The 57671-nt window shown below is 35.1% G+C and carries 35 protein-coding genes and 1 pseudogene (2 of these 36 only partly in view); 11 read left to right on the top strand and 25 right to left on the bottom strand.

Annotated elements, in window-relative coordinates:
* The 8 genes and pseudogenes from BKM63_RS11390 to BKM63_RS11365 all read left to right on the top strand — a co-directional run.
* Positions 1-1581 carry the 3' portion of a leucine-rich repeat protein gene (locus BKM63_RS11390; protein WP_071636698.1) on the top strand. The gene continues 51 nt to the left of window position 1, outside the view, so only the last 1581 of its 1632 coding nucleotides appear in the window; its start codon lies off the left edge, out of view; the stop codon is at positions 1579-1581.
* Between the two features lie 247 nt (positions 1582-1828).
* Positions 1829-2251, top strand: a pseudogene (locus tag BKM63_RS24105) (leucine-rich repeat protein); the annotation flags it as partial.
* Between the two features lie 15 nt (positions 2252-2266).
* Complete coding sequence (locus BKM63_RS11385; RefSeq protein WP_165608765.1) at positions 2267-3139, top strand: leucine-rich repeat protein; 873 nt, start codon at positions 2267-2269, stop codon at positions 3137-3139.
* Between the two features lie 100 nt (positions 3140-3239).
* Positions 3240-5393 (top strand): leucine-rich repeat domain-containing protein, encoded by a 2154-nt coding sequence (locus BKM63_RS11380; protein WP_071636696.1) that lies wholly within the window; start codon positions 3240-3242, stop codon positions 5391-5393.
* Positions 5394-5580: 187 nt separating this feature from the next.
* Positions 5581-7938, top strand: coding sequence for a mechanosensitive ion channel family protein (locus tag BKM63_RS11375; RefSeq protein ID WP_071636695.1), 2358 nt, complete (start codon positions 5581-5583; stop codon positions 7936-7938).
* Between the two features lie 73 nt (positions 7939-8011).
* A complete protein-coding gene (locus BKM63_RS23630) occupies positions 8012-8179 on the top strand; it encodes a hypothetical protein (RefSeq protein WP_165608764.1) in 168 nt (55 codons plus the stop codon).
* 140 nt (positions 8180-8319) lie between these two features.
* Positions 8320-8766, top strand: coding sequence for a hypothetical protein (locus tag BKM63_RS11370; RefSeq protein ID WP_071636694.1), 447 nt, complete (start codon positions 8320-8322; stop codon positions 8764-8766).
* A gap of 184 nt (positions 8767-8950) precedes the next feature.
* On the top strand, positions 8951-9367 hold the full coding sequence (locus tag BKM63_RS11365; RefSeq protein WP_071636693.1) for a hypothetical protein: 417 nt from the start codon (positions 8951-8953) through the stop codon (positions 9365-9367).
* Positions 9368-9481: 114 nt separating this feature from the next.
* Here BKM63_RS11365 and BKM63_RS11360 read toward each other — a convergent pair whose 3' ends face one another.
* The 16 genes from BKM63_RS11360 to BKM63_RS11285 all read right to left on the bottom strand — a co-directional run bounded on the left by BKM63_RS11360 (position 9482) and on the right by BKM63_RS11285 (position 38174).
* Positions 9482-10459, bottom strand: a complete 978-nt coding sequence (locus BKM63_RS11360) for a M20/M25/M40 family metallo-hydrolase (protein ID WP_071636692.1) — start codon at positions 10457-10459, stop codon at positions 9482-9484.
* Positions 10460-10532: 73 nt separating this feature from the next.
* Entirely contained in the window at positions 10533-10865 is a 333-nt protein-coding gene (locus BKM63_RS11355; protein ID WP_071636691.1) for an L-rhamnose mutarotase, read from the bottom strand.
* A 6-nt stretch (positions 10866-10871) separates the two neighbouring features.
* Positions 10872-11921, bottom strand: a complete 1050-nt coding sequence (locus BKM63_RS11350) for a sialidase family protein (RefSeq protein ID WP_071636690.1) — start codon at positions 11919-11921, stop codon at positions 10872-10874.
* A 92-nt stretch (positions 11922-12013) separates the two neighbouring features.
* Entirely contained in the window at positions 12014-13618 is a 1605-nt protein-coding gene (locus BKM63_RS11345) for a SusD/RagB family nutrient-binding outer membrane lipoprotein (protein ID WP_071636689.1), read from the bottom strand.
* 17 nt (positions 13619-13635) lie between these two features.
* Positions 13636-16731 (bottom strand): SusC/RagA family TonB-linked outer membrane protein, encoded by a 3096-nt coding sequence (locus tag BKM63_RS11340; protein WP_071636688.1) that lies wholly within the window; start codon positions 16729-16731, stop codon positions 13636-13638.
* Positions 16732-16994: 263 nt separating this feature from the next.
* The gene (locus tag BKM63_RS11335; RefSeq protein WP_071636687.1) at positions 16995-19655 is read right to left on the bottom strand and encodes a glycoside hydrolase family 3 N-terminal domain-containing protein; all 2661 of its coding nucleotides are present in this window, start codon (positions 19653-19655) and stop codon (positions 16995-16997) included.
* Positions 19656-19671: 16 nt separating this feature from the next.
* Positions 19672-21915 (bottom strand): GH92 family glycosyl hydrolase, encoded by a 2244-nt coding sequence (locus BKM63_RS11330; RefSeq protein ID WP_071636686.1) that lies wholly within the window; start codon positions 21913-21915, stop codon positions 19672-19674.
* A gap of 4 nt (positions 21916-21919) precedes the next feature.
* The gene (locus BKM63_RS11325; protein ID WP_071636685.1) at positions 21920-23404 is read right to left on the bottom strand and encodes an alpha-L-fucosidase; all 1485 of its coding nucleotides are present in this window, start codon (positions 23402-23404) and stop codon (positions 21920-21922) included.
* A 127-nt stretch (positions 23405-23531) separates the two neighbouring features.
* Positions 23532-25853, bottom strand: a complete 2322-nt coding sequence (locus BKM63_RS11320; RefSeq protein WP_071636684.1) for a glycoside hydrolase family 20 protein — start codon at positions 25851-25853, stop codon at positions 23532-23534.
* A 5-nt stretch (positions 25854-25858) separates the two neighbouring features.
* Positions 25859-28999, bottom strand: a complete 3141-nt coding sequence (locus BKM63_RS11315; protein WP_071636683.1) for a glycoside hydrolase family 2 TIM barrel-domain containing protein — start codon at positions 28997-28999, stop codon at positions 25859-25861.
* A gap of 296 nt (positions 29000-29295) precedes the next feature.
* Complete coding sequence (locus tag BKM63_RS11310; RefSeq protein ID WP_071636682.1) at positions 29296-30315, bottom strand: isoaspartyl peptidase/L-asparaginase family protein; 1020 nt, start codon at positions 30313-30315, stop codon at positions 29296-29298.
* Positions 30316-30486: 171 nt separating this feature from the next.
* Positions 30487-31566, bottom strand: coding sequence for a putative glycoside hydrolase (locus tag BKM63_RS11305; RefSeq protein WP_071636681.1), 1080 nt, complete (start codon positions 31564-31566; stop codon positions 30487-30489).
* Positions 31567-31572: 6 nt separating this feature from the next.
* Entirely contained in the window at positions 31573-32643 is a 1071-nt protein-coding gene (locus BKM63_RS11300; RefSeq protein WP_071636680.1) for a carbohydrate-binding family 9-like protein, read from the bottom strand.
* 7 nt (positions 32644-32650) lie between these two features.
* On the bottom strand, positions 32651-33616 hold the full coding sequence (locus BKM63_RS11295; RefSeq protein ID WP_071636679.1) for a glycoside hydrolase family 130 protein: 966 nt from the start codon (positions 33614-33616) through the stop codon (positions 32651-32653).
* A 387-nt stretch (positions 33617-34003) separates the two neighbouring features.
* Complete coding sequence (locus BKM63_RS11290; protein ID WP_071636678.1) at positions 34004-35881, bottom strand: sodium:solute symporter family protein; 1878 nt, start codon at positions 35879-35881, stop codon at positions 34004-34006.
* A 49-nt stretch (positions 35882-35930) separates the two neighbouring features.
* Entirely contained in the window at positions 35931-38174 is a 2244-nt protein-coding gene (locus BKM63_RS11285; RefSeq protein ID WP_071636677.1) for a GH92 family glycosyl hydrolase, read from the bottom strand.
* Positions 38175-38295: 121 nt separating this feature from the next.
* On the opposite strand from BKM63_RS11285, the gene BKM63_RS11280 reads away from it, so the two are divergent.
* Both BKM63_RS11280 and BKM63_RS11275 read left to right on the top strand, forming a co-directional pair.
* Positions 38296-39354 carry a sensor histidine kinase gene (locus BKM63_RS11280; RefSeq protein WP_071636676.1) on the top strand — a complete coding sequence of 353 codons (1059 nt, stop codon included), beginning with the start codon at positions 38296-38298 and terminating at the stop codon, positions 39352-39354.
* A 67-nt stretch (positions 39355-39421) separates the two neighbouring features.
* Positions 39422-40135 (top strand): LytR/AlgR family response regulator transcription factor, encoded by a 714-nt coding sequence (locus BKM63_RS11275; protein ID WP_071636675.1) that lies wholly within the window; start codon positions 39422-39424, stop codon positions 40133-40135.
* Between the two features lie 257 nt (positions 40136-40392).
* Here the strand turns inward: BKM63_RS11275 and nagB are convergent, their stop codons facing one another.
* From nagB to BKM63_RS11260, 3 genes are all read right to left on the bottom strand, one after another.
* Positions 40393-42306, bottom strand: a complete 1914-nt coding sequence (gene nagB, locus BKM63_RS11270) for a glucosamine-6-phosphate deaminase (protein WP_071636674.1) — start codon at positions 42304-42306, stop codon at positions 40393-40395.
* A 140-nt stretch (positions 42307-42446) separates the two neighbouring features.
* Complete coding sequence (locus tag BKM63_RS11265) at positions 42447-44546, bottom strand: alpha-L-fucosidase (RefSeq protein ID WP_083572219.1); 2100 nt, start codon at positions 44544-44546, stop codon at positions 42447-42449.
* A gap of 462 nt (positions 44547-45008) precedes the next feature.
* Positions 45009-45626, bottom strand: coding sequence for a DapH/DapD/GlmU-related protein (locus BKM63_RS11260; RefSeq protein ID WP_071636673.1), 618 nt, complete (start codon positions 45624-45626; stop codon positions 45009-45011).
* A 148-nt stretch (positions 45627-45774) separates the two neighbouring features.
* Here BKM63_RS11260 and BKM63_RS11255 point away from each other — a divergent pair, with 148 nt between their 5' ends.
* Positions 45775-46695 (top strand): bifunctional helix-turn-helix transcriptional regulator/GNAT family N-acetyltransferase, encoded by a 921-nt coding sequence (locus BKM63_RS11255; protein WP_071636672.1) that lies wholly within the window; start codon positions 45775-45777, stop codon positions 46693-46695.
* Between the two features lie 221 nt (positions 46696-46916).
* Here BKM63_RS11255 and BKM63_RS11250 read toward each other — a convergent pair whose 3' ends face one another.
* The 6 genes from BKM63_RS11250 to BKM63_RS11225 all read right to left on the bottom strand — a co-directional run.
* Positions 46917-49706 carry a M16 family metallopeptidase gene (locus BKM63_RS11250; protein WP_071636671.1) on the bottom strand — a complete coding sequence of 930 codons (2790 nt, stop codon included), beginning with the start codon at positions 49704-49706 and terminating at the stop codon, positions 46917-46919.
* 99 nt (positions 49707-49805) lie between these two features.
* Complete coding sequence (locus BKM63_RS11245) at positions 49806-50939, bottom strand: TlpA disulfide reductase family protein (protein WP_071636670.1); 1134 nt, start codon at positions 50937-50939, stop codon at positions 49806-49808.
* A 124-nt stretch (positions 50940-51063) separates the two neighbouring features.
* Entirely contained in the window at positions 51064-52263 is a 1200-nt protein-coding gene (locus BKM63_RS11240) for a TlpA disulfide reductase family protein (RefSeq protein ID WP_071636669.1), read from the bottom strand.
* 63 nt (positions 52264-52326) lie between these two features.
* Entirely contained in the window at positions 52327-53733 is a 1407-nt protein-coding gene (locus BKM63_RS11235; RefSeq protein ID WP_071636668.1) for a RagB/SusD family nutrient uptake outer membrane protein, read from the bottom strand.
* Between the two features lie 12 nt (positions 53734-53745).
* A complete protein-coding gene (locus BKM63_RS11230; RefSeq protein ID WP_071636667.1) occupies positions 53746-57333 on the bottom strand; it encodes a SusC/RagA family TonB-linked outer membrane protein in 3588 nt (1195 codons plus the stop codon).
* A 201-nt stretch (positions 57334-57534) separates the two neighbouring features.
* Positions 57535-57671 carry the 3' portion of a FecR family protein gene (locus BKM63_RS11225; protein WP_071636666.1) on the bottom strand. Its footprint extends 1015 nt past the window's final position, so 137 of the gene's 1152 nt are visible here — the last part of the coding sequence; the start codon falls outside the window, past its right edge — the gene reads right to left on this strand; the stop codon is at positions 57535-57537.

Raw genomic sequence — 57671 nt, 5'->3', positions numbered from 1 at the left:
AATACTTTTATTGGGGGTGTTGCTTCAATTATCAATACACCTGCTTTGGTCGCTTCTAAATTAGGCGTGCCAGCTTCAAGAATAAAAGGGTTTAAAATAATTGAAGATAATATTGAATTTGCAGTAACCGGAGGTCGTTACTCAATAGCAGTGGGTGCTTTCATGAGTGTAACAGCACTAACATATTACTATGATACTGACTATCTAATCGAAGGACTTGGCACCTATGCTTTTTTTAATGCTGTAAATTTAGAATTCATATCGGAGCTAAGAAATTGTGTAACAATGGGCACAGGAGTGTTTTTTAATAATCAAAAGTTAGCAGCTGTAATCGCTCCCAAATTACAAATAGCAGGAGAGGCTTGTTTTAAAGGAATGAACAAAGTCAAAGAATTCAGTTTCCCTGAATTAACAACTTTAAATTCAGCCTCTGTAGGAGGTAATACAGGGATTTTTGAGGATTGTGTTTTATTGGAGAAAGTTTATGTACCAAAATGTACAACCGTAACTGGTTACAGACTCCTTAGAAATTGTAACAGTTTGCAATCATTTTATGCTCCCTTACTCAATCAATTAGGGCAGACTTTAGGTAATGACAGTAGTTTTTCAGGTATTAAGACAGGAGCAAAATTAACAGTATCAGCATACTTAAAAACTGTAAATGCTGGTGCACCTGATGGTGATTTAGCTATTGCTGAAACAGCAACCGGAGCCACAATAATTTATCAAGGTGTTATTATGGTAGGTGCTTACGGCAATAATTATCAAAAATCATTTGATGATGGCGTAAGTTTTATAAGTGGTGGTTATATTTCATCTACAAGAGGTATTGCCGTTTCTGAAACAACAAAATATGTTCTCCTTGCTTACAACTCTGGTGTAGTATTATCTTCTGATTTTGGTAAAAATTTTGCAAATACAACTTTAGCAGCAACAACATATTATTGCGTATCCATGAGTGATAATGGTCAATATATGTTGGCTTCTGCAAGTTCTGGAAGTACACACCTATCAACTGATTACGGTGTAACTTGGAATCTTGCGGTTACTGGTGGTAGACGTGATTGTTTTGTGAGTGGTACAGGGCAGTATATGCTTGCCACGAATATTGATGGAGCACAAATTAACAGATCAACTGATTACGGAGTTACATGGACGCCAATAACAGGTCAAGGAATTATTTCGTCGGTTTGTTGCTCAGACGATGGACAATTTATAATAGCCATTTCTAATGGTGGAACTATAAGAGTTTCTAATGATGGCGGTACAACATGGACAAATAAAACAGCTTACGGAAACTTCACTTTTCCAAAGGTTGCAATGAGTGTTGATGGAAAATACCAAACAATAGCTTCACAAAATAAATACATATATACATCTTCTGATTATGGAGTTACATGGACGGCTAATACAAGCACATTTAACAACTTGTATTATACTTGTATGGATATGTCGAAAGATGGTAAAATTCAAGCAACGGCCGTATCGGGAGGATATATTTATGTCTCAAATGATTTCGGTGTTACATGGATTCAAAAAAGTAATGCCAGAGATTATCAGGCTATAGCAATATCTAATTAAATTTCTTTATAAAAAATAATTCCATTCTTATACGATACTAAACGAGCAAAAGTGAGTAATTAAAGAAATGAGAATACTAACAAATTGTTTTACGTAATAGGAGACACTTTCTAAAGACAATCAACAGTTTAATTACAAAATTTAATCATGAGCAGTTTACTACAAAATACCATTTTTGGTAATAATAAATATAAGGCAAATACCTTTATAGGGGGGTGTTTCCGCAACCCTTAACACACCCGCATTAATTGCAGCAAAACTAGGTCTACCAATAACTAGAATCAAATCTTTTGCAGTAGTTCAGGATGATATTCAATTTGCAGTAATTGGAGGAAATTATTCTATTCCTTTAAATGCTTTTACTGGGCGTACAGATATTACTTATTATTATGATAATAATGGTCTCGTTATTTCAATAGGTTCAAGTGCGTTTTCTGATTGTGTGAATTTATTTGGTGCAAAATTTAAAAATTGGCAATCGACAGGCGGGCATGCGGCATTTAAGAGTTGTAGCTCTTTGAATATCACTGATTTTTCAGCTTTAAAATCAATTACTCATCATTCAACTTTCTTGAATTGCAGTGCTTTATTAGCTAGTAGTTTTAATTGGAATGCATTCACCACAATAAGTGGCGACAGTACTTTCCAAGGCTGCATTTCATTTATTGGATCGATCACATTAAATATGTCAGGAACATTAGGAATAAATGTTTTTAAAGGCACAAAAATAAATTCATTTACAGCTAATAATATTACAAGTATTCAATATGGTGCATTTTCTCTTTGTAGTAATCTTTTGACTTTCCAAACTGATTCAGTTGTTACTATTAATAGCATAAACACAAATTTCCAAACATTTGAGAGTGTACCATGTGTAAGTTATTCTTTTCCTGCATTAAAAACATTGGGTGAAAGTACTTTTAAATTTAATTCATTCGTTCAAAGTTTTTCTGCTCCAGAATTGACAAACTTAGAAGCACAGGCTTTTTCTCAAAGTGTTAATTTAAACTATTGTAACATTCCGAAAGTAATAAATTTAGGAAATAGTGCATTTAACGGATGCAAGAGTCTACCAAGTTTCTCAGACTCCCACTTTGATAATGTCCTAGTGGTTTCTGATAGCTTGTTTGCGTTTTGCAGTAATGCTTTATTTACTCGTATATGCTTTAATAATGCTACATCAGCACTTGCGACTCCTTTCAATGGAGCTACTAATTTATCTTATATAGCAATCCCAAAATTAAAAACAACTTCTAACAACTTTTTGTTTTCAAATGCTAATGTATCAACGTTAATTATTCCATTAGTTGAATCTCTTGGTTCAGGTTTTTTGAATGGATTTTCTGGAATATCTGCTTTAAGTATAATTGATATACCAAAATGTACAACTTTTACCGGAGGCTTATCTTCTGTAAATAAAAATATGTTTGCAAGAGCCAAAATAGGAGTTGTTATAAATGTAAATATTGCTATGCAGACCAACAACGATGGTGCTCCAGATTTTGATCTCACTTGGGCAATTACAAATAAATCGGCTATTGTAAATTATATAACATAAAAAATGATAAAATTATTTCACTGTTAATCTTACAACTTTTTATAGTAGTTCTGCATAATATAATCTTATAAATGACAAACAATTTTTATTATAAAACTTCATGAGCGGCTTATTACAAAATACCATATTTGGCAAATCAAACTATAAAATAAATACTTACATAGGCGGAATTGCTACAATAATAAATACCCCTGCATTACTTGCTTCCAAACTAGGCATAACCGAAAATCGAATTAAACTTTTTAGAATAATAAATAATGACATTGAATGCGCCATTATTGGAGGCAGTTATACAATAGCTCCAAATGCCTTTAGCAATCAAAATAGTTTAACTTATTTTAATGATGCTGAAGGATTAGTAAAACAAATTAATTCTCAGGCATTCTTCAATTGTATTAATGCTGTTAGCTACAATTTTCCAAATGTAGAAGTTATCATAGGAGATTTAACTGTTGCTGCTAAAGGTACATTCGCATTTAATACATCACTTACCACCTTTTCTGCGCCAAGTTTAATTACCATAAAAAGTACTTATACATTTCATAACTGCACCTCATTAATAAATTTTTACGCTCCTTTATTAATCAATTTTGAATCAACTAGTTATACTTTTAATAGTTGTACAAAATTAACAACCGTAACAACTGGTATTCTTAACTCATTAGGACAAAGCGATTTTGCTAATTGCGTTAATTTGGCTTCGAATTTCGACCTGTCAAATTTATTATTAGTCCCTAATTACGCTTTTTTAAATTGCGAAAAAATACCAAGCTTTGGTATACTTGAATCAGCTAATACAATTGAAATCAGATCATTCTTCGGTTGTAAAGGGATTACATCATTTTCTGCCCCTAAGGTTTCTTATATTAATCAATCAGCATTTCACAAGTGTTCAGGAGTTACTGAATATAATTTTCCCGAAGTAATAACTATAGAAGGTGATGGTTCGAATAATGGATTTGGAACATTTCAGGAAAATATAGCTATGACAAGCTTTATTGCACCTAAATTAACAACAATAACCAAAAGCTATACCTTTACAAATAATATTGCGTTAACAACTTTTTATGCACCTCAGTTAGTCAATCTTAACGCAACAAATGCAACATTTAGTGGATGTACAGAATTAGTTAATTTGACAATCGGAAGCCTTAACTCTTTAGGGCAATATGATTTTGCTAACTGTATTAATTTAATATCATCATTTGATCTGTCAAAAGTATTATCAATCCCTAATTACGTTTTTTTTAACTGTCGAAAAATCCCAGATTTCGGAATGCTTAAATTAGCAAAATCGATAGGAATAAGAGCCTTTTCCGGATGCTGGTCCGTAACAAATTTTATTACGCCAGAAGTCACTTATATCAATGAAGCAGCATTTTATGATTGTAAAGGAGTTATTGAATATAATTTTCCAAATGTAACAATCATTGAGGGGGAAAATTCAAATAATGGGTTTGGTACTTTTCAAGGAAATACGTCCATGATCAGTTTTATTGCTCCCAAATTGTCTACTATTACAAAAACTTACGCTTTTGCTAATAATAGCGCTTTAAAAACTTTCTATGCTCCATTATGTAATCAATTTGGAACACTAGCTGGATATTCATATTGTTTTTATAACTGTAATAATTTATCTGACTTTACAGTTGGAGCGACTACATCTATTGGTATAAATGCGTTTACTAATTGCCAGTCTATTACGTATATTGATTTAAGTTTAGTTACTACTTTATATGACGGCGCTTTTGAAAACTGTTTTAAACTAATCAGTATTAACAATTTAAATAATGTTACAACTATCAAACAAAATGCTTTTAATAACTGCAAGTCATTAACAACTTTTTCAGGAAACCAAGTTAAATACATTGGAAGCAGAGCTTTTTGGAACTGCTCAAATATAACAAGTTATAACTTTCCTGAATTAGAGACAATAACAGGTGATATATCAACCAATGGATTTGGAACATTTAAAAGCAATATAATGCTTACTACTTTTACAGCTCCAAAACTTACAAAAATAGAGTATTGGGATGCTTTTTCTAACTGTACAAATATAGAGTCAATTTATTTACCTGTATTAATAACTTTAGGATCTACGACTGCTAATAACAATAATTTCTTTAACATAAAAAAAGGATGTACCATTACTGTCTCATCACATTTGAAAACTGTAAATTCAGGACAGCCCGACGGAGATTTAGTTTATGCTTCGACAACAAGAGAAGCAAACATTATTTATGCAGATGCATAAATATTTTCGATAATCATTAAAAATCTCTAAATCGGTTATTGCTTGATATTTTAAAAACTAAAAAACATCTGCGATTATTTTAAAAACCGCAGATGTTTTAATTCCATCGATCAAATTTCTTACATTAAAACCAAACCTCTCCAAAAAACAATTAAATTTGGTGACCTTATAAATCACCAAATTAATTATGAATTCAAAAAGAAATTCGTTCTATTTATCAGCCTTATTGATGATGTTATTTTTTGCATCATTTTCTTATTCGCAGACATCTAAGCAAACTACAGCGCCGAAAAACGAAAACAAGTCCAAATTATTTGAAGAAACTACTACCGACAGCGATTATTTAATCGCAATTGAAAAAGCCGGAGATGTTTTACAATCAGCGGCGAATGACGCTGAATTTGAAGGAAGTACATTCCATTTGTTTGGGGATATTAAAAGAACCGAAAGTAAACTTGACTTGATATTAGCAAGTTTAAAAGGTGCAAATCCAAATGTGCGCAATCAGCAGATGTACCGCATTGTTTTAAAAGAAATTGAACAGGAACTAAACGATCAAAATACTGCGATAAACACACGCAATCAAAATCTTGAAAAAATTAAAAGCAGAATTCTTGATCTACGCAAGGACAAAACTTTATTTACCTTAATTAAAGATACTATCTTAAGAAAGCAATTCAAAACAGAATTGGCTAATCTTAAAAAAAGATACCTAAAAGCCGACAGCCTGATGACCAAAAATCAGGAAATCTTAAATCTAAAAAAAAGGCTGACTGTTGAACATAAAATTGCTGTTTCGAACGCCCTCACTACTGTAGAAACAAAACTCGAAAAATCAGGAATAAGTATACTAAAAAAAGAATACCCTTCTTTATGGAGCACTGATACGACAGCAAAAAAAACAGTATCACACAACATTAAAGCAAAAATTATAATTGAGGAAAATGTTGCCGCTTATTATTTAAGTTATAAAGCGGGTGGATTAATCACTTTATGCTTTTTTATGGCGCTTTTGGCCTGGTATATTTCACGCAATTTGAAATATTTAAAATCTAATGGGCATGCCGAAAATCTTACCCTTTTCAATTTTAAGTATTTAAACAGAGGCGTAATTCTTCCTATAGCAGCAATTGCATTAAATATTGCCGTAGTAACAAATCTGTATGCCCCTGCCCTGTTTTTAGAATTACTTCAGTTGGGATTATTGGGTGTTCTTACAATCTTGTTTAGAAAAGATTGGTCTGGAAAATCAATGCGAAACTGGTTATTGCTTTTCGGATTATTTTTTGCACTATGTTTCCTGGATCTTTTTATCGAAGTTGGGTTATTTCAACGCTGCTCTTTCATAATCATAAACGTTTTAGGAATCCGATATGGTCTGGTACAAATTAAGAGTTTAAAAGATCAATTGTATATTAAGGGATTTTTTAAATGGGCCAGCATTATTTTTATTGGACTAAATGGTTTATCCATACTTTATAATGTTTTCGGAAGAGTTTCTCTTTCCAATATGCTGAGCTTAACTGCTTTTATTTCTCTTACTCAGATTGTGGCATTGAGCGTTCTTTTAAAAATAATTCTGGAAATTATCCTTCTACAGATTTACACAACCCGAGTAAAACGCGGCATCGAAAAGATTTTTGATTATGAGAATTTATCTGATACACTGAAAAAACCATTTATTATTGTAATCAGTTATATGTGGCTGATTGTAATTGCCTCCAATTTAAATATTTGGGAATCCTTACGCTCTTCTTTCGGAACATTATTAAACCGTCCGAATACTATTGGAAGCATCACTTTTACTTTAGGGAATATTGTATTGTTTTTTATCATTGTCTGGGCAGCGCATTTATTGCAAAATTATGTAGCTTACTTTTTTGGAGAAATCGAGGACGAAAACGAAGAAAACATCAACAAAAGGCAGCATTCTAAATTACTCATTACAAGACTTATTGTGCTGATTGTGGGTTATCTTTTAGCCGTTGCCGCTTCTGGAATGCCTCTAGACAAACTGAGTATTCTTTTAGGCGCATTAGGTGTGGGTGTTGGACTTGGACTTCAAAACGTAGTAAACAATTTCGTTTCGGGTATCATCTTAATTTTTGATAAACCTATTCAAATTGGTGATGTTATTGATATTAGTTCTGAAAGAGGACGCGTAAAATCGATGGGATTGCGAACAACCAAAATCAATGCTCCAAATGGTGCCGAAATCATTATTCCGAATGGTAATTTATTATCTCAAAACATTACCAACTGGACTTACACTGACAATTTTAAACTAGTAGATATTTCCATTGAAATTACCGGAGATGCAGCTCCAGAAGAAATTAATGCCACTATTTTAAATTCGCTTGAGAATCTTCCTTTAGTAAACAACGATAAACCATCTCAGATTTACTACAATTCTATTTCTGATGGAAAATTCAAATTACAAATTAAATTCTGGTGCAGTATCTACAGAACCGAAGAAACTATAAGTACGGCTAAACAAGTTTTATTTAGCAATTTTAAAGCAAAAGGACTGACTTTTTCGACATAAATAATTAGAAAGAAAATGGTTTGAGAATTATTTACTCAAACCATTTTTTATTTATTGCAAAAATTTATCTAAAATGGATTTTCTAGAAATAATATTAGGCCGATATTTACTTGAAATTATAGGAGCATTTACAAGATTTATTTACTTAAATACAATTATTGTATTTAATGATAATGATTTTGATTTTATTACATTTTCAGAAATATGGTCTCCAAGAGGAAATGTCAATAAAAAAAAATGACAATAGTGATTTAAATCATATGGTGGGCGTTATCGTGTTTTGTTCAATCATATTTTTGCTGATAATTTTTACGATATAAACACTTGACCTTTTGTTTTGTTTGTAATGAATTTTATCCATCAATAATATAAATTTTATACATGAAAGCATTACATTTTATTTTATTTATTTTCTTACTTACTAATTTAAAGTGTCAAGGACAACCCACTGAGGATATTAAGTTTCTAAGTAATGAAGAAAAAACATTTTTTGATAAAACAATCCAATACGCAGCTCAAATAAAAGGGACAATTCGAGTCTTTTTTAAAGACTCCGTTTCTCTTGTACCAATAAAAACTGAGGTAGTTTTTCTAAAATTTTCAACGCCAAAACATTCAACTGATAAATCAGTTAATTTTTCTTATTCATATTCTAAGAAATATAAATTGAATAAAAAACAGAATAAACTTAAAAATGAATATTTACGCAAAATAGATTCTATTTTTATCAACGGAAATTATGAATTTCAATTTAAAAAAAATTGGGTATTAGGTAATAAATTAGATTTCACATTCACTTATGAAATTTTACCCGCCGTATATAATTAAAAAATTTAATATAAAAATTGTAAGCATTCTGATGATGAAAATCTTGTAACTTAAATTAATTGCTCTGCGAATTTTTTATAAATCAAAAAACTAGACTTTACCAGTATGATCCAGACGAAAGTTTCATGCGGGAACGGTGAAATTCTCAACACATACCTCATCAAATCCTTTTAAATAAATACCTGTGAAATATAATCTTTTATTTACTATATTAATATTATTTACTTCTTGCTCATATGTAAAAGATAAGTTAGTTATAATAAATTTAAGCAAAGAATATATATATTATACTACACTCTTATTAGACAAAGAATCTGATGTTTTTTTTACATGTTCAGCAGGTGGTAGTTTTAATTTTTTCTCTAATGAAAGTTCGCCACTTGTTCGTGAACCTATTGAGAGTCTAATGAAAGAAACCTCTAAGGATAATTTCTTATATATTGTTTTCTTTACCAAAGAAGATAAAGAATATGTTTATAACAATATTGAAACTGTTGTTATAAATAAAAAATTTATTACTTATAAAATTTCAAAACAACAGCTTGAGAAATTAAATTGGAGGGTAAAGTACAATGGAAGCAAAGGATTAAACAATATTTAAAATTATAAAAAACAGTCTTTTAAAAAGCTATATAAAATCTCATACATTTGATTCGCTTTTCAAAGTCTTCAACAAAAAACAGTGCAAATGTCTGACTTTGCGCTGTTTTCACTTCTAATCCTGCTTTATAAAAACCAACTCCTCATTATAATTCGCAATACTTACCAAAGCATTATAAATATATTTTGAAACCAAAGCACCGCCTTCAAAATTAATTAAATCGATATCGTCTTCGGGAGTGTGATATTGCGGGTGACCGCCGGTGTGGAAACCTATGGCGGAAATGGAAGCTTTGTAGAAAGAAACATGGTCAGAACCGCCGACATCTCCAGCAAAAACTATCGGATTTAGTCCGCTGTTTTCTCCTAGCTTTTTCATAAGTTCAACACCGTTAGGAAAAGTTCCGGCACCACCCATATAAATTTGTTTTTCGGCATTTAATCTTCCTACCATATCCATATTGAGCATTACTTTTACAGACTCTTTTTTGACTGGTAAATGATTTATGAAATATTTCGATCCTAATAAACCTTCTTCTTCTCCGCTGAAAGAAATAAAAATAATACTTCGTTTGGGTTTAATTTTCAATTTCGAAACTTCTTCTAAAATACACAACAAAGCCGAAACCCCGGATGCATTATCATCTGCACCGTTATGAATCGCAATCGTGTCTTTTTTCTTGCTTCCGGAACCTTTTCCGCCCCAGCCCCAATGATCGTAATGCGCACCTATAACAATAAATTCATTTTTGAGTTTTTCATCACATCCTTCGATAAAGCCGAAAACATTTTGAGTCGAAACGCTGTCGGATTTTGCCTTATTGATTCCTTCTTTTACAAATACCTTAAAGGGCTGATCGTAAGTATCATTAAACTTTTGCAAACCATATTTTTTAAAATATTTTTTGATGTAAGCTGCCGCATCGTTGTTTCCTTTTGTTCCCACGAAACGACCTTCTAATTTATCCGAAGAAAGATATTTATCGTGTTTGTAGAAAGTCTGCGCCATTTTATTGTTCTGAGCATTTGTAATTAGGCTCAAAAAAAGCAGACTGTAAATAAATTTAAAGTTGAAGTTTTGTAAAAATTTCATATTTAATTAATTATCCAAAATTACGAGCAGATTTACGGAAACAAATCCGTTTCATCCGCGTACCATAAAAAGGCTATTTCAGTTCAAAAATCTTATCCATTAAAATCCATTTTTCTCCAGATTTGGCTTGCGGTAATGCTTTCTGAAATTTCCACATTAAAGTTTCCCATTCCTGGACTTTCGGATTTTCGGCATCCAGTTTTGCTTTTTCTGTAAATGAAAAATCATCATTGGTTTCCATAATCATAAACAAACGATCGTCAACATGGTAAATCTCTAAATTAATGATTCCAGAATCCTTAATACTTTTCTGTATTTCGGGCCAGACATTTTTATGGTATTCGATGTATTCTGCAATTAATTCCGGGTGGTTATTTAAGTCTAAGGCAAGACAGTATTTTTTCATGTTTTTTTATTTTAAATCAAATGTAGTATGCTTGATAAATTTTCTGTTATAAGTGTACAATATATGAACTTTTTTATCAGAAGTCTGAATAATCGCCGGATAACTAAATTCACCTTCTTTCTGATTCTCTAAATCAAATAATTTCTTCCAATTTACACCATCTTTAGAATATTCTACATCAAGAATATTTCTTCCGTTAAACCAGTCTTTTCCCATTTTTAAAGGATTGTTTACCAATAAAAAAGAGTGGTTTGATAAAGTTAACGCATCTACTCCGGAGTTTGAATTTACTACATTTATGATGTCTGTTTTCTGCCAGGTTTTCCCGTCGTCTTCAGACCAGCTCGAAATTAGTTTATTGTGCCGGCTTCGGGATAAAATCTGGATTTTTTTATCAGAATGAACTAAAAATGCGGGCTGAATGATATCGAAATTTTTCTTGTCGTTAATACCGGTAATTGTCCAGCTATTGGTTGCTTCTGTGTAGGTTTCTATAAAAACTCTCCATTTATTATCGTCGATACTTTCAGTACTGCTGCCACATAAAATAACTCCGGGAGCGGTTTCGATGGGCTTGTTTCGAATTGGTCCTAAAATACCTTTTGGAAGATATTTAGAATCACTCCATGTTTTTCCATCATCTTTAGAAACAATCATGGCACCAAACCATTCTCTTGGATTTTTCCCTACTTTATAAAACAAATACAGATTCTGGCTTTTACTTTTAAACAAAACCGGATTCCAGCAAGGCAGTGTGTCTCCGTCTTTAACTAAAGGTTTGATAAGTTCTTTAGGAGCAGACCATTTTTGTTCTTTATAAGAAGAAATATAAATCCCCACATCTTTTGCGCCTTCGTATTTTCCGCCAAACCAGGCCGCTAAAAGTGTATTTGGCTCTAATTCAACTAATGTTGAAGCATGACTGGCAGTTGTAACCGGATTTATGGCAATATAATCTTGAGTAATATTAACTGCTTTGGGTTGGTTTTGAATTGATTTACACGCAATAAAAACTGAAACTAATAAAACAACTGCGCTATATTTTTTTAAATGCATGATCTAACTTTTATATAAAACAAAAGGAGAGTTTCCTCTCCTTTCGCTATTTTAAGTAAAGAATGTGTGTGTGTCTTTACTCACCAAATTAATTATTTAGTATCCCACCAAAGTTTTGTTCCTCCGGTATCAGGACCTTTTAATTTTGAAATACCATCCAGAACAGCTTCTCTGTTTGAAGAATATTCATTTGTAACGTAAATAACTCTTTTTATCAGACTTTTTCCAACTCCTGCATCAGTATTATCTGTGTTAAGCGGCTGATAAATAACTTTAGCATCACTTCTTCTTAAGTCAGCAAAAGCCTCCCAGGATTCAGGGAAAATTGCTAAATATTTTTGAACCGCAATTTGTGTACGCTGATCTGCAACAGAAGCTGACCATGCAACAGGCAATTTAACCGGAATACTTTCTGTTACTAAACCTGGATAAAGTGTATTAACATTTGGAGCACTTGGCAATGCAGTTCCAGCGATGTAGTTGTTAATAGCTGCCGGATCTGTAATTCCCCATTGTGCCATAGACAATCTAATTCCTGCTTCATATAATGACTGTGCAGAACCTCCCATATTCCATCCGTTCAAAGCACCTTCTGCTCTTGTAAAGTAATTTTCAGAAGCCATGAAAATTTCTATATTTTTAGTATTGCTTAATGGAGAAGAACCCGGATTTGGTCCTAATCCTAAAACATTTTCATTGAAAGGAGAGAAATCCTCGTTTTTCTTTTCATCAAAATATTTATTTAAAGTTCCGCTTGGTCTTCCAATGTACAAACCAGTCTTTCCTGGAGAGAACCATTTTTGTAACCTTGGATCGCTGTATCCTAGCAAAAGACTTTCCATAGAAGCGGTCATTTTGTAACCCCATCCACCTACAACGATATTTAGGTTGTTTGGCGTTATACTGCTAACTGCAAAATAAGCACTTTGGTCATTATTCTGCATAACTCCGGCTGCTACCGCTGCTTCTGCTTCTGTTTTTGCTTTAGCAGGCTGTATATCAGAAATTCTTAATGCAAGACGTAATCTTAAACTGTTACCAAAAATTCTCCACTTATCAGTGCTTCCCTGGTAAACTCTGTCATTTGGCTGAAGAGCTAAAACTGTACTTACAGAAGCAGAGCTTAAAACTGCATCTGATTCGTTAAGCAGTTTAAAAAAGTCTTCGTAGATAGATTCAACACTATCATAAGGAACCTTTTCTTTGTTATTTCCCGCTTCAGAGTAAGGAATTGGTCCGTAAAGATCTACCATTTGGTTATACATATATACTTTCCAAATCTTAAGAATTGCTGTAGCTTCAGCATTTCCTTCAGCTGCTTTAAAAGCATAATTCAAACTTGGAGCAGCAATAGTATAAAATCTTGTCCATCCTCTTGCTTCGTACCCGCTGTAATTATTTCTTTCTGTACCATATCCTGAAGACAGGTAATGAATAAAACTAGAAGATAAAATACCTGTTGCAATACCCCAGGTTCCCTGATCGTCTGCATATCCTGTAGTTTCTCCGGCTCCGTTATGAATACCTGCATAAAGAGCTGTTGCAAATGCAGGTCCTGCCATTGAAGCATCCAAATCCTCTTCAATTAATGAATTAGGGTCTTTGTTTATTTCATCAAAGTTGCTAGTACAGCTTGATAAAATAGAAACGGCCATTAAAGCAACTCCTAATGTTTTTATATTAAAACTATATTTCATGATATCTCTTTTTTTAATTAAAATCCAAATTTAACATTTACCCCATAATCTCTCGTCGAAGGAATGTTGAAAGACTCTACACCTTGCAGGTTTCCTGTACCAGCACCTGCTTCTGGATCAAAATATTTAGCTTTATTCACGAAGAAGAATAAATTTCTTCCTACCAGTGAGAAATCAATACTTGAAAAACCTGAATCACCTAAAAGACGTTTTGGCAGCGAATAACCTAAAACAAGTTCTCTTAATCTAATGTTTGTAGCATCATAGATAAAAGGTTCTGCCAACGGATCTCTTTGTCCAATTGAAGTCCAGTATTGTTCTGCTGTAATGCTTGTTGTATTTGGCGAATAAGTTCCGTTACCATTGTCTACTACACCAGGAACAACGATTCCTCCTGCTCTGCCGTCAAGTGTAATATCACTTACTCCTAAACCTGCCATTCTAGCCTGTGTATAAGAAACAACTTCACCGCCAATTCTAAAATCAATAAGGAAACTTAAAGAGAAATCTTTGTATTTGAAATTGTTTCTAAAACCTGCTGTCCAGTCTGGATTAAAATTACCAGCTCTAACATCAAATGAATTCGTTGCGATTGGAAGACCTGCACTGTTTACGATTATGTTTCCTTCCGGATCTCTTTTGAAACCTTTTACATATAAATCTCCGTATTCACCACCTAATACCACTTTACTTCTCACTAATCTTCCCTGACCTAAAACTAATTCGTCTCTTCCTCCGTAAATTGATTTTACTTCAGATTTATAAGTTGCAAAGTTTGTTGTAATATCCCAGGTAAAGTTTTCTGTTTGAATTGGAGTTGCTGTAAGCACAACCTCAAAACCTTTATTTTGAATCTCCCCGCCGTTAACAATCGCTCTTTCTTTTGACGAAGATTCCGGAGTATTGATGTAGAAGATTTGATCTTTTGTATTGGTTTGGAAATAAGTAACATCTAATCCTAAACGGCTTTTGAAAAATCTAATATCTGCACCAAATTCAATAGAGTTAGACATTTCTGGTCTCAAATTCGGGTTTCCGGCAGTTGACTGTGGAAACAAAACACCTCCGTTACCGCCAATATATCTTAATCTTGAGCTTGTTTGATAAGGATCTGTATCATTACCCACTTTTGCATAAGACGCTCTTAATTTAGCAAAGCTGATAACTTCCGGTAATGTAACCATATCAGAAATAACTCCGGATAAACCTACAGAAGGATAAAAGAATGATCTGTTGTCTGCAGGTAAAGCAGAAGACCAGTCATTTCTTGCCGTTAAATCTAAAAACAAATAATTTCTAAATCCGATTTGAGAGAAACCATAAACAGAGTTAATTTGTCTTTCTGAAGTTGCTGATGTTGAAGTCACATCAGGCACATTCGACATGGCAAAATAATTTCTTTTTCCTAAACGTCCTCCGGAACTTAATGAAGAACTGTTTTGTTTTAATATACTCGCACCAGCATTGATTCCTACAGAGAAATCTCCAAATTTCTCGTTATAAGAAAGTAAAGCATCTGTATTGAATTCTGTTGCTGTTTCATAAAACTCATTGTAGTTACCCACATTTTGGTTAAACTCTACAGTAGCATATTTTTTTGTAATGATTTTATTGGTGGTTTGATCCAAACCTCCTCTAACTTGTAAGCTTAAAGTATTTGTAAAATCATATTTAAGAGAAGCAAGACCTATGAATCTGTTTCTTTTATCCTGACGGTCATTGTCGCGTAATGCTGACCAAAATGGATTTCCTCCAGGAGTTCCGGCCTGATCTACAAAGTAATTTTTTTGTAGTTGTCCTGCAGCGTCAGTAAATTCAAAATCTTTATAATCATTGTATTTAATACTACGAGGCAGTAAATAAGCAGAAGTACCAATCGATTCTTCTCCTGTTTTTAATAAATTATCGATGTCCTGAACAATGTAGTTTGTTTTTGCATCTAATGATAATTTGTCTGTAAGCTTACTTGTAAATCTTAAATTAAGATTGTGTCTATCTAATTGATTCCCTCCCACAATACCTTCTGCACGTGTATTTGTGTATGAGAAATAACCCTGCGCTTTTTCATTTCCAGATGTAATAGCCAATGTATTTGCTAAGTTATAACCCGTTTTGTAGAAATCCTGAACGTTATTTGGCTGTGCTGTGTAATCTGTAGTTGCTGGTCCTGCATAATTAGGATTACGAACTAGCTGCCATGCCGGTACTTGTCTTCCGTCAAACTTTGGTCCCCAGCTTGAAGTAGATGAAGAACTGTAGTTTCCTAAATCTCCCTGTCCGTATTCATTTTGAAAATTTACTAAATCATAAGCAGATGAAGCCATAAAGTTAGATGACAACGTAACTGAAGTTTTTCCTGCTTTACCGGATTTTGTAGTAATAACGATAACACCATTACTTGCTCTGGTTCCGTAAAGTGCTGCTGCCGATGGTCCTTTTAAAACGGTCATCGAAGCAATATCCTCCGGGTTAATGTTCGAAATACCATCAGGCTGTGTGGTACCTCCTGTATCAGCATTGTCATTTCCTGCGCCGGTTCCGTTACTAATTGGCACACCATCAACTACATAAAGAGGCTGGTTGTTACCAGTAAGCGATCTGTTACCTCTTAATGTAATTCTGGAAGAAGAACCAACACCATTTGATGTCGTAGAGAAGTTAAGACCCGCAACTTTACCTGAAAGTGAGTTGGCAACGTTTAAAGATCTTGCTTCTGAAAGCTCGTCTACTGAAATGTTTTGAGCCGAATACGTAATTGCTTTTTTCTCTCTTTTAATACCAAGAGCCGTAACTACTACTTCTCCTAATTGCTGTGTTGCAGCGCCTAAAGCCGCATTAATTGTAGTTTGAGTTCCTACGGCTACTTCTTTTGAAGCTGAACCAACATAAGAGAAAACCAAAACTGCTGATTGATTGGGAACCGTAATTGAGTATTTACCATCAAAATCTGATGATGCACTTGTTTTTGTTCCTTTAACAATAACATTTGCTCCCGGAATCGGAATTCCGCTTTGGGCATCTGTTATCGTTCCTTTTACTGTTGTTTGTGCTTCCAGATTTTGAAATCCAAATAAGCATATGACAAACAGTAATTTTAGTACGTTCTTGATCATATTAAGTTGTTTTTTGAGTTAATAACATGTTAAACTTAAGAATACATTCTGTTAACAAATTAAAATTTCGACAAATGACAATTTTGAAAAGGTGTTGGGAATACATTTATAAATTAAGAGGATTAAAACGTTTAAATTGTAATCTTAATCCTCTTTATTTATGAAACTTCTTTTCGAATTAATCTAACTGATTTCCCATTTTTTCAACAGCATTCTTTTTTAATTCTCTTAATCGTTAAACATATTATTTCTTTTTACAGATTTTAGTTCAAAACCTTAAAAGTAGTTTTAAGTAAATCTGTCGAATTTCCGCCCACCATTACTTCAAAATCTCCCGGCTCAACAACACTCTTCATTTCTCTGTTCCAAAGAGATAGCTCATCTGGCGTAAGTGTAAATTCAATATTTTTAATTTCCCCTTTTTTGATATTTAATCTTTTGAATCCTTTTAACGTTTTTTCCGGAGTGGTAACAGAGCTGTAAACATCATTAATATACAATTGTACCACTTCATCCCCATCTCTATCTCCTGTGTTTTTAACATCAACAGAAACTTTCAATTCTCCGTTTGGTTTAATTTCCTTAGAACTGATTTTTAAATTTGAATATTCAAACTTCGTGTAACTCAATCCAAAACCGAATGAATATAGTGGATGTTCGCTTTCTGCTACATATTTATGTATCGCAGATGGTTTTTGGTTGTAATATATAGGTAACTGCCCAACCGATTTTGGAACTGTTATTGGCAATCTTCCTGCTGGATTGTAATCTCCAAATAAAACATCGGCAACGGCTCTTCCTCCAAATTCTCCTGGGAACCATCCTTCAATAACTGCTGGAATATTTTCTGCAATCCAGTTTGTAGAAAGCGGACGACCGTTTAATAATACACAAACTACAGGTGTTCCCGTTTTTTGAATCTCTTCGATCAATTGCTGTTGTATTCCAAATAAATCTAAAGACGCAACGTCTCTGTTTTCTTCTACCAGCTCGTTAGATTCTCCTAAAACTACAATCGCAACATCAGCTTTTTTAGCAGCTTCGATAGCCGGCTGTAAGTTTACTTTTTCTAAATTCCAACGGAAATGCGCTCTGGCACCCCAGCCTCCTTCCCACATTTCAATGCGGACTTTGTATTTTTTACCTTTTTCTATATTTTTTGGAACCGTCACCATGCTTGTCGCACCTTTAGTCCAATTGTCAATTACCAATTGGTCATCGATATACATTCTGATTCCGTCGTCAGAACTTAAACCTAACCATCCGTCAAGTGCCTGATCTGATTTTAAAAATCCTGTCCATCTGATCGAAAAATCATCCACATTTACACCGTCTCCAGGAGCCCAAGGCCAGTCAAACTCTAACTGATTATCAATACGAATCAATGCTGGAGTTCCTTCAAGATTTCTGTTATTGAAATATTCTCCTTTTAATCCGTTTTGAGCCTCGTCTGGAGTAAATAAATATTTAGATGGAATAATTTGTCCTTTCACAATTAAAGGAACACCTTCTTCATAAACTACATTGGCAGTTTTTCCCATTACTTGCTGAACGCCTTCGAAAACTGTAACTCCAACACTATTTTTAGGAGCATAGCCTCCCATTCTTGAAGCGTTTGCATTTGGTCCGATAACGGCAATATTTTTAATACTTTTACTCAACGGTAAAATATTATTGTCATTTTTCAGCAATATCATTGATTTTTGAGCAGCTTCTAAAGCAACGGCTTGGTTTTCTTTAGTATGAAAACGCTCTTTAATCAGATTTTTATCGGTGTATGGATTTTCAAATAATCCCAATAAAAATTTTAAACGTAAAACGCCTCCCGCTGCACGGTCGATATTTTCCATTGTCAATTTTTTTTCATTTACTAATTCAATAATGGTATTCTGCCAGAATTCATTACTAAAATCATAAAACTGCATATCAACACCAGATGAAACCGCTTCTCTAATAGCATCTTTTGGAGAATCAGCCACTTTGTGAGTCGTTTGGATATATTTAATGGCTCCTAAATCTGATACAACAATTCCTTTAAAACCCCATTCTTTTCTTAAAACATCTGTCAATAACCAGTGGTTGGCAGCACAAGGAATTCCGTCTAATTCAGAATACGCACACATGGTTCCTAACGCACCACCTTTTGTAAATGCTTTTTGGAAAGATGGTAAATGGTCTTCTCTGGCAGAACGTTCTCCAACTAAAATTGGCGAAGAATTTCCTCCCGCCTGCGGAATACCGTGAACCGCAAAGTGTTTTGGTTCAGCAATAATAGAGCGATCCGATTTTAAATCATCTCCCTGTAATCCTTTGATAAATGCCAAACCAATTTCACTATTTAAGTAAGCATCTTCTCCAAAAGTTTCGGCAACTCTTCCCCATCTTGGTTCGCGTCCTAAATCTAAGTTTGGCCCGAAACCAAAATGAACTCCATGCGCTCTGGCTTCCATACCAATTACTTTTCCAACTTTGTCCATTACATTAACGTCCCAAGTTGCTCCAAGTCCGATGTTCATTGGGAAAGCCGTACTTCCTTCATCTAAATAACCGTGAAGCATCTCGCACATAATAAGTGCAGGAATTCCCCAACGATTTCCTTTTATTACATTAGTTTGCAAATCATTGATCATTTTTGCCGAACGCGGGTAAAGATCATGAATAGCTCCAATTCCTAATTTTCCAATTTTTTCTGCCGATTTAGATTTGGCGAAATCTTCTTTTTCTTTAAAAAAATCTCCTCTGTACATATCCATCTGACGTACTTTTTCTTCAAGTGTCATACGGCTCAACAAGTCTTTTACTCTGTCTTCAACAGGTGTTTTTACATCCTGGTAAGGATACTTTTTCTGGGCATGGGTTTGGTTTAAAAAACCAACAGCCATTACAAAAATAATGGCCGTTTTCTTCATTCTTAATTGTAACATAGTTGTGTGTGTGTGTTTAGTTTTGAATCACTTTAAGCTTTGTTCCATTCACAAAATCTTCGTGCGAAATAAAAAAGCTGTTAAGTGTTTTTCCGTTTAGCTCAATCGAATTGATTTTCCCATCATTATTGATTTGTCTTTCAATTACAATGCTTTCTTTTTTATAATATCTTGGATCTAATTTGATCGTCACTCTATGAAACATTGGCGCTGTAATAGTGTAAATTGGATCTCCTGGCGATATTGGATAAATTCCCATCATCGAATAAACCAACCAGGCCGACATCGTTCCTGTATCATCATTACCTGGTAATCCTTTTGGTTCATTTTTGAAATATTCGCGGACCAATTTCTTTACAGTTTCCTGGGCTTTATACTCCTCACCTTTCACATAATTAAACAAATACGGATTGGCAATATCTGGTTCGTTTGCCATATCAAATTGTTTGCTGTCGAAAATTTTCTGCAATTGTGCCGAAAAAGCTTTATCGCCCCCCATTAATTTCATTAATCCCTTAATGTCGTGAGGAACCATAAAATTATATTGCCATGCATTTCCTTCGATAAAACCAACATTTTCTTCAAAGTTAGCTCCAGAAGCAGGATCAAAAGGCTCATACCAATCTCCGTTTGCAATTCTTGGGCGAAGTAAATTCAAATTCTTATCAAATAATTTTCTATAGGACAACGAACGGTTTTTAAAACGTTTTACATTTTCTTTGTCACCAAATTCGTTGGCCATAAGCGATACAGCGTAATCTGAAATATTATATTCCTGAGTGGTCGAAACCGGTCCTTTGCTGTCGGTTGTCAAATATCCTTTTTTGATATAATCTTTCAACCCCGGACGAAGCGGATTATTTTCAATCTGGTCTGCTCCTTTCAGCATCGCATAATACGCTTTCTGAACATCAAAATCATGAATTCCTTTGAGGTAAGTATCTGTAATTACAATACTTGCCGGATCTCCAACCATGGTAAATGTTTCTGTCGAATTTAGTTCCCATTTGGGCAGCCAGCCGTTTTCATCAAACATGTCAAGCATACTTTTTACCATATCAGATTGCTGTTTTGGATAAACCAATGACATCAACTGATGCACATTTCTGTATGTATCCCATAATGAAAACACGGTATAACGGGTGTCATTGGTTTTACCAACTTTACTTCGTTTGATTACTGGATATTCTCCGTTAAAATCATTTAAAGTATTAGGATGAATTAGAGTGTGATATAATGCCGTGTAAAAAATCGTGTTGTCGTCTTGAGAACCGCCTTCAACTGAAATTTTAGAAAGTTCTTCGTTCCATTCGTTGTAGGTTTCTTTGTAAACCGCATCAAAAGATTTTGTTCCAACTTCTTTTTCTAAATTTTCACGGGCATTTTCGATACTTACGTATGAAATTCCAATCTTCACTTCAACCGTTTCTTCTTTATCAAAATTATACCTGAAATAACTTCCAATACTATCGCCAACAACCGTTTTGATTGTATTTTCCATCATTCTCGCTTTACCGTTATAGCCCATCCACTGCGCTTCTACACCGTTGTATTTGGCTGGTTTTTTCCAAACACCGAATTTGGCTGCAGGTTTAGAAAATTTAGCAACAAAGTAAACTGGATAAGCATCTTCCGGACTGTTATAACAAAACGAACCAACAGAACGCATTCCTTCAATTTCTGTCGAAGAAACCACTTTTATCATCGCACCTTCTTCATTGGTTAATCCTAAACCAAGATTTAATAAAATGTTGGATTGCCCTTTCGGGAAAGTGAATCTGCTCACTCCCACTCGTTTTGAAGCCGTGAATTCTCCTTTTACTTTGTACTTGTCAATATTTACGCTGTAATATGCCGCTTTGGCCACTTCATTAGAATACGTAGAACCGTATTTTAAGTGATCGATTTCAACTTCACCAGTTGTTGGCATTAATAAAATAACGCCTAATTCCGGACAGCCAACACCGCTTAAATTGACCTGACTAAATCCTGTCAAAAAAGTATTCTCATTTACATAAGGATTAGAAAGCCATTGACTGTCTTTTTCCATTGGCGTATTTTTTATTCCCGCTACATTAAACGGACTGATACTTGCCATTCCGCGCGGCGCAATCGGTCCTGGAAAAGCCGCTCCAAAATTGGAAGTTCCAATAAAAGGATTTACAAAATCTGCCGGATTTTGTGCAAACATTGTGATGCTAAAAAACAGCATGTAAAAACTACATGCTGTTTTCGATATTATTTTTGGTATTGAAAACATATTCTTATCTGTTAATAGCTTCAATTTTTAAAGTCCATGCTTCTTTAGCAGGTAAATTATTTCTAAGGCTTTCCGGAATTACCACTTTAAATCCATTTCCTTCTTTTGTCCACTTTAGAGAAGTTTTAGAACCTAACATCGTAATTTTCGTTCCTTTTTTAGGACTGATAGATTTCACCGTAACTTCGGCAGGAATTTTATCTTCTCCGTCTTTTGCTAAATAAAATGCGAATACATTTCCGGTTTTATTTTGTGTAAAGCAGATATTGTCTTCTTTAAAAGGCTCAATTGGTTTTGTTTCATAAATCGCTGTGTTGTTTACTTTCATCCAGTCTGCGTAAGCCTGCAGTAAATCATAAGCACCTTGCTGCCATTCTCCTTCCGGACTTGGCGCTACGTTTAGCAATAAGTTTCCGCCTTTTGCAACAATGTCAATCAGCATATGAATTCCTTGTCTTCCCGTCATGTATTTTGCATCTGGAGAATACGACCAGCCGCCGCCAGAAGTGATACAAGACTCCCAAGGATAAGGCAATGTTTTGGCAGGAACACGTCCCTCTGGAGTTAAGTAGTTTTGGTTTTTACCATGTACTGCTCTGTCCACAACTATTAATCCCGGTTGTTTTTGACGTGCTTTGACAACCAGTTCATCCATTTTCGGATCCTGATCTACCACTCTGTGTTTGATGAAACCGTTTTTTGATTCGTTTTCAGCAAATTTTTCATCGTAGTTTTCTTTTAAGTTCTGCTGATCTCTCTTTCTAACCCAGCCTCCGTCAAGCCATAAAATATCTACTTTCCCGTAGTTGGTAAGGATTTCTAAGATTTGATTGTGGGTGAAATCAACATATTTCTGCCATTTTTCCGGATAAAGTGACGGATCGTAATTTACGTTTCTGTCGAAAGGAGGAAAATACGGATCCCAGTAATTTTCGTTATGCCAGTCTGGCTTAGAGAAATACGCTCCTGTTGAAATATTTTCATTTCTAAAAGCGGTGAAAACTTCTTTTAAAATATCTGCTTTTGGATTTGTACTGAAAGGACAATCTTTGTCTGTTACTTTATAATCAGAATATTTGGTGTCGTACATATTAAATCCGTCATGGTGTTTTGTGGTAAAAACCATGTATTTCATTCCCGCTGCTTTTGCAGCTTTTGCCCATTTTACAGGATCAAATTTGGTTGGATTAAAAGTCTTTTTTAAGCCTTCGTAATCAGACACATATTGATTATAGCTTGCCGGATTACTTCCTTTTTTGCGTTCGCACCATCCATAATCTTCCGGACATATTGACCATGATTCTACAATTCCCCACTGGCTGTATGTTCCCCAGTGCATTAATAATCCGAACTTTTTGCCCTGCCATACTTCTAAGTTTTTCAATACTGCAGGATCCGTTTCCGGTACGTAACGCTCATCTTCGTAAATGGCCTGCGAAAACATTTGAACGGAAAATAATAATGCGATTATGAATATTCCTCTTTTCATCTTTATTCTATTTTAGGTTTTGTTTTTTTGTTTTAATTGTAGAAATCACATTTAAATACCGTGATATACGATCTCAACTTTGTCAAAGCTTAAAACTTTGACAAAGCTCGAAACGTTTAATTATCAATTAATTCACTAAAATCTCATCAACAAATAACCATGAACTTTCTCCTTTAGGGCTTTTCTTCAGGTTATAAGCAATTACTTTTACAAATCGGGTATTGGTTTTTGCAAAATTGATTTTAAAATCTTTCAATTCTGATGTTACATTTGGAGCATAAGGGCGTGATATTTTCCCCACTTCTTTGTAATTGATTCCGTCATTTGAAACCAAAACTTTAACTTTTACAGGAAAATTAACTCCGGAACCCTGACTTTCCAGTGTCCCTAAAATTACCTGTTCTACACTTTCCTGCTTTTCAAAATCAATTACAAGTTCCATATCATTTACAAGCCAGGCCTGCCATTGTCCGTCATGGAAATTTTTACTTCCTCTAATAGTATTGGTTAAGGTGTATGGGCCGTTGCCTTTGTAATTTTCATTATACGGAGTAAGATATTTTACTTTCTGCGCTACGGCTTTATGAAAAACGATAGTATCTGTAAACGTTTTTCCTACTGGCTTATCATCCTGAAATAAAGAAGCTTTTAATAACGTCGTTTCTTTAAATTCAATTGGATTTACATATTTCAGTGCATGATGATCCATATTTTTATCCCCAATTACATATCGGATATCCGGATTTGGAAATTCATTTTTCAACGCAACATTAATTTGTTTTTTAGCCAAATCTGCCGTTGAAGAAGCGGTAACCAAATAAGCGCTTTTTGCATAATTGATGCCCAGATAATCGTAACGTTTTAACAATGGTGCTAATCTCGTTGTAAAATCATTCCAGTTACGACTTTCCTTTGAACTCCATAAAACTTCGGCCATCGCTGCCAGTCTTGGAAAAATCATGTATTCTGAATCTTTTGGCGCCGACAGGTGTTCTGCCCATAAATTGGCTTGTCCGCCCAAAACATGATTAGCTTCAATAAGCGACATTGTAGGCACAACCGGATCAAATTCATACACTTTGCTCAATGGCGTGTAACCGTCAAAAGCTAAAGGCTCTTCGTTTTGTGGTCCTTGATAGAAATTAAAATAACAATGCGATTCAGGAGTCATAATTACATCATGACCTTGGTCTGCCGCTTCAATGCCGCCTTTTGTTCCTCTCCAGCTCATCACAGTTGCTTCCGGAGCTAAACCTCCTTCTACAATTTCATCCCAGCCAATTACTTTTTTACCTTTAGAATTGATGTATTTTTCAATACGTTTTACAAAATAACTTTGCAGTTCGTCTACATTTTTCAAACCGTTATCTTTCATTCTTTTTTGGCAATGCGGACATTTTAACCAATTGGTTTTTGTTGCTTCATCACCTCCAATATGAATATATTTTGATGGAAAAATGGTCATTACTTCATCTAACACATTCTGCAAAAACTCAAATGTAGATTCTTTTCCCGCGCAATAAATATCCGTTATTGGCCAGACACCGCCTGACGGAACGCCAATACGCTGCTCAAAACAAGCTAATTCAGGATACGATGCAATGGCACTGCTTACGTGCGCTGGCATTTCGATTTCGGGAATTACTTCGATGTTTTTTGCTGCGGCATATTTTACGATTTCTTTTAATTCTTCCTGTGTAAAAAATCCGCCGTAAGTTCCTTTTTCATCCGGGTTTGTGGTTAATCTGGCGTTCCATGAAACATTTTCCTGATCGACTCTCCAGGCACCCACTTCGGTTAATTTTGGATACTTTTTAATTTCAATTCTCCAGCCCTGATCGTCAACTAAATGCAGATGCAGCACGTTCATTTTGTGCATTGCAAGGCGATCGATTGTGGCCAGAATATAATTTTTATCGAAGAAATGACGAGATAAATCCAGCATTAGACCTCTCCACTGAAAACGCGGTTCGTCTGTAATCGACACATTTGGAATCTGCCATTTTGCAGATGTAATCGCATAACTGCTTTCAATAGAAACAGGAAGCAATTGTCTGATAGTTTCTAATCCGTAGATAAAACCGGCATTCCCTTTTGCTGTAATGGTGACCGTATTGTTGAGTACATCTACTTTATAAGCCTCCTTACGAAAATTTGGATCAACTTTAAACTGAACAAAATTACTCTGTGGTGCTTTTGTTCCCAAAACCGGACGCCAGCCTGCCGCAACTTCAAACTTGTTGATTAAGGCATTTGAAATTTCCTTTTGAAAATCAGTATTGGCAACAAAAACAGTATTTTTAGAAAATTCAAAACTTCCTGGCTGTAGCACCAATTGATTTGGTTTTGGAATAATTTGAATGTCTTTTGCAGTATACACTTTTTGACTATACCCCGAACTTAAAACAGTTAAGAAGATTAAGACAAATAAGGGTTTCAATGATCTCATAATTACTATTTTAAAGAAGGTGTTATTTTAAATTGATACTGATAATTTTTGTCTCTCAAAAGGTATTTTTCCATGGGCCAGGCCTGCCAGCTGTCAATTCCCCCTACTCCCATTTGTTTCGAATCGATTTTTAAACTTGTTAAATCTCTTTCTTTCAACTCGGCCGCGTGTCTTTGATCTTTTTGCAATCCGTCGTCTAAATCTTCATTTAAGAAATGTAAAGCCGTAATTGCTATTAATTCATCTGATGTCACGGTTAATTTTAATTTATCACCAGATAGTTCTAAGAAACGAACATCTGTTTTGTTTCCGGTTTCCTGCGGGCGAATGTATGGATAATACTGCTCTGAAACCGTTTGTGTATACAATCCCACTTTAGAACTGTAATTTCTGTCGACGTAATTTTCGTGCGGCCCTCTTCCGTAATAGGTCATATTGCTGAAATCCTTTGGAACAATTACTTCCATTCCAAATCGTGGCAGAATTGGCTGTTCTTTGGTTTTATCAAGATTTAGATTTTCTTTCACGCTTAATTCGCCGTTTCCGTTGAACTCATAATTTAGTTCTAAATTCGAAGAAACCTGTGGTAAATTATAAATCGCTTTTACTAAAACTTTATTGTCTTTTGTTGGAGTAAATGTCCAGCTTACCAAAGTTGGATTTTCTGTCGCATCTTTCCATGCCTTTAAATTGATCTGAAAATTAGCCCCAAAATCATTATCGTTTGGTGCTCTCCAGAAATTTGGACGCAATTGGTATCCTTCTTTTATAACAGGAAGAGTATTGAAGGCATAGCCGCTGATAAATCCTGTTTTTTTGTCGAAAGTAATCTCGGCTTTATCGCTTTTAAAAACAGTGCTGTTTGCTTTTTTCTCAACTACTATTTTTGAAGCGCCTTCTACTTTTACATCGTTTTTCCAGCTTCCTTTGTAAGCCAGTTGTTCTGTCGCAATTTCGAAGCCTTTTGGTAAAAACGGCTCTTCATTTTTCAACGTATAACTGATGTTTACAAAAGCTTCCTGATATTTTTTATCACCCAATTTTATCGGTAAAGTGTACGTTTTAGAATTTGTAGGATCAATTGCTAAATAATCAATTACACCGCTGGCTTCTTTAATTCCGTCTAAAATCACTTCCCAATTCAAGGTTACATTGCTTAAGTCTTTAAACGAGAATTCATTGTATACTTTTATCGTTGCCGTTTCCTGATTTTCCCAAGAAGTATGAATGTTTTGCTGCACGTTTTTCACTTCAAAAGCATGCGGATTTGGTTTTCTGTCTACCGTAAATACACCGTTGTTTACAAAGTTGTTGTCGCTTTTTACGTCTTTCGGACCAAAATCTCCTCCATAAGCTAAAATCGTAGTTCCGTTGTCCAGTTTTTTATAAACCGATTGATCGATCATATCCCAAATGAAACCACCCTGAAAGTTTGGATATTTTCGAATCACATCCCAATAATCTTTAAAATTCCCCATCGAATTCCCCATGGCATGCGCATATTCGCACTGAATGTAAGGTCGTGACGGATTTGGATTGGCCAAAATATATTCTTCCATTTTGTTTGGCGAACTGTACATTGGGTCGATAATATCAGAATCCCATTCAAACTTTAAATCTTTTCCGTCCCAAGCGCCGGCCGTTGCTCTTTCGTACTGAATTGGCCTTGATTTATCCCGGTTTTTAATCCACAAATAACCTCTGTAAAAATTGTAACCGTTTCCGGCTTCGTTCCCCATACTCCAGATAATAATCGAAGTATGATTTTTATCTCTTTCGATCATACGCTGCATACGTTGAATATGCGCCAGTTCCCAGTCTGGTTTATTTCCCAGGGTTTTTGTAATATCATATCCCATACCGTGCGATTCTATGTTGGCTTCATCGACAACATAAATTCCGTATTTATCGCATAATTCGTAAAAATATTCATCATTTGGATAATGCGACATTCTCACGGCATTGATATTAAATTCTTTCATCAATTTAATATCCTGTTCCATTCTTTCTCTCGAAATGGTTTGTCCGGTAATAGGGTCAACTTCGTGACGGTTTACTCCTTTTATGTAAATCGCTTTTCCGTTTACCAAAAGCTGTCCGCCTTTAATTTCTACTTTTCTAAATCCAACATTGTGATTGATAACTTCAGCCACATTTCCTTTTTTATCTTTTAAAATAAAACTTACCTGATATAAATTCGGAATTTCGGCACTCCATTTCTTTGGATTATTTACAGTAAATTCAAAAGTTTGTTTTTCGCTTAAAGCGGCAATATTTTTTGAAGTAACAATCTTGTCACCGTCTTTTAATTGTACCTCTAAACTATAATTATCTTTTGCATTTAAATTGGAGAATTGAGTTGAAATTTTTAAACTTCCGTTTACATAATTGGCATCTAAATCAGGAATAATTTCAAAGTCATTTAAATGCACTTTATTTCTGGCTACCAAATAAGAATCACGTGTAATACCGCTCATTCTCCACATGTCCTGACATTCTAAATATGAACCGTCATTCCATTTCATAACCTGTAAAACGATGGTGTTTTTACCCGTTTTTACGTATTTATTTAATTTGAATTCTGACGGAAGTTTTCCGTCTTCACCATAACCAACGTAAACTCCATTTACCCAAACAGTAAGATTTGATTTTGCAGTTCCGATATGAATAAAAATATCTTTACCTTCCCAAGATTTATCAATGTTGATTTCTCTTCTGTAAACTCCTGTCGGATTGTATTTTGTAGGCACAAAAGGCGGATTTGGTGCCATTAGATAATCAAAATCGTAAGTGGTGTTTACGTAAACCGGATATCCATAACCGTTTACATCCCAGCTTGCCGGAATCTTAAAATTATCCCACGCATTATCATTAAAATTGGTTTTCTCAAAATCCTTTGGAAGTGCTGCCGGATTGTCGACATATTTAAATTTCCAGGCTCCGTTAATATCCAGATAGTTTTTAGATTGTCTCCATTCGTTTTTAGCAGCTAATATTTCATTTTCAAAAACATAATAGGCGGCATGCATCGGCTCTCTATTATCTTCATTGATTTTTTCATTCTGCCAAAACGGAACTTTTTCCTGTGCGTTTACAGATAAAATTGAGGTAATTAATAAGGATAATATGGATATTGTTTTTTTCATTCTTTGTTTTTTTGTTCAACACATAGCCCCGATAATTATCGGATATAGATTGTGAGAAAAATCTATATTTCTGTGTGTTTAAAATTTATTCTCAATTGAGTTTTTCTCAATTTTTGTCATTTCGACGAAGGAGAAATCTTCGCAAGAAACTCCTCATAGTAACTCGCCAAATCTTTGTAGAGCTGCTTACGAAGATTTCTCCTCCGTCGAAATGACAATATTGCGTGTAATACTTTAGAAACGTAATTCAACTTTGTCAAAGTTTGAAACTTTGACAAAGTTCACTCATAAGTACTTTATTTATCCCACGACATTTTAAATTTTGCGTCTTCCATTCTGTGTCCTTTTTCATCGTCAGAAACGGCGTAATTAAAACCAGATCTCAGACTGTAACCTGCGTGTTCACCGTTTTTATTTAAGGCGATAAAACCAACTTGCAGGTATTCCATGTCTTTGTGATTTTTGTGTTTGTTGTAAATACGTTCTGTGATTTCTTTACAGGCATCAAAAGGCGATTTTCCCTGACGCATTAATTCGACCACCATGGCGCTTCCGGCAGTTCTAATTACCGCTTCTCCCAAACCAGTTGCCGCAGCAGCTCCTACTTCGTTATCAAGAAAAAGACCCGCGCCGATTATTGGGGAGTCACCGACGCGACCGTGCATCTTCCAGGCAGCACCACTGGTGGTACACCCTCCCGAAAGATTTCCGTCTTGATCCAACATTAGCATGCTTATGGTATCGTGATTTTCTATATTAATAACGGGTTTGTACTTAGAATCTTCCAGCCATTTTTTCCAGTCTTTTTCAGATTCCGGAGTCAGCAGATTTTCTTCTTTAAATCCTTCTGATAATGCAAACTGCAATGCGCCTTGTCCGGCCAGCATTACGTGCGGCGTATTTTGCAATACTCTTTTTGCTACCGAAATAGGATGCATAATGCCTTGCAAAAAACAAACTGAACCACAATTACTGTTGTGATCCATGATACAGGCATCTAAAGTCACTTTTCCTTCACGATCCGGATATCCTCCATAACCAACACTGCGGACATTCGGATCGGCTTCAGGAATTTTCATACCGGCTTCAATCGCATCTAAAGCTGATTTTCCTGCTTTTAATTCTTTCCAGGTTTCTTTATTAGCAGGCAAACCGTGATTCCATGTCGAAATTACGATTGGCTTTTTTACTTTTTTTGAAGGAAATTCTAATGTTCCTTCCTCTTCTTTCTCTTTCGCAAATCCGCTAAAGCCTACAGAACTTACGGCTGCTGCGCCTAAAGCTGCTTTTTTGATAAAATCTCTTCTATTTGACATGCTGCTTACTTTTTATTTTTTTTGAAACACATAGTCCCGATAGCCATCGGGATTGAAACCGCATAAAGACGTTTCATTTGTATTAACAAACATAGCTGTATCCTAAACTTTTTTAAAGTTAAACTCTGACAAAGTTGAATTTACAATATGTTTTTAGGAGTTTAAAAATCCTTATTTTAAACTTGCTTTTGTTTCTTTGATTGTCTTTAAATTGCTTTCAGACAATGCATTTCCGTCGAAAAATGAAACTCCAACAGCTCCATTTTCTTTAGCTAACAAAATAGCTTCTTTTAGTTCTTTATCGTTTTTCAATCCCGGAATATAGATTCCTGTATTGATTTTCGTTTTCTTATCTTCTAAATCAGAAACACCTTGTTTTGTAGCGTAGCCTACCCAGTCAATTTCTTCGTTGTAAAAACTATGGTAAATCATTGGATATACTTCGTCTATATTCCATTTATCCCAACGCTGGCGCACCATATGGTCTGCCATTTCCGGATAAGGAAATACAGCTGCTGTTAGTTGTTTGTTGTGTTTGTGTGCAATTGCATAAGCATCGTTTACAACGGCTTGTATAGCATTTAGTCTGAAGTTCTTCCACTCCATATCAATAGAAGTGTTATGACTTTCTTTTGGATTTTTATGATGGATTTTTTCGAAAGCTTTTACACATTCGTCACAATAACAAAAATCAAATTGAGGCAGTTCTACATCCTGTACCAAATTGTATTTTGGCAGTAAACTGATTGGTAAAAAGATGTCTGGGAAACGAATATAATCTAAATGAACGCTTTCGATTCCGTCTACTTTTGCCAATTCTTCTACTAAATGCAAAACATGTTCTCTTGATTCTTTTCTGGTTGGACATAACCATTGGTAATAATCGACATAAGGGCGGTTATCAAAACATGATTTTCCTTCTTTGCTTACCTGATACCATTCCGGATGCTGTAACGCAACTGAGTCGCCAGGTCTGTTCATGGCCATAATCCAGGCGTGAACTTTTAGGCCTTCTTTAGCAGCAAGAGGCACTAACCTTTTTAAAAGTTTAGGATCTGTTGTGGTATTGATTAATACTTCGTCGATACCGCCGTCTTTGTATTTTTTAAATTCTTTGGTGTAATCTGCATCTGATTTTTTAGCATCAGCTGTCGTCCAGACTCCAAATTTAAATGTGGTTGTTTCTTCTTTTTTGGCACAAGAAAAAATGCTGAATGCCAGTAAAAAAAATAGTAGTTTTGGTAGTTTCATAGTGGTTTATTTTGTGATTATTTTGCCATCCTGCCTTATGATCAATGTTTGATTTGAAAAAGGGCTTTTTATTGCAATATTATATCCCGTAGAATGGTTTTCCAAGATAGGTTTTAGAATTTTATTATCAACTTTGAGGATTTCTTTCGTTAGATTTACCAGCGATTTTGCCCAAGCTTTATTTTTTTGATAATACTCTTTTTGGGCTCTGTATAAATTATAAAGTTCCCATTTTATCTTTTCATCCTGCGGAATGGTAAAGGTATCTTTTCCTTCTTTTGAAGAAAAATAAACATAGCCCCATTTTTCAGGTTCATGCATATTAATTACACCCATTGGCGACCAAACCCAATTATACTCTGGCAGAAATTTTCCGTCAGCGTCTTTTTTGCGTTCGTATTTACCATCAATAAGGGAATGCTGCCAGTTTACTCTTGAGAAATTAACTCTCCAGAATTTATCTGCAGGAACGTTTTGGTCAAAATAGGAAGTTTTATAAGCTGCCCACGGAATGGCCATTTCTAAAACCCAGCCCTGATCTATATCGTTTGGATTATTTAGTGTTCCGTGAATTTTAACTGCCGATTTTAAACCCGGGATATTCCAGTCGTTTAAAACAACATTATCATTTTCTCTGTAAGGTTTAGACAAAAATAGATCCCAAGCAGTGTTCAAGGCGTTTATTTCTAATTCGTAATAGTTAAAAGTATCGCTGTCGGGATCTATAAAAACTTCAAAGTCATTGTTGTAAAAAATAATAGTATCACGCTGCTTTAAATTTGCCCATACATGCGGTTCATCAATCTTTGCTAATATATAAAAATTGGTTTCGTCCCACAGCATTTTAACTTTTGTTGCATATTTGGGTTTTACATCATTTTCTATATCCTCAAAAAGATCTGTCCAGTCTGCCTTGCTCCATGAAACGTCAGATTCGTCTCCATCTATTATAATTGGATCCGCCGTTTTTGCCGCTATATATGTTTTAGGAATAATCGTATTTTTCTTTGACTGTGCAAAACACACAGTCGAAAGAGAAACTAAAACAACTGTTAACCATCTCAATTTTAAACGCATGCTTTCTTTATAAACTGTTATCTTTTGTAAATTGGATTACTTCACTTAATTTACCAAATGCTATTGCTACAGCAGTATCTGCGGCACCATAATAAACAGCTAGTTTGTCTTCTTCTGTATCGTGTAAAGCGGCACATGGAAAAACCACATTTGGCACATCTCCCACCATTTCATAGATTTCTGCAGGGCCTAATAAATACGGCTGTGTTCTGTATTTTACTTTGTCCGGAGAGTCAACATCTAAAAGCGCCGATCCCATTGCATAACGGAAACCGTTGCAGGTATTGATAACTCCGTGATAGATCATCAGCCAGCCTTCATTTGTTAAAATTGGAATTGGCCCTGCTCCTACTTTGGTACACTGCCAGGCACTTTGCTCAAAAGGACTTGGTTTCATTACCAAACGGTGCTCTCCCCAATATTTCATGTCCGGGCTGTAGCTGATCCAGATATCTCCAAAAGGGGTATGCCCATTATCACTTGGACGGCTCAACATGGCATATTTTCCGTTTATTTTTTGTGGAAACAAAACTCCGTTTCTGTTGAATGGTAAAAAGGCATTTTCGCATTGAAAAAATTCTTTAAAATCAAAAGTATATCCAATACCAATTGTTGGTCCGTTGTAGCCATTACACCAGGTAATCCAGTAACGGTCTTCAATCCAAACAACACGCGGATCGTATTTATAAGCAGATTCTATCATTTCTGTATTTCCAGACTGCATTACGATTGGTTCGTGGTTGATGTCCCAATTGATACCATCTTTACTAAAGCCGGCAAAAATATTCATCTGAACTGCTTTATTATCACATCTAAAAACCCCAGCATATCCGTCTCCAAAAGGTACTACTGCACTATTGAATATACTGTTTGAAGTAGGAATCGCATATCTGTCGATAATTGGATTTTCAGAATATCTCCACATTACATCTTTACTGTTTTCGGGTCTGTCTTGCCAAGGAATACTGCTCATTTTTTTATTTTTTTATTGTTTTATTTTTTTTGTTTTGTTTTTTTTGTTTTGTTTTTTGTTTGTCTTTATTTAAACACATAGAAACTTAGTTTTTGAAACCGCATAAAAGGCGTTTCACTTGCACTAACAAACATAGTATCTGTTAGAAACTAGTTTCTTTTTATTCTCTTTTTCAAACTGTGTGCATTAAACTTTGTCAAAGTTTAAAACTTTGACAAAGCTGCTGTCTTTTTTCTCAGTTTTGTCATCCTAAGGAACGAAGGATCTTCGTAAGTTACTCCACTTAGAAATTCGCCAATCTTTGTAGAGTTTCTCGTGAAGATTCTTCGTTCCTCAGAATGACAGACTGTGCCTTTAAAACTTTGACAAAGTTGTCTCAGTAATGATCTAATCTTCTATTCTTCTCACTTTGTCTAACCACGTGAATTTTAATATCGTTGTGGTTACTAAAAACACAATCAAAGCTGTAATTGCTTTTGGATAATCTCTGATGATAAAGAATATAGGAAGCAGGATCATACTCGACTGCCATCGGAATTGTATGGCACAATTCATCATATCTCTCCAGAAATCATTGTTTTTTTCAAACATAAAATCTTCTGCTTTTAATAGTTTATAAACGGGTCCCCAGAATCCCCAGGGTCTTACGTTTGAGTAAAATGATTTTAAAACTTCCATGTCTGTTGGTTTACTTAGGAATGTTCCCAGAATACAGCCCAAAATAGAAAAACCAAATATCAGCGGGAACAAATAAATGGCTTGTACTTGTGCCAATTCGTATAAAAACGATCCTTCGGTTAAACTTCCTTTCGCCTGACCTAAAGCAAATTGTAAAGAAGCAACGATTAATCCGGCGAACATTCCCCAAAAATAGCCCCATCCGTTAAAACGCCACCAAATCCATTTTAGGAAATTAGCTGCTACGTAACCTCCGTATAAAGCACTTGTAATCCATAGCGTTAAGGAATTGATTGAGTCTGCAAAGAATCCCATGAAAACGCCTAAACCAACTACAAGGAAAGACGAAATCTGGCTTACTTTAATGTAATGTTCGTTTGTAGCAACTGGTTTAAAGTATTTTTTATAAATATCATTTACAATATATGCCGGTCCTGCGTTAACAAAAGCGGAGAATCCAGACATAAATGCGGCCAATAATCCGGCTAATAAAATTCCTTTAATTCCAACCGGAATGTATAGATTTACCACTTTTGGCATTAATAATTCTAAATCGGCTCCTGTTAAACCTGTATTGGCATTTAATTCCGGTGCAAGGTTTACCAAAGCGATAACGACGATTCCAGTGATTAACAAATATCTCGGAATAAATAAAATTAAGTTGGTAAAACCGCTCATATAAGCAGCCTCTTTTACTGATTTAGTTGAAAGTACACGCTGTAAATCGTAACTCGGCGTTGGCCCGGCCACACTTGCAAAAAATCCTTTAAACAAAGTCATTCCGATGAAAGCCCCAAACATTTTATATCCTTCGGAATCAATTAAATTATTGAAGGTTTGGAATTTATCACTCCACTGAGTTTCAAACTGCCATCCGAAGAAAACATTTTTCCATTCCTCAGTAATAACCGAATTTATCTGAATATCTGTATAATTGATAAAAGCATATCCTGCAATTAAAACTCCGGCTACAATCATAATTAAATATTGAACCACTTCGGTTGCCACTACAGAAAACATACCTCCTTTTACGGTGTAAATTGTAGTTAAGAAGATAATAATCAAGGCATAAGATCTTTCAGAAGTCAATAGAATTAAATCGCCATAATGAAGCGTTAAATCCCACGGAAGAATGATGGTTACAAATTTTCCAATTCCTTCGAAGAAATAAGCTATGAAACCGATTGTAGAAATAATCGCAAAAATGGCGACAATAATATGTGATGCTTTTCCGGCTCTGTCACTTCCAAAACGGGTTAAAATCCATTCAGAACCTGTCATCACTTTTGATCTTCTAATCCAGACAGCGAGAAACATCATCACGAAAATCTGATTCCATATTGGCCACAGCCACATGAACATGAAACTTTTTACTCCGTAAAGAAAAAGTACCCCAATCATCCAGGAAGTTCCGGAAACATCAAACATTCCAGATCCGTTGCTTAGACCTAAGAAATACCATTTGATTGTTTTTCCGCCAAGAAAATAATCATCTAATCCTTTTTTTGCTTTTCTTGAAATCCAAATTCCTATACTCACAGAGAGTAAAATGTAGGCTACGATTATCGATACGTCAATAATATCCATTAAATTATTTGTTTGTTAGGGTTAGTTACGTTTTTGCTTTTGTTTTTGTTTATTTTTTGGTTCCCCAGTTTTTATTTGGCTGTGCTCCCATTACAAAATGAAGAATCCCGCCTTTTAAAATCTGCTGGTGTGTGATTGCTGTTTGATTGAATTCGACTCCGTTTAAAGTAGCCGACTGGATATAAAAGTTTTTGTCTGAAACATTTTCGGCTTCGATCACAAATGTTTTACCTCCTTCAAGATTGATTGTGGCTTTTTCGAAAATCGGGCTTCCTATTTCGTATTCACCAGAAGCCGGATTCATTGGGTACAATCCCATTGAACTAAAAACATACCAGGCCGACATTTGGCCGCAGTCTTCGTTACCGCTTAATCCGTTTGGCGTTGTATTGTATTGCGTATCTAAAATATGACGTACCCAATATTGTGTTCTCCAAGGCTGACCTGCATGATTGAACATATAGGCAATGTGATGACTCGGCTCATTTCCGTGTGCATATTGGCCAATTAATCCTGAAATATCTGCCGAAACATTGTTTCCCGTAATTTCTGAACTTTCGGTAAACAACTGCTCTAAACGTTTGGTAAATACTTCGTTACTTCCATGAAGCTTAATAAAATCTTCTACATTATGAGGCACAAACCAACTGTGCTGCCAGGCATTTCCTTCGGTATAATCGGTATGTTCTCTGTGGTTGGAGTGTTTTGGATCGAAAGGCTCATTCCATGATTTTCCGTCTTCCGATTTTCCCCTCATGAATCCCGTTTTCGGATCAAATAAATATTGATAAGCCTGAGATCTTTTTAAGAAAAACTGATAATCATCCTTTTTGCCTAAAGCTTTCGCCATCTGCGCAACGCAATAATCATCGAAGGCATATTCTAAGGTAATCGTAACTGATTCGTCTAATAAATTATATGGAATATATCCGTATTTTTTATAAAAGTTCAAACCGCGTTCGTCCTGCATCATGGTAGCTTTCATGGCTTCGAAAGCTTTTTCGGCATCAAAACCTTTTATACCTTTTAAATAGGCGTCAACAATTACCGGAATGGAATGATATCCTGTCATAGTATTGGTCTCATTGGCGTATAGTGTCCAAACCGGTAATATTTTTTTGGTATCGTAGTACGCCAGCATTGAGTTAACGATATCCGAAGTTTTATCCGGCGCTAATAAAGTCAATAAAGGATTTTCGGCTCTAAAAGTATCCCATAGTGATAAGGTCGAATAAGCGGTATAATCTTTTGCTGTAACAATTTGATCATCCTCTTTTCTAAATTGACCGTTTTTATCACTATAGGTTACAGGGGCAACTTGTGTATGATACAACGCGGTATAAAAGATTGTTTTTAACGAATCTACCGGTGTTTCAATTTTAATTTTGCTTAAAGCCGAATTCCAAATCGAAGATGATTCGGATTTTGTACTGTCGAAAGTTGCTTTTTCTCCGTCTAAATTATCTTTGGCATTGGCCGTACTAACAGATGACAAAGCTACTTTTACAAATAATTCTTCTGAATTTTTCGGGTCAAAAAATAATTGTGCCGATGTATTGACAGCATCTGCTTTTTTCCCATTAACAATTTGTTTATCAGCCGTTAAAACCGATTCTGTAATTGGCTTTGAAAATTTGGCTACAAAAAAAACTTTCTGATTTTTTGCCCAGCCGGTACTGTATCGATAACCGCTTATAGTATACTGATCTTCAATTGTGATTCCGGTTTGCAGGGCTTTATCCCAATTGACAGCAAATCCTAAATCGACCACAACTGATTGTTTGTCATTTTTAGCAAACGTATATTTATGGTATGCTGTTCTTTGTGAAGAAGTTAATTCTACATTGATTTTAGGATCCTCAAGAAAAACCTGGTAAGAACCCGGTGCTGCTTTTTCGTTAACATGACTGTAAAATGATTTATAAGGTAATTGATTGCGTGAAGTTGTTTTTAATGTTAAATCGACTTTTTTATTGGTTGGCATAAATAAGATGTCGGCCAAATCGCCAATTCCGGTGCCGCTTAAATGCAGATGACTGAAACCAGAAACAATAGAATCTGAATAATGATACCCGGAACACCAATCCCAGCTCGAGATTCCGTTATCCGGACTTACCTGCAGCATCCCAAAAGGAATCGTTGCTCCGGGATACGTATGACCGTGTCCGCCAGTACCAATAAATGGATCTACATGATTTACAAAAATATTTTCTTGATTATTATTTTTGTATGACTTTATTTTACAACTTGTAACCAGAATTACAAATAAAGCAGGCACGAGAAATTTCTTCATATAAAACAACCTTAATTTAACTTTAAATTTAAATAAACTGACTTTTTATTAAAACTAATTTAGACGGATAACACATAAACTTAGATAAACATCAAAAAAAGTCACAAAACATACTCATATTATGAATTTCAATTCTAACAAATTATATCGTGTACCTTTGCATTATCATGTCATTTTTTGGCTTACTTATTTCCTATTTAATACTTTTAGATGGGGAAGTTATTTTAATGACTACTGGTATTCTATCAAAACCAACCTCCTCGGATTCCCTATTCACATGACACTTTGTTATTTGAACATTTTGGTTTTTATGCCATATTTGGTTTACCGAAAAAAATATGTGCTGTATGTCATTGCCGTTTTGACTGCCATATTTTTGATGGTAATGGTAAAATTCAACCTGACTTATCTTTTCATCACGCATAATGTATGGCCGGAAGGTCCGCAGACAATTGATAAGTTGACCCTCAATTATACGATCGATATGATGATGGGAGAATTGTATGTAATCACTTTTGTTACGGCGATTAAAATCACCCTGGATTTTTTGAAGGAACAAAAAAGAGTAACCGATTTGGAGAAATCACAATTAGAAACCGAATTGCTTTTTCTGAAATCGCAGATATCACCGCATTTTTTCTTCAATACTTTGAACAACATTTATTCTTTGTCTGTAGAAAAATCAAATAAAACGCCAAAAATTGTTTTAAAACTTTCTGAACTAATGCGTTATATGCTTTATGATACAAAAGGAAAAAAGCAGAGTCTGGAAAATGAAATTTTATGTATTCAGAATTATCTTGATTTAGAACGGATCAGAAATGACGAACGACTGGAGGTAAACATGGAAGTTTCGGGAGATATTCACGATAAAGAAATCTCTCCGGTGATTTTACTGACTTTTGTAGAAAATGCTTTTAAACATGGTGTGAACAAAAATACCGGAAAAGTAAAAATTGATATTAAATTTAAGGTAAAAGATGATTTTCTGCACTTTACAATTTCAAACCCAACGCCAGAAATTACGCAGCATCACGATAATTTTAACAAGTCAAGTGGCATAGGCATCGAGAATGTTAAAAAAAGACTCGAATTAGGTTATAATAAAAGTGACTATAAGCTTTCATTTAAAAATAAAAAAGATATTTTTGTCGTAAAGCTTGTGATTAAAGTAACCTAATACAGCTTTTCCTCGTATATAAGTTTTACCTGCTGAATTATTCGCTCAAATAACTAAGATTATAGAAATGAGAATAAAATGTTTGATTATTGACGATGAGCCTTTGGCAATCAATGTTATTAAAAATTACTTAGAGCCGATTGAAAATTTTGAGGTAATAGATACCTTCAGTAATCCAATTGAAGGTTTAAATTTTCTTAAGAACAATAAGGTTGATGTTATTTTTCTTGATATTAATATGCCCGTTCTGGACGGAATTAATTTTATAAAAAGTCTTGAAAATCCGCCATTATTGGTCATTACAAGTGCTTACAGTCAGTTTGCGATCGAAACTTACGAATTAGACGTTTTAGATTATCTGGTAAAACCTATCGAGTTTCCAAGGCTGATGAAAACGCTGAATAAAATCAGTAAAAGGTTAGAAAACAAAGCCAGTTCTCCTCAGGAAAATAATCCCGACAGTCCTTTTATTTTTGTAAAAATCGATAAAAAAAGAATGAAGAAGATTTTCTTCAATGAAATTTTAGTGATCGAAAGTCTAAAAGACTATCTAAAAATAAACACCTTAACGGGAAAATATATCATTCACAGCACCTTGTCTGACTTCACGGATTTACTGCCGGAAAAGAACTTTCTGAGGATTCACAGATCTTATACAATCGCCATTGACAAAATCGATGCCGTTGAAGGAAACAGCATTGAAATTGAAGGACTTAGATATGTTATTGGAAGATCATATATCGATCATGTGAAACAGAGAATTTTGAATTCTTCAATATAGTATTTAACAATATTTAACCGCAAAGAGCGCTAAGGTTTACGCAAAGTTCGCAAAGTTTATTCACAAAGCTTTGCGAACTTTTTTTATATTCCTTTTTAGACGAAGAAGAAAAAACTTTGCGCGCTTTGCGGTAAAAATTTTTGTTGTTAAATTAAAAACATAAAAAAAATGCAGCCAACCACGGCTGCATTTTCAAAGTTGGTAACTAACCAAATAAACCACATGAAATAGTCTATTATATTGTAAAAAATTAATTTCTAGAAAAAATATCGCTTAAATGCTTCGATTGCGGAGTAATCTGCTAAACCTAAAGCGTGATATTTTTCTGCTGTTAATCTGTTTCTGTCTTCTGCTCTAATCCAGAATTCCCTGCTGTCATCTCCCTGAAACATTACACCGTCTTTTTGAGACTGGTGATAGAAGATTGCATGACGTTTTTTCAACACCTGATCCGGGCTCATCGGAACCGCCATTTCAATTTGGTACGTTTCCCATTCATGCCAAGCGCCTCGGTACAGCCAAACCCAGCAATCATCCATAAAACTTTTATGTTTCAAACGTTTCAAAGCTTCAAATAAACTATCCAGACAAACTTTGTGTGTTCCGTGCGGATCTGCTAAATCTCCTGCAGCATAAATTTGATGCGGTTTTATTCTTTCGATAATCTCACACATAATTTCAATATCGGCTTCTCCAAGATTGTTTTTCTTTACCGTTCCTGTTTCATAAAAAGGAAGATCAAGAAAATTTACATTAGAATCCTGCAGCCCCAAATATCTTGTAGCGGCCAGAGATTCGCTTCTTCGAATTAAACCTTTTAATTTTCGGACTTCTAATGAATCAATATCGTTGCTTTTTTTGTTTCTCAAAAAGTCGATAATTTTCTCAGACTCGGCAGAATTAGCGTTTAATGCTTTCGAAATTTCGGCAAATTTTAAAGCTTCTTCGTTAGAAACGGCAATATTACCAGACGTTTGGTATGCAATATGAACATCATGACCTTGTTCTACCAATCGGTCAAAAGTTCCTCCCATCGAAATTACATCATCATCCGGGTGCGGACTGAAAATGATAATTCTTTTTCTTTCAGGAGTAGCGCGTTCCGGTCTGTAAGTGTCATCTGCATTAGGTTTTCCTCCAGGCCATCCGGTAATGGTTTGCTGCATTTTGTTGAACATTTTAATATTCAAATTATATGCAGTTCCTTCCTCGGTTAAAACGCTCGACATTCCGTTGTCGTTATAATCTTTGTCTGTCAGTTTAAGGAAAGGTTTTTTAGTCAATTCACTTAACCAGGCAACGGCTTTTAGCTTTAACTCTTCGTCCCAAATAACCGATTTTACTAACCAAGGCGTTTTTACTCTCGTTAATTCTGATGAAGCTTCTGTATCTAAAACAAATGTTGTGTTGTTGTGCTGCTGTAAATACGTCGCCGGAACCCGGGATGAAATTTCACCTTCGATAGTTTTCTTTATAATGTCTGCTTTGCTGATTCCCCATCCAAGAAGTACAATTCTTTTGGCATTTTTTACCGTGCCAATTCCCATTGTAATTGCTTTTTTAGGCACATTATCAATTCCTAAAAATGATGATGCGGCATCAACTCGCGTTAAATGATCTAATGTAATACTTCTGGTTCCTGAGTTTACGTGAGAACCCGGTTCGTTAAAACCAATATGTCCTGTTCTTCCAATTCCCAAAAGCTGAAAATCCAATCCGCCGTAAGCTTTAATTTTCATTTCATAATCAATACAATATTGCTGCAGGTCTTCACTGCTGATGTTTCCGTCAGGAATATTGATATTTTGAGGCAGAATATTTACATGATTAAAAAGATGCTCGTGCATAAAATACCAGTAACTCTGAATATTGTTTTTATCCATTGGATAATATTCATCTAGATTGAAAGTTACTACGTTTTCAAAACTCAAACCTTCTTCCTTATGAAGCCTTACCAGTTCTTCGTATACTTTTATAGGTGACGATCCTGTTGCTAATCCTAGAACGCAAGGTTCGTTTAATTCTTCTTTTCTCTGAATTATATTGGCGATTTCCTGAGCTACTAAAATCGAAGCTTCCTGAGACGAATCGAAAATAACATTATGTATCTTCTCAAAACGGGTTTCTTCGAACTTTCCAGCTTCTTTGAAATTTATACTTTCTTTAATCATTTGCCTGTTGTTGTAATTATTTATTATAAAATTAAATATTACATAATGTAAATAATCAAAAATTCGACTAATAACCTGTAAGCTTCGCTAAAAAACAAAATTCGAAACTTTAAGCAAAAAGATTACAAATCAAAAGGCAGTTATGGTGCTTCGATAACATTTATTTCTGCTATAGAAACGGTCTGTCCCTTTCCTACTGCGGACTTTGCAACAAAACGAATATATCGCGCATTGTTTTTTTTGAAAGTCTTAATCTGCTCAATCGGATTGTGTTTGATATTCGAAAATTCACCTTCAGACTGCAGTGTCCATTTTAGATTGTCTACGCTGGTGTAGAACTCATAATTCGAAATTAAATTCAGGTTATGGCCAACCTGCTGAGGTAAATAGGTAAAACCATTTATGCTTAGAATGCTTCCTAAATCTATAGTAATTTCCTGTGGCAGCTGATTTGCATCATTTCCAAAACTCCAATCTGTATTTGGATTTCCGTCGATGATTCGGTTTGCGGTTGTTAGATCACCGCCCGATGCTGCAATTATTTTCCAGTTTTCTTTTGATACACCGTATTTCGCAGTTTTTACGGCACTACTGCTATTTTCTTTGGCATCAATTGCGACTGCTTTTATGGTAACTGCTTTATTGTAATTAAATGCTCCTTTATATATGGTACTTTTTTTCGTTGGATTTTTTCCGTCAAGCGAATAATAAACAAGACTTCCGTTTTCGGCTTTAATCGTAACATTGCCATTTTTATCACGCTGAATTTCCGGCATGCGTACAAAAGCAGGCGCATTATAAGCCTGAATGTTCGAAATTACAATATTGGCCTTTGCATCTGTAATATTGATTCGCAATGCCGATGCTGTAATGCGATCTATTCTTAAAATTCTTTTGTAGCCAATGGTGGTTTCGTTTGCAACGGTTTTCCAGTTTCCATCTACTTTAACCTCAACATTAAATGCTTTTACGCGCTGTCCAAGGGCAATATATTCCTGAAGTAAAATTCGGTTAACAGCTGTAGGTTTTGCAAATTCAAAAGTTATTGAAGCGTTTTTTACATTATCGTCTGTTGCCCAGTATGAGTTTTTATTTGCGTCAGAAACATTTTTTGGTCCAAATTCAGGATTTTTTCCCCTAACATTATCTGCAGTAATTTTAGTTTTAGATAATAATTCAGTTTTAAAATCGGCTTTAATTGTTGCAACGAGTTCTTTTAATCTCGCTTCATCATTTTCGTGAACCAAACCTCTTCTGTCAACAGGAAGATTTAATAATAAAGTAGCATTTCGTCCAATCGATTCATAATAAATATCGACCATTTCATCAAGCGAACGAACTTTATCATCTTCAACCGAATGATAAAACCATCCCGGTCTGATCGAAACATCGGCTTCGCCCGGAACCCATTTTTCGCCGTCTTCATGCCCCGACATAAATTCAGTATAATGAACTTTTCCGGCTAATTCATCTTTCTGGCGCAAAAGAGACCAGTTTGTTTTTCCGGCTCGCCCATCTTCATTCCCAATCCAGCGAGCTTCTGAAGGACCAACTCCCCACACCAAAGTTTTAGGTGCGGTTTTATAGATTAATTTATAAGTTTCGTCCCAATTGTAATATTCGAACGTATTGATTTTTCGGGTTTCATTGGCTCCGCCGTAATAACCGTCGCCGCCGTTGGCACCATCAAACCACATTTCGAAAACATCTCCGTAATTGGTCAATAATTCTTTCAGCTGCTTTCTAAAATAGTCAACATATTCTGGTTTGCCATAATCTGCCCGGCTTCTGTCCCAGGGTGAAAGATATAACCCTAATTTTAAACCGTATTCTTTGCAAGCTTCTGCCAATTCTTTAACCAAATCGCCTTTTCCGTTTTTCCATGGAGAATTTTTCACAGAACGTTCTGTATACGCCGATGGCCACAAACAAAATCCGTCGTGGTGTTTGGCAACGAGAATGATTCCTTTCATTCCGGCCGCTTTTACAATGCGTGCCCATTGTCGAACGTCTAAATTCGTCGGGTTAAATAATTCCGGAGATTCGTCGCCGTAACCCCATTCTTTGTTGGTAAAAGTATTTAATGAAAAATGCACAAAAGCATAAAATTCCATTTCCTGCCAGTCGATTTGTTTCTGCGTTGGCAATGGACCAAAAGGCTGTGGTGCTTTTACAATTTCTTGACTATTAGCAGTAATTGCGATGCAGAAAAAACACAAAAAAAGGAATACATTTTTCATCTTGCGGCGATTGATAACTTATTATTAAAATACAAACAACACAATATTAATGTAAATTACTATTCTGAGCGTTGTTATTTCGACCAACAACGGATTTGGAATGTTTTTTAGTTAGATGTGAGATGTAAAATGTTAGATGTAAAATGTTTGAGTATATTTTATAAAACGTGCTATTCGGTGTATCTCTACAGGAAAAATAGGAATGTTTGCATTCTGTTATAAATGGAATGCCTCCAGCTTTAGCTGGAGGTTTACAATAGGAAACCAATAAGGGCTTTAGCCAAACTTTGACATTTTGGCTAAAGCCTAATTTATAATCATTTTTTACCTCCACCTAAAGCTGGAGGCAATTCAGACAATATTAATTAACAACAAAAACATATCGTAGAGGGGCAAGTGCGTCTAGATTGATATTACATTTCAACTTGAAACCTGAAACAAAGAAAACTTGAAACAAAAATCTTATTCCTCAATAATTAGTTGTTCAATCAACTGCAATCTTTTCACAATCGTATTCTTTTCCAGAATTGTTCCAGGTGATAAAACAGCATTAGCTCCTACTCTGGAATTATCTCCCAGCAACGATCCAAATTTATCTGAATGGGTATTGATTATATTTTCTTTGTATTGGACTGAAATGTTTTTGTTTTTTCTTTCGTTGTAATGATTGGCGCAAATAGAACCGGCCTCAAAATTAATATTTTGGCCAATCAGACTATTTCCGATATAATTAAAATGAGCCACTGCCGAATTATCCGAAATAAACGACTGCTTTATTTCTGAACCCGGACCAATTTTTACCGCCTTTCCTAAAAAAATGGGACCGCGTAGATAGGCATGCGCGCCCACATAACAGTTTTCCGAAATAATGATGGTTCCTTTTAAGGTTACGCCGTGTTCTATTACGGCTGTTTTGTGTATTGCAACTTGTCCTTCTATTTTATAATCGTCTGATAGATTTTTTATTTTATCTAATAATATACTTTCCAGTTCATTAACAATATTCCAAGGCTCTGAATTTTCAGCATAATCTGGAAAATAAGAACTAAAGTTTTCAATAAATTCGATTGTTTTTATCATGGCGTATTCGTTTAAAAGGTGGCAGCTATTTTACTTTATAAAGGTAAGATTTGAAATATTTGATTTTTTATAATTTAAGAAAATAATTTAGTTGACAAAAGCAACTAAATTTATATATTTGTATTTTCTATTGTAATATTTTCAAGTTATGAATACAACAACTTCAAAAATCAGAAGTTTTAACCGATTTTATACTTCTTATTTAGACATATTAAGCCAGCGGTATCTTGACAGTGATTATTCTTTAACCGAAGTAAGAGTCCTTTACGAAATCAGTGAAAGCAAAACGATCACAGCTCAAAAAATAACAGAGATTTTAAATCTTGACAAAGGTTATTTAAGCCGAATACTGAAACGTTTTTTAAAGGAAAACCTAATCGTAAAAGTTTCTTCGAACAAAGACAAGCGTGCTTTTAATATTGAGCTTTCTGCTTTTGGAAAAGAATTATTAATTTCTTTGAATGCTAAAGTTGAAAAACAAATTGAGCATAAAATTGAAAAACTCGATTTCTCTGACAGACAGAATCTGGTAAATTCCATGCAAACAGTAAAAAACCTGCTATCCGATAATAAAATAACACCAGATGATATCACATATCGCAATGAAATTAATCCCGGAGATATTGGCTACATTATTTATCTGCATGGATTTATTTATGGAAATGAATCTAATTTTTCGAATGAATTTGAAAAATATGTAATCAAGACTTTTTATAATTTCCTGGAAAATTATTCGGCAGAATATGACCGTATCTGGATGGCCGAATACAATAATAAAATAGTGGGCTGTATTGCGATTCAGCATCAATCTGAAGAAGAAGCTCAATTGAGATGGTTTTTGCTTGATCCAGCATTTAGAGGATTAGGAATTGGTAAAAAACTTTTAACTGATGCAGTAGATTTTTGTAAAGAGAAAAAATTTAAAAATGTATTTCTGCTGACTACAAGCCTGCAGGACAAAGCGCTTGAAATGTATAAAAAAGCCGGTTTTGAACTTACCGAATCTACTGAAGTAAAGCAGTGGGGGAAAACATTCAATGATGAACGTTACGATTTAAAACTTGAATAAATAAAAAAAGAGCTGTCCGAAAACAGCTCTTTTGTCTTTCACAGAAAATGGCTTACTAATTCAGATTCTAAAAAATGAAAATAATGAAAGACTTTTTTTTAGTCTCAGTTTGCAGTCTCAGTCTCCGTTTTCGGTCTCAGTTTCTGACTGAAAAAACTTTTCGATGCCTTAAAACCCAAAGGCTGAGACTGAAAACTGAGACTGCAAACTGAGACTAAAAACTACTTCAACGGATTCCCTTCTTTATCAAGCGAGCCTGATTTAATGATGATCATTTTATCTAATTGAATGTATTTCTTCACCGCATCGTTTACTTGCTGCAAGGTTACTTTTTCGATATCTTTTGGATATTGTTCGATGTAATTGGGTTCCAGACCTCTTTCTACAAAACCTAAAATCGTTCTTGCCATTCCGTTTGTCGTTGACATTCCTACTTTAAAGCTTCCAATTAAATTGGTTTTCTTGTTTTCTAATTCTGCTGTGGTAATGCCGTCTTTTACCCATTTATTAACCTGAACCATTGTTGCATCTAAACCTTTTTGAAACAAAGCCGGATTAAACGAGGCGTTAACCATCCAGTAACCGCCTGTTGTAATGTTTCCTCCCATTCCGGATGAAATATTATACGTTAAACCGTCATTGTCACGAACCGTCTGCATTAAACGTCCTGCGAAACCGGCACCTAAAGTATAATTGGCAATATAAAACGGAATATAATCGGCATCGGTTCTCTTTAAACCTGTGTATTGCCCGATGAATAATTCGGCACTTGGTTTTTCCGGAATTGTAACGACTTCTGTTTTCGAATTGGCTTTTACGGCTTCTTCAAACTTCATGTTTTCTACCACACCGCCATTCCAGTTTTTGAACGATTTTTTTAAAGCTGCATTTAAATTTGCGCCTTCTGTATCGCCAACAATTACTAAATGCATCGAAGCCGGACCGAAGTATTTTTTATGAAAAGCTTTTACTTCCTCTAAAGTCGCATTTTTAATATTTGCAATATTTTCTTCAACGCTTAAACTGTAATTCGGGTTTGCTTTTGGATAAATAGCCTGCGATAAAGCAATGCTTCCTCTTTCGCCCGGATCGTTTAAATTCTGCTGTGTGTTTCCTATAAATTGTTGTTTCAGGTTTTCAAATTCTTTGGTGTCAAACAACGGATTTCTTAATTCTTCTGCCAATAATGTAACCACTTGATCCAGATCTTTTTTCAAACATTTAAAACCGATATTGATTTTAAAAGTCGAAGCATTTACGTTCAGATTTACGCCTAATTTCTGCAGTTTTTCTGAGAATTTAAACTTGTCGTTCAGCGTTGTTCCTTTTGCTAACATCGATGCTGTCAAAGACGGAATCATATTGTTTTTTCCTTCGTTGGCATAGTTTCCTAACGAAATGCTCGCTGTAACGGTTACAAAATCTTTTGCGGAAGTTTTTACTGAAATAACATCAATTCCGGCTGCTTTTTCTCTTTTATACGCCGATGCTGATTTTTCGATTACATTATCAAAGGCCATTTCGTTTGTCCCGTTTTTTTGTTCCGATGCAAGAGGCGAAGCTGCTTCTTCATGTACATGTTCATCCTCAGAATGTCTGTAATAAAACGGACCATTTTCAGGAATGAAATTAGCTACTTTCGCCTGATCCTGATTTTGATTTCCAGATTGTTTCGGAATAAAATAACCCGTTGTGCTTTGATCTTCAACTAAATATTTTTGCGCCACACGAAGCACATCTGCCGGCGTTACTTTTTTCAGTCTGTCAACTCCGGTTACATAATCTGTCCAGTCTCCAGAGGCAATAGCCTCGTTCAATTCAGATGCAATAACGCCGGAACCGTCTCTTGCTAAAATTGTCTGCGCACTGATTTTAGCAACCACACGGTTTACCTCATCCTGTGTAACGCCTTCTTTTTGGATTTTTGCAACCACTTCATTAATTTTTGCATCGATATCTTCATGTTTTGATGAGGTGGGAAAACCAACCCCGATAGTAAAAAGACCGACTTCTTTAAAATTTGTTGCACTTGCATAAGAATAAATTCCTAAACGCGTGTCAACGAAAGTTTTATTTAAAATCGCCGATGGTCCAGAACCGATAATTTCGGCCAAAATATTCAAGGCAGGAAGATCTTCGTGCAAAGCTCCCGGAATCTTGTATGCTTTATTTATAACGCCCAGTTCGCCCGGTTTTTTTACTACAATTTTGCGTGCGCCATATTGCTGCGGTTCCTGCGTATACGGTTGCGGCATTGTGTTTGGTGCTTTTGTAATTTTTCCGAAATACTTTTCAATTAATTCAAAAACATTTTCTTTTTTGAAATCGCCAATAATCGTTAAAGTCGCATTATCCGGCCAATAATACGTATTGTAGAAATTTCGAAGGACTTCGATTGGGGCATTTTCAATATCAGATTTCCAGCCAATTGTGGAATGATGATACGGATGCGCAATATAAGCCGAAGCCCAGATTTCTTTGTCTAATAAACTGTTTGGATTGTTTTCGCCGCGCTCGAATTCGTTGCGCACCACTGTCATTTCTGCTTCTTTATCTTCTTTTAATAATAAAGAATTTCGCATTCTGTCGGCTTCAATTTGAATCGCCAATTCGATTTTATCACTTGGCAGTGTTTCAAAATAATTCGTACGATCGTACCAGGTTGTGGCGTTTAATTGTGCGCCTGTATTTTGCAGCACATCTGTAATTGTATTTCCGTTTTTTTTGTTGAAACTCGGCGTTCCCTTAAACAGTAAATGTTCTAAAAGATGCGTTGAACCGGTGTTTCCTAAAACCTCGTGTTTAGAACCTACGCGATACACAATCTGTACCGTTGCAACGGGAGATGCATTGTCCTGCAAAAGCAAAACATTCAAACCGTTTGGCTGATATAAATATTCTTCTATACCGCCTAATTCTTTTATTTTCTTAAAGTTAACCAATTTATTCTGCGCTGAAACAAGCGTACAGAATGCTAGTGAGCAATAGCCCAGAAGGATGTATTTTTTCATTTTTTGTTGAGATTTTTTTTTAAGTTTTCAGTCGCAGTCCCAGTTTTCAGTTTATCTGAGACCGCAAACTGAGACTGAGACTGCAAACTGAACACCAATTTAAGATTTACTAAAAATTTCTTTTAGTTTCGATTGAAGTTCTGCTTCTCTAAGGTTTTTGGCAATGATTTTTCCATCAGGTCCAATTAGAAAATTGGTTGGCACCATTTTTACTCCGTATAAAACAGCAGCGTCGTTCTGCCATCCTTTTAAATCAGAAACATGCGTCCAGGTTAGTCCGTCTTTTTCGATAGCTTTTTCCCAAAGTTTCTTTTTATCATCGAGAGAAATTCCTAAAACATCAAATCCTTTATCATGATAAGTTTTGTAAGCCAAAACTACGTTTGGGTTTTCTTTTCGGCATGGACCGCACCAGCTTGCCCAAAAATCTACCAAAACATATTTGCCTTTATAATCCGATAATTTCACTGCTTTTCCGTTGATATCCGGCTGCGAAAAATCTGGAGCTGTTACACCAACGGCTGTTTTATCATTAAGGTCAATCGCTTCTTTTAATTGTTTTCCGTAAATTGATTTTTGAACTTCAGGCGATAAAACAGCATAATACGTTTTTACCTGTGCAGGTGTTCCGTAAGATACAATTCGGTCATTGATAACTAAAGCTGCACCTATCTTGTCTTTGTTTTTTCGGATGTATTTATCGGTTAAATCATCGGCGAAAGCGGCAAGATCTTTCCACTTTTTGTCCATCATTGTCTGCTGTTCTGCGGTTAATTTTACTTTTCCGTTTTGCTGTAATGAATCGGATAATTTATAAATTGGACCGGCAATATTTTGTATTTTTTTGAATTCGTTATCGTAATAGGATTTGTAAATATCATTTTGTTCCGATCCGCTGATTTTTGCTTTAAACATCGAATCTTTTTTAGCTTCGAATTGTATCTCATCATTATCCAAAAGAAAAAAAGCACCATATTCTTCTCCTTTTAATTTAACCGTGTACAATAAAGGTTCTGAAACTTTTCCGGTAAAGGTAAAAACACCGTCTTTGATTTGTGCCGAATCTGCTATTTGCTTGTTTCCTTTTTCATCTGTATTTTCCAGATAAACAGTTCCTTTATCTAGTCCGGAAATGGTTCCGTTGATTGTAAATCCTTCTTTTTTAGAGCAGGATGTGATTGCTGCCGAAAGCGCTAATGCGAGTAATGACGATTTTAATATTGTACTTTTCATGTTATTTTTTTTAGTTAGATTTTTTTTTTAGTTTTCAGTCTCAGTTTTGAGTCTCAGTTTTGAGTCTCAGTAACACGTAACGGATACTGCGACTGCGACTGAAAACTGCGACTAAAAACTAAATCTAAGATTTCAATAATTCTTTTAATTTCGCTTCCAGTTCTGCTCCTCTTAAATTATCGCTGATAATTACACCTTTGCTATCAACTAAAAAAGTTGCCGGAATTGTTTTTACATTAAACGATTTGCTTACTTTATCATCGTCTAAAACATTGTGCCACGGCATATTTTCCATTCCTAATGCTTTTTGCCAAGCTTTTTCGTCTTTGTCAATTGAGATGCTTAGAATTTCAAAACCTTTATCAGAATAGGACGAGTATGCTGTTTTTAAGTTCGGAATTTCTTTTCGGCACGGACCGCACCATGAAGCCCAGAAATCAATTAAAATGTATTTTTTTCCTGCTGTAATTTCTTTTACATTATACGGTTTTCCGTCTTTATCTTTTAATCCGAAATTGGCAACGCTTGTACCCACTAAAGTTTTCGGATTTAAATCTTTATCTACCAGTTGTCCGTAGTAACTTTTCTTAGCCGTTTCAGAAAATTGTTCATACAGCGGTTTTTGATCCGGTGTAAAATAACTGAACTGTGTGATCATGAAAAATGGTCCCCACCAGGTTGCTTTATGTTTTGCTATAAGATCTGTTGTTGATTTTTCTACTTTAGTAAAAAAGGCTTTTTCAGCTGCTTCAAATTTTTTCCATTCAGGCGAATTTCCAATAGAATCCATTTGTTTTTTATTGCCCGATGTTCTGGCTTTCGAATATAATTTTGAAAGTTCTTCGGTGCCTTTGTGATAGTCTTCGTAATCTTTATTTAAATCTTCTTTAAAAGCCGTTTCTTTTTTGTAATAATCATTTGATTTAGAACCTGAAACAACTTCATTATTGAATGTAATTCTTTCATCTTCATTTTTAGAAACTTCGCCTTCTGCCGTTACTTTTATTTTAGAATTTTCGACTAATAACGGAATGAATCCTTTGCTTTTTCCAAAGACGATATAGAAAAAACGCGGTTCGTTTAATTTTCCTGTAAAGATGAATTTGCCTTCTTTCAGCGTTGTTTCGGCAACAGGCAATTCTGATGAATGTGTTGCTCCCGGAATTAATTTTACGGTTGTTCCGTCTGTAAGGCCTGAGATAGTTCCTTCAATTGTATAAGAAGAAGGGGTTGAAACTGCGGTTTTTTTCTTTTGTGCCTGACTGGTTGAAATTATAAAGAGACAGATACACAATGCTGTTATTTTATATTTAATTGTATTCATTTTTGATCGATGTTTTATTGAAAGCTTCCCTTTCGGGAATCCTAATCAGGAAGCTTTTGGGTTTTATTTAGCTACGTTTTGAGTTAAAGTTCCGTTTCCCGGATTTTGAGTTGCACCTTGCGGGAAAGGCATTGTCCATAAATGAGAATCTGATTTTAATGTATAAGTCGTTCCGTTTGCTATTTTTGTAAAACTTACTTTGTAAACGCCTTCGGCATTTAAACGACGCGCATCTGCAAAAGGAATCAGCGTGTTTATAAGTTCATTTGCTTTCGTTCTAAAAATAGCATTCAAAGCGACCGTTTTATCAGTAGTTGCGATGTCCTGATAAGAAGCCGGGAAAATACGTGTTTTACGAACGGTGTTTAAAACATTTAATGCGTCGCTAATTTGTCCTGCACGCGCCAGACATTCTGCTTTAATTAAATAAACTTCGACAGTTGTGATACCTCCAAAATTAAAAGCACCTGATAAAGTTCTTCTATAATAAGTTTCTGCTCCCACAGTATAAATTTTCCAGCGAGAAATAAAACGCGCATCTCCGGCTTCAAAACGTTGTGCACGCTCTACAGGAATACTGTTTTCTGTACTTAAGCTGGAAGAAGTACCATGACGGTAGGTATAGTTTTCTACATACGTATAGCCCATTGGAGACACAGTCGTTGTATACGAATTTGGTACATCTATAATGGCTTTATTGGTGTTGTAATACCCTATCCAATCGTATAATTTATTATTTTCTGCCAATGCTAAATCTGCGTATTTCAACGCTTCTGTATAGTTGTTCATCTGCAGATAAACTCTCGCATAAAATGCATAGCCCGCACCTAAATTTGGGTGAAGAGCAGTCTGCGAAACTTTTGGCAGGTACGGAAGTGCATCTTTCACATCATTCAAAATAAAATCATATAATTCCTGAATGGTTACTTGTTTGCTAGGCGCATTGATATCGGCACTGGTAATTAAAGGCACAGATAATTTTGTCGAAGCTGTAGAAGCCACATAAGTATCGGCATAGAAATTTACGAGGTTAAAGTAGTTCATTGCTCGTAATACTTTTGCTTCTGCCCAAACCACTCTTTTTTCTGCGTCGGTTGCTTTTGTCGTTGTTAAGGCATTAGCAATAATCAAATTAAAAGTCGATATTCCGGCATAACCGGCATAATACGCTGTTTCGTCGGATTGTTTTAATGCGATACGATCTGCATTTTCGTCCCACATATAATTGGCATTAAAGAGCCTGTTACTTGCCAGACTGGCAAGTGTTACATATTGATCATTCATTAATTGTGATGCTCCGGTAATATCCACTCTGTGATTTCCGTATTCGTCACGCAAAAAAGCTTCATAATCTGCCAAGGTTGTAGGCACTTTTGATCCTTTTGGCACATCGTCAAGATAGCTATCGCAAGAAGCAAAGGTTAATCCTAAAGCTAAAAGGCATACTGCATTTTTATATATTTTTTTCATCGTCTTTAAAAATTAGAAATTAACATTTACACCAAAAACAAAACTTGGAGATTGGAATCCGTTCAACATAAACTTAGCGTCTCTGCTTTTTGCAAATGTGTACACATTTTCTGCATTTAAATTAAAACGTACGCCATCTAATTTTACTCTCTTAATAAGATCTTTTGGCATTTGATATGCTAACGAAATGTTGCTTAATCTGACATTTGATGCATCCAGAATATTAATATCTGCATACGAATAAATAGTACGGGAATCTGAATTAAATTCCGGATCATATTCGTATACTGCTCTCGGCACATTGGTAAAAGCTTCGTCTCCAGGCTGCATCCAACGATCTGCAATGTGGTTGTTTGTTACTGTAATATCTGTAATATAACCTCCTGCTGCACCATTGTAATTGCTGGCTAACATAGGCAGAAAAGTATTTCTTACTTTATGTCCTAACTCGTAAATGAAAAGCGCCGAAAGCGAAAAGTTCTTATAATTAACAGCTGTATGAAAAGAACCGCTGTGTGTAGGAACTGTTGATCCGTAGTCTTTTATGGCATCTATCTGCCCAGGATTGTATTTTACTGCAGTTCCAGACGCATCGTAAACCTGTGGTATTCCGGTACTGCTTAAACCAGCCCATTTGTAACCATAAATTGAGTTAAAACTGGTGCCCACTCTTGGAAAAGACATTGGATAATCTAATTGCAGATAATAAACAGGAGCTTTAACATTTACGTAATCGACTTTGTTTTGTTTGTAAGCATATAAAACCTGCGCATCCCAGGAGAATGAAGCTGTTTTTACGATTGTTCCCCTTAAACTCACTTCGACACCTTTGTTGGTCATTTCTCCATTGTTGATTTTATACGTAGAATACCCCCATCCTTCTGTTGGAATTCCCTGGCTGCTGGCTAACAAATCTTCTCCTTTTTTGTTATAAAGGTCTAAGGTTCCGCTTAATCTGTTTTTAAAGAATGTAAAATCTAAACCAATGTTTGTTGTAGTTGTTTTTTCCCAAGATAATTCCGGATTTGGTCTGTTGCTCACGCTTCCCTGAATTCCTCCCACATTGGAGTTAGCACCGTAATAAGCGGTTAAATAAGGTGCCGAATCTTTGGCTACGTTTCCTCCAATACCATAAGAACCTCTAAGTTTAAGAGCATCTATCCAATCTACATCAAAGAATGATTCTTTGTTGATGTTCCAGCCTGCTCCAATAGAATAAGTTGGTTTATTTTGATACTTATTGTCTGTTCCCCAAAGATTAGAACGATCCCAGCGTAAACTTCCCGAAACAGAATATCTTTTATCATAGGTATAACCGCCTGTGCTGTAAACAGAAACATAACGATTTTGTAATTCTTTTTCTAATGAAAAATCAGACTGCTGCATTGACCCGCCAAAAACAGTTCCGTAAACCTGAAGCAGACTAGCCTGATTTACAGGAGTAAAAGATAAAGTCTGCTCATCCCATCCGTAACGGGTATTGTTGTTGTACTCTAATTTTGTGTGACGGATTTCCATACCAGCAATCGCACAAACTTCATGTTTATTATTAAAAGTTTTATCAAAATTTAACTGCTGACGGAAATTGTAAGCATTAGAAAATTGGTTCGTTTCATTTAATATATCCCCGTAAGGCAAATTGTAAACAGCTTTGTTATTGGCAATAGTCACCAAACCATTTACCTTACTTCTCACAGCATAAGAGTCTTTGCTAAGCAGCTGGCTGGCACGGTCTGAACCATACTCATACTGAAACATCGCATTGTAAGTAAAAGCATTGCTGAATTTTACATTGAATTTTGCAAAAGTTCGGTTTAAGAAATTTTTAGTTCCAACAAGATTTCTTCCCAAATCATCCATTGGAGTGATATCCATACTGTAAAGTCCGTAATTCTGAATAGACTGCTGCGTAAAAGTGTTGTAACGTGAAGCTGCAGTAGACACAAAATTTGTTCCGTCATTATTAACTAATTGATTATATGGCTGATACTTATAACCTGTATTAAGTGTATTAGTAGGAGCATTAAAAGGGTTATAGCTTTGTGTATCTCCTTTTCCAAAATTGGTATACGATCCTAAATCTAATGAAAGCCAGCTTGTAATCTGTGTAGAATTTTTCAAGTTAAGTCCAACCGTTTGATTTTCAGAATATCTGTCTTCTAACTGATTGTCTTTGTAAGTCAAAGAAGCATTAAAAGTATTAGAGTCTGTTGCTTTTCCTAAACTAATATTGTGCTGCATAAAATATTGGTCGCGTTTGGCATATTTTGCTACATCATCATAATATTTATACCCTTGCCCTGCAAGTGTGTTTAAAGTATTATTTGCTTCTGTCTGAGAGGTCACGCCTGCATATCCTTTTAAGATTACCTGCATTCCTAAACTTGTATATACCGCATTATTTAATAAAGACTGAGAATACGTTCCTGCATTTGCACCTTGTAAATTCGGGTTTCCTGCGGCCCATCCTCTTTCTAAACCAATTATATCAGCAGAATTCGTAAGATTATCTGTATAATTTCGATAAGGCGTAATGGTTAAATTACTTGAAAATGAGATATTTGTTTTTCCAGCTTTTGCTTTTTTGGTTGTAATTACGACTACACCATTCGCCGCGCGAGCACCATAAATAGAAGAGGCAGCAGCATCTTTTAAAACGGTAATTGTTTCAATATCTTCTAAGTTTAAACTCGGAAGATTTTCTTCTAAAGAAGCATATGGTGTTAATTTGGTGTTCTCAACAGGAAATCCGTCGATCACATAAAGCGGCGTTGAAAGACCGGTCATTGTTGTGGTTCCTCTAATTTTTCCGTTTTGATATCCTACCACACGTCCTTCTAAGATTTTATTTAATCCGCTTAGACGCTGTTCCTGATAATCTGTTGCTTTCAAAGTAGAAACAGCTCCGGTAACTTGCTCTTTATTAATATTTTGATAACCAGTTGTAATTACAATTTCTCCTAATTCCAGCGTATCTTCTTTCAATACAACATTGATTACGCTTCTGCCCTCTACTTTTATTTCTTGTCGAATATATCCTAGATAAGCAAAAGCCAAAGTAGTCTCGCTGCTTACTGCAATAATTTGGAATTCACCATTAAAATCGGTTTGTACACCTCTTCCAGAACCGTTATCTGAAACAGCTGCACCTGGCAAAGGCATTCCTTTTTCATCCGTTACCCTTCCTTTAACGATAAAATCTGCCTCTGCTTTTTCTATCGGTTTTTCTGCCGGAGATTTTTTCGCCATAAGTACAATATGATTTCCCGAAACCTTGTAATCTGTACCGGTATTATTAAAGATTGTATTTAAAATCGTTTCGATAGAAGCATTACTTTCATTAACATTAATTGTTCGGTTTAAATCAACTGATCTTACATTGTAAACAAATCTGTAATTAGTAGTATATTCTAGTTTTTCTATGACTTTTGCAACGGTCATATTATTGGCATTGAAAGACATTTTTGCCTTTTGAGAGTACGTTACCCCAGCCTGCATAACCGTGAGAGTGGTTAATAAAAATAATGTGGTCAATTTCATCTTCAAATCAAATTTCAAAAAAGGCTTGTCGAACCTGATTCTGTTCAATAGTTTTTTCATACTTTTAAAATGTTTTTTTAATGTTGGTTGGTTAATTAACTGATCGCATTCATCTTACCGGGAAATGTTGGCGCATTTTCCGGTTTTTTTATTAAATGCCGATCCCTTTCTTCGGATTTTTGCTACATAGGCTTTTTCTATTTTAGATTGTTCGTTTTAGACTTTAGATTATGCTAATTCTTTAATTCATAACTCACAGCATTACTTAATCGTAATCCTGTCTCTTTCAATATTGTAATCTATGGCATAGCTGTCGCTGAAATATTTCAGCACAACTTCAATTGGTTCGTTGTCAAAACGGGCGTTGAAAATTTCTTTTCCCAGCATTTTATTCCGGT

It is taken from the genome of Flavobacterium johnsoniae, from assembly GCF_001879205.1.
Classification (GTDB): Bacteria; Bacteroidota; Bacteroidia; order Flavobacteriales; family Flavobacteriaceae; genus Flavobacterium; species Flavobacterium johnsoniae_A.
The sequence above is the reverse complement of the archived record's forward strand: the minus strand, read 5'-3'. Positions and strand labels throughout refer to the sequence as shown.

Coding starts and splice junctions, on each gene's coding strand:
- BKM63_RS11385 (WP_165608765.1), top strand. CDS start 2,267: ATGTCAGGAACATTAGGAATAAATGTTTTTAAAGGCACAAAAATAAAT.
- BKM63_RS11380 (WP_071636696.1), top strand. CDS start 3,240: ATGAGCGGCTTATTACAAAATACCATATTTGGCAAATCAAACTATAAA.
- BKM63_RS11375 (WP_071636695.1), top strand. CDS start 5,581: ATGAATTCAAAAAGAAATTCGTTCTATTTATCAGCCTTATTGATGATG.
- BKM63_RS23630 (WP_165608764.1), top strand. CDS start 8,012: ATGGATTTTCTAGAAATAATATTAGGCCGATATTTACTTGAAATTATA.
- BKM63_RS11370 (WP_071636694.1), top strand. CDS start 8,320: ATGAAAGCATTACATTTTATTTTATTTATTTTCTTACTTACTAATTTA.
- BKM63_RS11360 (WP_071636692.1), bottom strand. CDS start 10,459: ATGAAATTTTTACAAAACTTCAACTTTAAATTTATTTACAGTCTGCTT.
- BKM63_RS11355 (WP_071636691.1), bottom strand. CDS start 10,865: ATGAAAAAATACTGTCTTGCCTTAGACTTAAATAACCACCCGGAATTA.
- BKM63_RS11350 (WP_071636690.1), bottom strand. CDS start 11,921: ATGCATTTAAAAAAATATAGCGCAGTTGTTTTATTAGTTTCAGTTTTT.
- BKM63_RS11345 (WP_071636689.1), bottom strand. CDS start 13,618: ATGAAATATAGTTTTAATATAAAAACATTAGGAGTTGCTTTAATGGCC.
- BKM63_RS11340 (WP_071636688.1), bottom strand. CDS start 16,731: ATGATCAAGAACGTACTAAAATTACTGTTTGTCATATGCTTATTTGGA.
- BKM63_RS11335 (WP_071636687.1), bottom strand. CDS start 19,655: ATGTTACAATTAAGAATGAAGAAAACGGCCATTATTTTTGTAATGGCT.
- BKM63_RS11330 (WP_071636686.1), bottom strand. CDS start 21,915: ATGTTTTCAATACCAAAAATAATATCGAAAACAGCATGTAGTTTTTAC.
- BKM63_RS11325 (WP_071636685.1), bottom strand. CDS start 23,404: ATGAAAAGAGGAATATTCATAATCGCATTATTATTTTCCGTTCAAATG.
- BKM63_RS11320 (WP_071636684.1), bottom strand. CDS start 25,853: ATGAGATCATTGAAACCCTTATTTGTCTTAATCTTCTTAACTGTTTTA.
- BKM63_RS11315 (WP_071636683.1), bottom strand. CDS start 28,999: ATGAAAAAAACAATATCCATATTATCCTTATTAATTACCTCAATTTTA.
- BKM63_RS11310 (WP_071636682.1), bottom strand. CDS start 30,315: ATGTCAAATAGAAGAGATTTTATCAAAAAAGCAGCTTTAGGCGCAGCA.
- BKM63_RS11305 (WP_071636681.1), bottom strand. CDS start 31,566: ATGAAACTACCAAAACTACTATTTTTTTTACTGGCATTCAGCATTTTT.
- BKM63_RS11300 (WP_071636680.1), bottom strand. CDS start 32,643: ATGCGTTTAAAATTGAGATGGTTAACAGTTGTTTTAGTTTCTCTTTCG.
- BKM63_RS11295 (WP_071636679.1), bottom strand. CDS start 33,616: ATGAGCAGTATTCCTTGGCAAGACAGACCCGAAAACAGTAAAGATGTA.
- BKM63_RS11290 (WP_071636678.1), bottom strand. CDS start 35,881: ATGGATATTATTGACGTATCGATAATCGTAGCCTACATTTTACTCTCT.
- BKM63_RS11285 (WP_071636677.1), bottom strand. CDS start 38,174: ATGAAGAAATTTCTCGTGCCTGCTTTATTTGTAATTCTGGTTACAAGT.
- BKM63_RS11280 (WP_071636676.1), top strand. CDS start 38,296: ATGAATTTCAATTCTAACAAATTATATCGTGTACCTTTGCATTATCAT.
- BKM63_RS11275 (WP_071636675.1), top strand. CDS start 39,422: ATGAGAATAAAATGTTTGATTATTGACGATGAGCCTTTGGCAATCAAT.
- nagB (WP_071636674.1), bottom strand. CDS start 42,306: ATGATTAAAGAAAGTATAAATTTCAAAGAAGCTGGAAAGTTCGAAGAA.
- BKM63_RS11265 (WP_083572219.1), bottom strand. CDS start 44,546: ATGAAAAATGTATTCCTTTTTTTGTGTTTTTTCTGCATCGCAATTACT.
- BKM63_RS11260 (WP_071636673.1), bottom strand. CDS start 45,626: ATGATAAAAACAATCGAATTTATTGAAAACTTTAGTTCTTATTTTCCA.
- BKM63_RS11255 (WP_071636672.1), top strand. CDS start 45,775: ATGAATACAACAACTTCAAAAATCAGAAGTTTTAACCGATTTTATACT.
- BKM63_RS11250 (WP_071636671.1), bottom strand. CDS start 49,706: ATGAAAAAATACATCCTTCTGGGCTATTGCTCACTAGCATTCTGTACG.
- BKM63_RS11245 (WP_071636670.1), bottom strand. CDS start 50,939: ATGAAAAGTACAATATTAAAATCGTCATTACTCGCATTAGCGCTTTCG.
- BKM63_RS11240 (WP_071636669.1), bottom strand. CDS start 52,263: ATGAATACAATTAAATATAAAATAACAGCATTGTGTATCTGTCTCTTT.
- BKM63_RS11235 (WP_071636668.1), bottom strand. CDS start 53,733: ATGAAAAAAATATATAAAAATGCAGTATGCCTTTTAGCTTTAGGATTA.
- BKM63_RS11230 (WP_071636667.1), bottom strand. CDS start 57,333: ATGAAAAAACTATTGAACAGAATCAGGTTCGACAAGCCTTTTTTGAAA.